This is a genomic window from Pseudomonas sp. 05N432, assembly GCF_056396945.1.
The window spans coordinates 1-57,671 of the sequence record NZ_JBFTMM010000002.1 but is presented as its reverse complement, the minus strand read 5'-3'; the positions used below and the strand labels follow the sequence as shown (position 1 = coordinate 57,671).

The following is a 57,671-nucleotide window of genomic DNA, read 5'->3' as shown; positions in this document are numbered from 1 at the left end:
CAAAATCCCGCTGTATGAGTGCGGCCAGGCCGGTTATGCCAGTAAGCTGCGGCTCGGTTGTAAATTCGAAGGCAATACGCTGTTTTTTCACCACCGCAACGGGTTGCTCAATACAGTATTGAAACTCGTGAAACTGTTTGTCCGACCGGATAAATCCGACCCTGCCATGGCTGCTGCGATAAGCGAAACCTGATGATCAAAGTCCGACGCCGTAAAGCCCTGCCCTTCGCCATCTCCCGCTGGAGCCTGCAACGCAAGCTGGTATTGGCATTCTGGCTGGTCAGCGTGATCCCGACCATGATCGCAGCGGAACTGGCGGCCACCACGCTGTCACAGATCTTCGATAGCAACGTGCGCATCTGGTTGCAGGAGTCGACCAAGATCGTCGAAGACGAGGTCCGGGAAATCCTCCGCGAAAACACGCGGGTCGCCCAGTTGTTACTGCGCCACATCCGCCCGATCAACGACCAGCTCTCGGCCCGGCAGGACCGCCTCAGCGCCGACATTGCCGAAGCCATGGGCATCGACGTCGTGACGCTGGTGCGCACCAGCGATCACAAAGTGCTGTTCAGTACCGTGGCCGACGACATCGTCCAGCAAATCAACACCGCGCCCAAAGCCGTCCTGCAAACCATTCAGGTCACGGGCGCGTCCACCGGCATCCTGGTCTCGACCTTCCAGACAACCCAGGCTGGGGTCGATTATCAGTTGGTCCTCGCCAACTACCTGGACAGCAGCTTTCTCACCAGCGTCGCCGATGTGCATTCCCTTGACCTGCGGTTGTACCTGGCCAAGGCCGATGACTTCTCGGAAATTTTCGCGACCCAGCGCTTCGAAGATCACCCCATGAAGGTGCCCGAAGACATCGAGCAGATCCTGCGCACCACGAAAAATCCGATCGAACAGTTCACCAAAAACTACAGCGGCATCTATCGGCCAATCCTCAATGACAGCGGTGAACTTCAGGGGGTGATCTTCAGTGGCCTGCTGCGCCACAACAGCCTGGTCGGGCTGGTGAACCAGAGCAACCTGTTCATCCTGATTTTCATCCTCAGTTCGGCGCTGTCGCTGGGTGTCGGCTGGCTGGTCTCGCAACGCCTGACCCAGCCCCTGCGCGCGCTCTCCAAAGGCGTTCGGGCGGTGATCGACGGCGATTATCGTCAGCGAGTGCCGGTTTATGGCAGCGACGAACTGGCCGAACTGAGCAGCACCTTCAACCACATGACCGAACGTCTCGGCGAGTTGCAGCACCTGGAGTCGCAACTGCGCCGCCGCGATCGCTTGCACGCCCTGGGTGAAGTGGCCATGGGCCTGGCCCATGAAATCCGCAACCCGCTGGGCATCATCAAGACCGCGACCCAATTGTTGCACCGTCGCGCCGACCTGCCCGAAACCGACAAACGGCATCTTGAATACGTGGTCAGCGAGGTCACCCGAATCAACGACCTGATCACCGACTTCCTCGACTTTGCCAAGCCCAACGCGCCCATGCGCTCCACCCAACCGGTGCGACCGCTGATTGATGAGTTGGTCGGGTTCTGCGCCCCGGAACTGGCGACTCACAACATCGACGCCCGAATCGAAGATACCGCCCCCGGCGCGACCATCTATGCCGACGCACGACAGCTCAAACAGGCTTGCCTGAACCTGGTGATCAATGCCATAGACGCAATGCCTGACGGCGGCCGCCTGACCCTGGGCATAACCACCGATAAGGAATACACCGTCATCAGTGTTTCCGACACCGGCCAGGGCATCGAACCGGACATGCTCGAACGGATTTTTACACCGTTCGTCACCACAAAGGCTTCAGGTACAGGCTTGGGGCTGGCAAAAGTCTTCTCGATCATGGAAAACCATGACGGACGGGTCGAATGCATCAGTGAAAAAGATGCCGGCTCCACATTCAGCCTGTACATTCCGGCCAACGGTGAAGACGACAGCGACGACGAGGACAGTGATGACGCATAACATTCTGGTGGTCGATGATGAGCCCAAGCTTTGCGACTTGTTGGCCTCAGCCCTGAGCCAGAACGACATCCAGGTGTTCACCGCCAGCAATGGCCTGCATGCGCTCAAGGTGCTGGAACAGGAAAACATCGACCTGGTGATCAGCGACTGGCGCATGCCTGGAATGGACGGGCCGCAGTTGCTGGCGGAAATCAAAGTGCGTTATCCGCAACTGCCGGTGATCGTCATGACGGCCTACAGCACGGTGAAAAATGCCGTGCAATCGATGCGCAATGGCGCCTTCGACTACATTGCCAAGCCGTTCGACATCGATGAGCTGGACATCACCGTCAACAAGGCCCTGCAATTTCGCGACATCCTCAAAGACAACCAGCGCATGCGCGCCGAGCTTGAAGAACACCAGCAGATCGACAGCCTGGTGGGCGACAGCCCGACCTTCCGTCGAGTGCTGCAAGCAGTGGATTCGGTACGCGAAAGCAATGCGACCATTCTGCTCACCGGCGAAAGCGGTACTGGCAAGGAAATGGTCGCCCGGGCCATCCACAAACATGGCAACCGCGCTGACAAACCCTTCGTCGCAGTGAACTGTGCAGCGATCCCCGAAGGGTTGCTGGAAAGTGAAATGTTCGGCCATCGCAAAGGCGCCTTCACCGGCGCCGTGACGGACCGGGTCGGGCGCTTCATGCAGGCCGACAAGGGCACGCTGTTTCTCGATGAGGTCGGCGACATGCCGCTGGCCTTGCAGGCAAAAATCCTCCGGGCCTTGCAGGAGCGAGTGATCGAGCCGGTAGGCGACCCGCGCGAGCGCAAAGTCGATGTGCGAGTGATCGCCGCCACCAACAAGAACCTGCTGGAAGCGGTGGCCAACAAAGAGTTTCGCGAAGACCTCTACTATCGCCTCAATGTGTTCCCGATCCCCCTGCCCGCCCTGCGTGAACGGGTCGAAGACATCGCGCCACTGGCCCGACACTTCGCTCATACCCTGGGCGCTACCGCCGGCAAGCGGATCACCGGTTTCAGCCCGGAAGCCTTGCAGGCCATGGCCAATTATTCATGGCCGGGGAATATCCGCGAACTGCAGAACTGCGTTGAACGAGCAACCATCGTGGCCTCGGGTTCAGTCATCGAGGAAGATGATCTGCCGGCGTACCTGTTCGCCTCAAGGCCCACCGTCGACGGCGCCCGCGTGGCCCTCAACGAAGGCACTGGCGTGCCGCCAGACCTTGACGCCGCGCTGATGGAAGTCGAGAAGTCCTACATTCTTGCCGCCCTGCAACAAAGCAATGGCGTACAAGCGGCCGCCGCGCAACTGATCGGTATCTCGGAGCGCAGCTTCTGGTATCGGCTGAAAAAACTCGGGATTCACGTGGACAAAATCGTCCGCTGAAATCGGCCACGTCCCCAACCTTGTGGGAGCGAGCCTGCTCGCGATGGCGATGACACTATTGTCATAKATGTCGGCTGATACTCCGTCATCGCGAGCAGGCTCGCTCCCACAGGGCTCTTGCCCATTACAAACGTTTTACAACAGATTCGGTGCCTGCACCGGATTGATCTGCGCCCAATGCGAGGTGTCCTCACGATGGGTTTTCAGGTACGGCAACACCGCCGCCAGTAATGGCGCCTTGAACGCTTCCTGAAAACGATGAGCCAGCCCCGGAATCAGCTTCAACTGACTGCCCTGGATATGCGCCGCCAAATGAATGCCATGCATCACCGGCAACAGCGGATCAGCGGTGCCATGCACCACCAGCGTCGGCACCCGCAACTGGTTGAGCAGCGCCACCCGGCTCGGCTCGGCGAGGATCGCCATGATCTGGCGTTTCACGCCTTCAGGATTGAACGCCCGGTCGTACGCCACCGCGGCCTGATGCAACAGCGCCTGACGATCATCACTCACCTGCGGACTGCCCAACGCGGCCAGCAGATCGGCCTGTTGCTCCAGTGCAACCTCGCGGTTCGGTGCACTGCGCCGTGAGAGCAATTGCACCAGCGCCGCATTCGGCGCCGGCAGCCCTTCTGCGCCGGAACTGGTCATGATCAGCGTCAGGCTCTCGACCCGCTGCGGTGCCATGGCCGCCATGTGCTGGGCGATCATCCCGCCCATGCTCGCGCCCAGTACATGGAATTGCTCCACGTGCAGCGCATCCATCAGGCCGAGCGCGTCGTCCGCCATGTCGGTCAGGCTATACGGCGCCGCTACGGGTAATCCGAGCTTGTAGCGCAGCACCTCAAAGGTCAGGTTGGCGTTGGCCGGAGCCTGACGCCAGGTCGACAGTCCGACATCGCGATTGTCATAGCGAATCACCCGGAAACCCTGCTCGCACAGCGCCACCACCACCTCGTCCGGCCAGTGAATCAACTGGCCACCCAAGCCCATCACCAGCAGTAACGCAGGATCGGACGCACGACCGATGCTCTGATACGCCAGGCTCACCTGCGCCAGATCGACCCGTTCGGTCGGCACATTGATATCGCAGCGCGATGCCGCCAAGGACGGTAAGCCGAACAGCAGCGCGGCCAGAAAAACCGCAGTTGAAAAAAATCGTACCCGCATGAAGAAACACCGAAACGCAGAACCCCAGTAGAGAGCGAGTCTGATGAACTTTGTTAAAGCGCGCTGCCACAGTTACGTGACAGTTTGATGAAGAGTGCCGAGCGGTCGATTCGTAGACCGCGTTATCGTTCATCGCGAGCAGGCTCGCTCCCACAGGATTTATGTCGGATACAGAGTTTGTGTACGACACCGATCAACTGTGGGAGCGAGCCTGCTCGCGATGGCGTCCTTAAGCCAACTGATTACGCAACTGCCGCGCGGCGGCGACCATATTCACCAACGCCGCCTCAGTCTCCGGCCAGGCGCGGGTTTTCAGGCCGCAGTCCGGGTTGACCCACAGCCGTTCGGCCGGGATCCGCTGCACCGCCTTACTCATCAACTTGACCATCTCGGTGGTGTCCGGCACCCGTGGCGAGTGGATGTCGTAGACGCCCGGACCGATGTCGTTCGGGTAGTCGAAGGCCTTGAAGGCTTCCAGCAATTCCATGTCCGAACGCGAGGTCTCGATGGTGATCACATCCGCGTCCATCGCCGCGATGGATTCGATCACGTCGTTGAATTCGCTGTAGCACATGTGGGTGTGGATCTGGGTTTCATCACGCACGCCGGACGCGCTCAAGCGGAACGCTTGCACCGCCCAGTCGAGGTATTCCGGCCATTGCGCCCGGCGCAGCGGCAAACCTTCGCGGAACGCCGCTTCGTCGATCTGGACGATTTTGATCCCGGCCTGCTCCAGGTCGACCACTTCATCGCGCAGGGCCAGCGCCAATTGTTGCGCCTGGACTTTGCGCGACACGTCTTCACGCGGGAACGACCACATCAGCATCGTCACCGGCCCGGTCAGCATGCCTTTCATGACCTTGTCGGTCAGGCTCTGCGCGTAGCTGATCCAGTCGACAGTCATGGCTTTCGGACGGCTCAGGTCACCGTAGATGATCGCCGGCTTCACACAGCGCGAACCGTAGCTCTGAACCCAGCCGAAACGGGTGAACAGGTAGCCGTCGAGTTGTTCGGCAAAGTACTCGACCATGTCGTTGCGCTCGGCTTCACCGTGCACCAGCACATCGAGACCAAGACGTTCCTGGATTTGCACCGCATGACGGATTTCGCTGTGCATGGCGTCGGTGTAATCGTTGGCCGAGAGCTTGCCCTGTTTGAACGACTGGCGCGCCAGACGGATCGATGCGGTCTGCGGGAACGAGCCGATAGTGGTGGTCGGGAAAGCCGGCAAATTCAGACGTTCGCGTTGCAACTCGATACGCTTGGCAAACACCGAATGACGCTGGCTGTCGGTGTCGCAAATGGCTCTGACGCGGGCCTGCACCTCGGCTTTGTGGATGCGTGGCGACTGCGCACGACTGGCCTGCACGGCACGGTTCTGCGCCAGCGCAGCCTGGACCTTCGGCGCTTGCGGGTCGTTGAGCGCATCCCGCAGCACGGCGATTTCACCGCACTTTTGTACGGCGAACGCCAGCCAGCTCTTCAGCTCGGCGTCGAGTGTGTCTTCACGGTCCAGATCCACCGGGCTGTGCAACAGCGAGCACGAACTGCTGACCCACAGGTTGTCGCCATAACGCTCTTGCGCCGGTTTCAGTTGCGCCAGTGCCTGTTCCAGCTCGCAGCGCCAGACATTACGACCGTTGACCAGGCCCACCGACAGCACTTTGTAAGTCGGCAGGCGATCGAGTACCTGGCCCAGTTGTTCCGGCGCCCGTACCGCGTCGATGTGCAAGCCGTCCACGGGCAGGCTCACGGCCAGCCCGAGGTTGTCTTCCAGGCCACTGAAGTAGGTGGCCACGAGTTTCTTCAGCGGCGAATACTGAAGGATGTGATAGGCGCGTTCGAAAGCGTTTTTCCAGGCTTGAGGCAGGTCGAGGGTCAGGATTGGCTCATCGATCTGCACCCATTCCACACCTTGGGCCTTGAGCCGATTGAGGATTTCGCCGTACAGCGGCAGCAGGCGTTCGAGCAGCTCGAGCTTGTCGAAGTCGTTACCTTTGGTTTTGCCCAGCCACAAATAAGTCAAAGGGCCGATGATCACCGGCTTGACGCTGTGCCCGAGGGCGTGGGCTTCGTCGACTTCGTCGAACAGCTGCTCCCAGCTCAGTTTGAACGGCTGGTCAGCGCTGAATTCCGGGACCAGGTAGTGGTAGTTGGTGTCGAACCACTTGGTCAGTTCCTGCGCATGGTGCGTCTTGGCTGGCTCACCGCCGCAGCACTTTGCACTGGCGCCACGGGCCATCGCGAACAAGGTGTCGAGGGTCGGCAGGCCTTGCGCATCCTTGGTGCTGTCGAAGCGTTCGGGAATCACGCCAAAGGTCAGCGAGTGCGTCAGCACCTGGTCGTACCAGGCGAAGTCGCCCACGGGCAGCAGGTCGATGCCGGCGTCTTTCTGCACTTGCCAGTGTCTGGCCCGCAGTTCACGGCCGACGCTTTGCAACCCGGCCTGATCGAGGTCGCCTTTCCAGTAGGATTCAAGGGCTTTTTTCAGCTCGCGGTCGGCGCCAATGCGTGGAAAACCGAGTGTGTGGGCCAAGGCCATGGTGAGTTTCTCCCTATAAAAGATGGCCCTATTGTCGACAGCCAACCCAACATGAGACAAACTCAACCTTTTCGTGTTGATCACAAAATTTACTCATGGAGCCCCCCGGTGCTCGAAATACGTCACCTGAAAACCCTGCACGCCTTGCGCGAGGCCGACAGCCTGGTCGACGCCGCCGACCGTCTGCACCTGACCCAGTCCGCCCTGTCCCACCAGTTCAAAGAGCTGGAAGAGCGCATGGGCATGCCGCTGTTCGTGCGCAAAACCAAACCGGTGCGGTTCACCAGCGCCGGCCTGCGCCTGCTGCAACTGGCCGACGCGACCCTGCCGCTGCTGCGCGGTGCCGAACGTGACATCGCACGCCTGGCCGGTGGCACCGCCGGACGGCTGCACATGGCGATCGAATGCCACAGCTGCTTTCAGTGGCTGATGCCGACCATCGACCAGTTCCGCGATGCCTGGCCGGAAGTCGAGCTGGACCTGGCGTCGGGCTTTTCCTTCGCTCCGCTGCCGGCCCTGGCCCGTGGCGACCTGGACCTGGTGGTGACGTCCGACCCGTTGGAACTGGCCGGGATTACCTACGTGCCGTTGTTCACTTACGAAGCGATGCTCGCAGTGGCCAACCAGCATCGGTTGGCGAACAAGCCGTACATCGTCCCGGAAGATTTGCTCAGCGAAACCCTGATCACCTACCCGGTGGAACGCGATCGGCTGGACATCTTCACCCGCTTCCTGGAGCCGGCCGACATTGAACCGGCGCAGGTCCGTACTTCGGAACTGACGGTGATGATGATGCAACTGGTGGCCAGCGGCCGTGGCGTCTGCGGCATGCCACATTGGGCGCTGCATGAGTACAGCTCACGAGGTTACGTGAAGGCCAAGCGGCTCGGTGAGAAAGGATTGTTTGCCACGCTGTACGCGGCCATTCGCACCGACATGCTCGACGCACCGTACATGCGCGACTTCCTGCTGACAGCCAAGGACACCTCGTTCTCGACTCTGGATGGGGTCAGCGCGGTGCGCTGACTCACATGGATCGGGCAACACCGATCAAATGAGGGAGCGAGCCTGCTCGCGATTGCGGCGGCACATCCAGCATTGATATGACTGACACACCGCTATCGCGAGCAGGCTCGCTCCCACAGGTAATCGCACTGGTTTCAGATCTCGCGCCACATATGGATCTTGTCGAAGTACTCTTCGCCAACCCGCACTGCCAGCGGTTCGAGCCCGAACTGCACGAAACCGCAACGCTGGTACAACGCCATTGCGGCGTCATTGCCAGCGGTGACGGTCAATTGAATCAGCTTCAAACCCGACCGACGTCGTGCCTCGTCRAAAAGCGCCTGAACCAGCTGATAACCGAGCCCGCGCTGTCTGGCCGTGCCTGACACATACATACCGAACAGCGTTGACTTGTGCCGGGCTTTTTCCCGTGCCTCGAAGGCCAGGCCGACAATGCCCACCAGTTCGTCGCCTTCAAATGCGCCGAACAGCACGTCCAGCGGGCTGGTCAAGCGTGACTCCCACCAGCTCAACGGCATCACCGCGCGCTCGCGGACACTCGACGTGAACGCCTGCGGGTGACGGTCATAGGCCTCAAGCATCAGCGCCCGGTAAGCGAGTGCGTGGCTGGCATCGAGTCGTTGGATTGCCATGTGCTTCAGGACATGCGCTGGTTTGGGGGCAGCACCAGCACCAGCAGCAGCGAGGCCGCCGCAAAAATCAACGGATCGGGGGTTGGAATCATGACGCAGTCCTTGCCATTGAGCGGTCAGGCCGGAGCCGTCAGGGAGGCTCGATAAAACGGCAGGATCTGGTCTCGTGTCAATGGCGCCAGGATGACATCAACGACAGTGTGCGGATCAACCCACAGCACTTCTTCGATCTCTGCTGCCGGGGTGACCTGTTGCTGGATATCCAGCTGAAAAATCTCGGCCTCGACCACAAACCCCGGCTCATTGGCTGCCGGGGCGGAAAACTTGCCCAGATAACTCGCTTGAGTGGTGTCGATGAGCAAACCCAGTTCTTCTTCCAGCTCGCGGGCCAGCGCATCGATCGGTTGCTCACAGGCTTCAATCTTGCCACCCGGTTGCATGAAAGCCTGGGTCCCACGCTTGCGTACCAGCAGGGTTCGACCATCCGGGCCGATCAGCAAGGCAGCGGCAATGCGGATAATGCGCGGTGAAACAGAGGATGAAAGCGTCATGGATCAACGATGGTCCTGGGCAAAAGACGCAAGGATCACATGAGTGCAGGTTCTGCGTCACCTCGAAAAACACCGCCACTCAGGCTCCGCAGGAACATGGCTTGCCTGTGATGACGTCTGTGGAATCGCCATCGCCGGCAAGCCGTGCGCCTAAGGACGCCCGGTGAAGTTCACAACGCTATCTATGCAGAAATCACCGTTTCCAGCTCCTCGGGCACATGGACAAATACACTGTACCTGGCCCCTTCCATGGCTTCGAAGGCGATGAGTTTTTCCACCAGCGGACCATTGAGCACCTTGCCGGCATTGAGCAGCAGCATGCCGTTGTCGGCATTGAGGTTGCGCGCCAGCACCATCCCGGCTGCCAGGTCGCGGGTACTCAGCACCTTGACCGTCGGATCGCCGAGGGTGACATCACGCTGGTAGGTGGCGCAAACCTGAACGAAGTCCTCCACCAGCTCCGGATCGTAGAAACGCCCGCTGTATTTGCGGATGAACAGCAGCGCTTCATCACTGTTCATGTTTCGCTCAAGAATCAGCCCGCACTGCAATTCGATGAAGTCCACGGCCAGCTTCAGCAGGCGCGAACCCAAGGGGATTGCCTCCCCCTTGAGGCGATCGGGAAACCCGCTGCCGTCCCAGCGCTCCTGATGGTGCAGGATCAGGCGTGCGGCATCCTTCATCGGATCAAGGGTCATCAACAGCGATTCGCTCTGTTTCGGATAACCGCGATACAGCTCCCGTTCGGGGTGATGCAGCAGGTCCGAAGGCGTCGTCATCATGCTGTCGGTCCAGCTCAGCTTGCCGATGTTGTAAAGCGCCGCAGCCATGGTCAGGTCTCGGCTGCTGGCCTCATCCAGCCCATGGGTCTGGCAATAGATACGCACCAGATCGATGATTTGCCGGTTGGTTTGCTTGGCCGGTGGCAGACGCAGATTGGCCAGCAGCGAAAACACTTCGGTGCCGGTGACATAGCTGTGCTTGAGTTCTTCATAGGCCAGGTCGAGCATGTCGGCGGTCTGCTGCAGTTCGGCAGTGCGCGCTGCGACACGTTTTTCCAGGGACACGTTGAGCCGCTTCAACTCCTCGTTCTGATCCCACGTCAACTGCACCAGACGCAGCCGCTCGCGCTCCGAGCATTGATACGCCAGCGACTGACGCAACGTCAGCAGCATTTCCTCGTCGTTCCAGGGTTTGCTGATGTAACGGTGAATCTGCCCCTCGTTGATCGCCTTGATGATCATCGACAGGTCGGCATACCCGGTCAGCAGGATGCGTACGGTATCGGGATAGCGCTCGTGGATGTGCGCCAGCAGGGTCGCACCGTCCATGTTGGGCATCCGTGCATCGGTCATCACCAGATCGACCGGTTGCTGCTTCATGATCTCCAACGCCTGGGTGCCGCTGGTGGCCAGCAGCACCTCATAGGGTTGGCCGCGCAACAGCCGACGCAGGCTATTGAGGATCGATTCTTCGTCATCAACCAGTAACACTCGGGGTTTAAGCAGCTCATCCATGGCATTACCTCAGCTGAAACAGACCAGTCGTTTGTGAGCACCCAAGGGAATTCCCCCTCCTCCACGGGCCTGCACTACAGGCTAGACGGTTTTTCAGCACAGTTCGCTATAGATTTGACACACGGCAGGCGGCGAACTTGACAGTCGCAGACTATGCTCAGGGTACCTGGATCCAAGATCTGCCCCCTTAGCACACTGCGATCAGGAAGGGACGCCGTATGAACACAACGCTGCGAGGGCTCATTTGCAACGGTGCTTTGCAATGAAGACACCGTTTGCGCGAAAAAACCGGCGGATCCTGATCGTCGACGACACCGCCTCTATCCATCAGGACTTTGCCAAGATCCTCAGCCCCCACGTGCTCGACGATGATGCGCTGAGCAGCGCTGAAGAAGCCCTGTTCGGCACGCAAGTGGTGGCTTCGGATCTGGGGTTTGTGCTCGACAGCGCCTTTCAGGGCCTGGAAGCCCTGGGCAAGGTCGAAGCCGCCCTGGCCAAGGACCTTCCGTATGCGATGGCCTTTATCGATATGCGTATGCCGCCCGGCTGGGACGGTCTGGAAACCATCGAACGGCTCTGGCAGGTCGATCCAAAACTGCAAGTCGCGCTGTGTACCGCGTATTCCGACTACTCCTGGGACGATATCGCCGAACGACTGGAACTCGGCGATCGCCTGCTGATCCTGAAGAAGCCCTTTGATGCCATCGAAATCCGCCAGATGGCCAGCGCCCTGACCGTCAAATGGCAAATGACCGAAGAAGCCGCATTAAAGATGAACCTGCTGGAGCAGGCGGTCGAAGAGCGCACCCGCGAGCTGTCCGACGCCAATATCATCGTGCAGAACAGCCCGACCATTTTGTACCGGCTGCGCGGCGAACCCTCGTTCCCGTTGATGTACATTTCCCACAACATCACCAAATTCGGTCACGTGGCCGCGCAATTGGTGGCGTCGGCAAACTGGGCTCAGGAGCTGATTCATCCCGAGGACCAAGGCAAAGTCGACAATGCCATGGCACGGATACTCGACCGGGACGCTGTCGGGGCGTCCATCGAGTTTCGTCTGCGCACCGGCACCGGAGACTGGCGCTGGGTCGAAAACCGCTACGTGCCGGTGCGTAACCAGGACGGTCGTTTGCTGGAAGTCGAAGGCATCATCATCGATATCACCGAACGCAAACTGGCCGAAGAGAAGATCGCCCTGCTGGCACGTACCGACGGGCTGACCGGGCTGGCCAATCGGACGACGCTCCTCGAACGTCTGCACCAGGCATTCGCTGCCGCCCGTCGGGGCGGCGCACCCTTCGCCGTGTTCTACCTGGACCTCGATCATTTCAAACGCATCAACGACACCCTGGGGCATCCCATCGGGGATTTGCTGTTGCAGGAAGTCGCCCGACGCATCAAGGCCTGTGTCCGCGAAAACGACCTTGTGGCGCGTCTGGGTGGTGACGAGTTTGCAATCGTGCAACTCGATGCCAACGACCCAACACAGTCGGCGGCCCTGGCAGGCAAGGTCCGCGATGAGCTGGTGCTGCCCTACACACTCGACGGAAACAACGTGCGGGTTTCGGTCAGCATCGGCATCAGTACTTACTCCAGTATCAGCTTGAGTCCCGAGAGCCTGTTGGCTCAGGCCGACATGGCGCTGTATCGCTCCAAGGAAAAAGGCCGCAACCAGTACCATTTCCACTCCGAGGAGATCAATCAGGAAGTACTCGACCGGGTGTCGATTGCCAACGATTTGAAACAGGCCATCGAGCAAAACCAGCTGGAACTGCATTACTTGCCCGAAGTCGACCTGAGCACCGGGAAGATCCTCGGCATGGAAGCCCAGGTCCGCTGGAGTCATCCAGAGCGAGGAATACTGGAACCCGATATGTTTCTTCCCGCGGCGGAAAAAACCGGTGTAATCATCGCGCTCGGGCACTGGTTGCTGAATCGCGCTTGCCAGCAAATGCGTCAGTGGCGCGACGATGGCATGGCGCCCCCGGTGATTGCGATCAAGCTTTCGCTGGCCCAGCTCAAGAGCGGTCCGGACCTGATCTACGACGTGCTGCGCACCACGGCCCTGTGGAACCTCTGCCCCTGGGACCTGCGCTTCGACGTCACCGAAGCGACACTGGCGCAAACCAAATGGACCCACAACGATGTGCTGCCGCGCTTGCGTGAGCTGGGGGTGAAAATAGCCATCGACGACTTCGGCACCGAGTACTCCTCGTTCGACTACCTCAAGACCTATCGGGTCAATCACCTCAAACTCGCCCAGGCCTTCATCGACACCGCGACCCGCGATCCCGCCAGCGCCACGACCTTGCGCGCGATCATCAATTTCGCCCGCGAAGTGGGGATCGGCATCATTGCCGAGGGTGTCGAGACCCAGGAACATCGCAGCTCGCTGATCTCCACCGGCTCGCCAATGAACGCTCAGGGCTATTACTTCAGCAAAGCTGTCAGCGGCCAGCAGGCAGCGGCGTTGCTGATGGCCGGCAGCATCGTGCCTCCGACCTTCCCCGGCGCAACGAACCCGCTGCTCGAAGACTCGTCCTATACACCGGAGGACCGGGGATGAAACCATCGTTCGCCCCCACCAACCGGCGCATCCTGATCATCGATGACATGCCTTCGATCCATCAGGACTTTCGCAAGATCCTCAGCCCCGATGTGCCGGATGAGCCGTCGCTGGCCGGCACCGAAGAGCTGTTATTCGGCACTGAACGACGCGCTCACCCGAAGTTTTTCCTCGATTCCGCCTACCAGGGCAAAGAAGCGCTGGAACTGGTAAAACGTGCCCAGGCCGAGGGCAGGCCTTATGCCCTGGCGTTTACCGACATGCGCATGCCGCCAGGTTGGGACGGCCTGGAAACCATCGAACGACTCTGGGAGGTCGACCCGAACCTGCAAATTGCGTTATGCACCGCCTTCTCTGACTACACCTGGGAAGCGATGGCCGAACGCCTGGCGTTCGGCGACCAGTTGCTGGTGCTGAAAAAGCCTTTCGACAGCCTGGAAATCCGTCAGATGGCCAGTGCCCTGACCTGGAAATGGCAGATGGCGCAGGACGCGGCGATAAAAATGCTCAGCCTGGAGCGAACCATCGAGGACCGCGTTCAGGAGTTGCTCAAAGTCTCCCATCTGTTGCAATACGATGTACTCACCGGTCTGCCCAACAGCACCTTGCTGGGTGATCGACTGACTCAGTCCCTGGCCCTTTCACGGCGGCACGACAAACAACTGGCCGTGATGTTTCTGGGGCTGGACCGCTTCAAGCGTATCAACAACGCACTGGGCCATCCGGTTGGCGACGAAATGCTCAAACGGGTAGGCCAGAGCCTCGTGTCCACGGTGCGTGAATCCGATTCGGTGTTTCGCTACGGTTCCGACGAGTTCGTGGTGATCCTCGCGGACGTCCACCATCCCCAGCAAACCAAAGGCATTGCCGAAAAGCTGCTGAAAGCCGTCAACACCCAGCAGCACATTGCCGGCCATGACCTGAGCGTGACCGCCAGCCTGGGCATCAGCATCTACCCGGACGACGGCTTCGATGCCGTACCGTTGATCAAGAAAGCCGAAACCGCGATGCACAACGTCAAGGAAAGAGGCCTTAACGACTTCAGCTTTTTCATCGACGAGATGAATCAGCGCGCCCGTAAACAGCAAAGCATCGAATCCGGCCTGCGTCTGGCGCTGGAGCGCGACGAGTTCGTCCTGCATTACCAACCCAAACTTGATTTGCGTTCCGGCAAAGTGGTCGGTGCGGAAGCCTTGATTCGCTGGTTAAAACCCGGTCACGGGTGGGTGTACCCAACGGATTTCATCGGAGTGGCCGAGGACAGTGGGTTGATCGTTCCCCTGAGCAAATGGGTATTGACCCAGGCCTGCCAACAGGCCCGAGCCTGGCAACTGGCCGGATTGCCAGCGATCAGTATGTCCGTCAACGTTTCCGCCATCGACTTTCGTCAGAACGACTTTGTCGATGGTATCGTGCAGATCCTCGAACTGACCGGCCTCGACCCGACGCTGCTGGAGCTCGAAATCACCGAAAGCGTGCTGATGCAGAACGTCGAGGCTACCGTGCAGACCCTGCACGCCATCAAGGCGTTGGGCGTGCGCCTGGCAATCGATGACTTCGGCACCGGTTATTCCAGCCTGAGTTATCTGCGACGGTTCCCGGTCGATGTACTGAAAATCGACCAATCATTCATACGCGGGCTGAGTAGCGAAAACAACGACGCGGCGCTGGTCAGCGCCATCATCAGCCTGGGCAAGAGCCTCAACCTCAATATCATCGCCGAAGGCGTGGAAACCCTGGAACAGCTGGACTTTCTCAAGGCCCTCCAGTGTGAGGAAGGGCAGGGTTACTTCTTCAGCAAAGCCGTGCTCCCCCAGGAATTCGTACAGCTGCTCACCGACAGCCAACAGACACAACCGCGCACATAGACCGACGCCCCGACAGGCAGGCACCCGGCAAAGGAATCTCAGATGTCGCCCTATGGATTCACGCTGCTCACCACACTGATGCTCGGACTCGGCCTGACGGCGAGTGCCGAGCCTTTGGACGAACCCCTCAAACCGCTGCCATCGGTACCTGCGCAAGACCCTCAGCGCGTCGAACTGGGTCGTCAGCTGTTCAACGAAACGCGGTTGTCGGTCAACAACAGCCTGTCCTGTGCCAGTTGTCATCACCTGGAAAAGGGCGGTGCCGATAACAAGCAATTTTCCATCGGTTTCGACGGCCAGCCGCTGACCGTCAATACCCCCAGCGTGCTGAATGCCAGCCTGAACTTCAGGCAGTTCTGGAACGGTCGCGTCGCTACCCTGGAAGACCAGGTTCACGCAGTGGTGGAAAGTTCCACTGAAATGGGCAGCAACTGGGAACACGTGGTGCACATGCTGTCCACTGACCCGACCTATCGCTCGGCGTTTGGCAACGCTTACCCCAATGGGGTGACTGCGGCCAATGTGCAAAATGCCCTGGCCACCTACGAACGCACATTACTCAGCCCCAATTCGCGTTTCGACCAGTACCTGAAGGGCAACACCGATATTCTCAGCCTTGACGAAAAATACGGTTACCAACGCTTCAAGGACTACGGCTGCATCGCCTGTCATCAAGGGGTAAACATCGGCGGCAACATGTTCCAGAAGTTCGGGGTGATGGGCGATTACTTCCAGGCGCGGGGCAATCCGACCGAATCGGACCTGGGTCGTTACCTGGAGACCAAGGACGAGGAAGACCGCAACGTGTTCAAGGTCCCCAGCCTGCGCAACGTCGCGGTGACCGCGCCGTACTTCCATGACGGCACGGCGAAAACCCTCGAAGACGCCGTTGATGTGATGTTCAAGTTCCAGTTGGGGCGAGTCCCTTCCGAAGAAGACAAGGCCCTGATCATCAAATTCCTCAAGACCCTGACCGGCGAGTGGGGAGGCAAACCATTATGAAAGTGTCCCGTCGACTCAGTTTGCTGTTGCTCACCGGCATGACCGTCTTGCTGGCCTCGATCCTGCTGTTCCTGTATCTGAAGTCCAGTTCGGATCAAACCTCGACCTATACCGAATCGCGGGATCTGATCCGCCAGATCAAACAACTGGACGCGCAATGGGAAACCGAGATCCTCAAGGCCCGGATCGCCCTAGTCCACAACTACGATCCACTGGTTTCGCCGCTGACCGAAATGAGCCGTCTGTGGGAACGATTCGACTCGATAGAGTCCAGACACGGTCGCAACGACTCGACACAGTGGCAAACCAGCCATGACGCTTACCTGAACGCGATCAAGGAAAAGACCCGGCTGGTCGAACAATTCAAGTCACACAACGCGGTGCTGCGCAATTCACTGGCGTTCCTGCCCACTGCCGAAGACGACATTCAGAACCAGTTCGCACGCCTTGGGGACGAAAACAAACTGCAAATGCAGAACACCGCCACCGATACCTACGACCTGCTACTCAGCGGCCTGGAGTTTTCCCAGGTCACGTCCGACGACAAAGCCGCCGACATCCTGCTCGGCTTGAACAAACTGGCGGTGAACAAAGACCGCCTGCCTGCCGAGTTCCACACACCGGTGGAGCTTCTCAGCAACCACATCGCGCTGATCCTGCGTGAACAACCCCTGGTCAACAACCTGCTGGAACGGATCGAGGCAGTCCCCGTGTCCGAGCGCCTGGACAACATCACCAGCCTGCTGGACAACGATCAACAAAAGGCCGATGCAGTCGATCAACGCTACCACTTCTACATGGCGGTTTTTTCGGCGCTGCTGGTGCTGTTGCTACTGTTTCTGGCCAATGGGTTGCTACGCAGTTTTGCGGAAATCAACCGCGTCAACAAGGACCTGCAAGCGGCCAATGAAAGCCTGGAACATCGGGTTGAGGAGCGCACCCGCGAACTCAAGGACACCCAAAGCGAACTGCTGGATACCGCACGCCAGGCCGGGATGGCCGAGATCGCCACCAACGTGCTGCACAACGTCGGCAATGTGCTCAACAGCGTGAATATCTCCGCCGACCTGGTCACCCGCAAACTGCGCAACAGCAAGGCGCTGGGGCTGGGCAAGGCGATGCAGCTGATCAATGAGCATCAGGGTGATCTCGGCCACTTCATCACCGAAGACGAAAAAGGCAAATTGCTGCCCGGCTACCTGAATCAACTGGTGGACGCCATTGCCCTTGAGCAGCAAGGCATTAGCGACGAACTGGCGCAATTGAGCAAAAGCGTTGACCACATCAAGGACATCGTTGCCACCCAGCAGTCCTACGCCGGGGCCAACAGCCTGATGGAGCCGCTGCAAGTCAGCGAACTGCTTGAGGACGCGCTGCGCATGAATTCGGGCGCCCTGACCCGCCACCACGTCACCGTGGTCAAGGACTACGCCGAAGTGCCCACGGTCATGGGCGATAAACACCGGATGTTGCTGATCCTGATCAACCTGATCAGCAACGCCAAATACGCCATGTCGGACCTTAGCGACCGCCCCCGGGAAATGACCCTGGGGGTCAAGGTCGTCGACGACGCCACGCTGCAGGTCAGCGTCAAGGACGAAGGCGAAGGCATCTCGGCCGAAAACATGACCCGGATCTTTGCCCACGGTTTCACCACGCGCAAGGAAGGTCACGGTTTTGGTCTGCACAGTTGCGCCCTCGCCGCCATCGAGATGAATGGCCACCTGACAGCCCACAGCGACGGTCCGGGAAAAGGTGCACTGTTCACCTTGAAAATCCCCTTGAAAATCGCCGAAGGTGAAACATGAGCGAGTCATCGAATCGACGTATCCTGCTGATCGACGATACACCGTCGATCCATGACGACTTTCGCAAGATCCTGACACCTGAGCTGCCACAACACGGCGAACTGGACGAGATGGAGTCCGCGCTGTTCGGCACGCAAATCAAAGCGACGAGCCAAGGCTTCGAGCTGGATTCAGCCTATGCTGGCCAGGAAGGCTTGGGCAAACTGGTCCAGGCCCAACACGACAATCGCCCCTACGCGTTGGCGTTCGTCGACATGCGCATGCCACAGGGCTGGGACGGCGCCGAAACCATCGAGCATTTATGGCAAGCCGATCCGCGTTTGCAGGTGGTGGTCTGTACGGCGTATTCCGACTACTCCTGGGATGACCTGCTCAATCGCCTGCAGGCCCACGACCGACTGCTGATCCTGAAAAAACCCTTCGACAACATCGAAGTCCAGCAGATGGCCAATACCTTGACCAGCAAATGGGACATGACCGAACGCGCCAGCGTACAACTGGATCAGTTGGGGCACCTGGTAGAACGTCGGACCCGGCAGTTCCAGCAAGCGAGCGTCGAACTGCAACAGGAGATCGACGAGCGCAAGCAGCTCGAAAGCCAGTTGATACAGTCGGAAAAACTCGCGTCCCTGGGGCAACTGGCGGCGGGTGTCGCCCATGAAATCAACAACCCCATCGGCTTTATTTCTTCGAACCTCGGCGCCCTGGACGGTTACTTCAAGCAGTTGCAGAGCATGCTCGACGCCTATCAGGGGGCCGAAGAAGCCATTGGCTCCGTTGAGCTTCTCGAACGGCTCCAAACGTTGCGTAAAGAAGTGGAACTGGACTTCCTGCGTGAAGACATTCCGCTGCTGATCAAGGAGTCCAAGGACGGTATCAACCGGGTCGGGCAAATCGTCAGGGACCTGAAGGACTTCTCACGCGTAGACACCAGCCAGGAGTGGCAATCGGTCAATCTGCAAACGGGTATTGATTCGACGCTGAACATTGTCGCCAACGAACTCAAGTACAAGGCCGACGTGATCAAGCACTACCAGACGCTTCCCGAGATCGAGTGCCTGCCCTCGCAGATCAATCAGGTGATCATGAACCTGATCGTCAACGCCGCCCAGGCCATGGGCCCCGAACGCGGGACCATTACCCTGAGTAACGGGGTTGCCGGGGAAAAAGTCTGGATCGAAGTGGCGGACACCGGCTCAGGCATCGCGCCCGAATGCCTGCAGAAAATCTTTGATCCCTTCTTCACCACCAAACCAGTGGGCCAGGGGACCGGATTAGGCCTGTCATTGTCCTACGGTATTGTGAAAAAGCATCATGGCGACATTACCGTGCGCAGCGAAGTCGGGGTAGGCACCACCTTTCGCATCGAACTGCCGATCCGCCAGTCAAACCTCGTGACCTGAAAGATCGTCCGGCCGCGTTCGGACGATCTTTCGATGATTGCCCGACCAGTCCCTGTGCGCCAGTATGCACGGCAGCAATCGGCCGATAGGGATCGACGAATGAAACTCTCGCTGGAAGACATCGCCTGGCACCGCTCGGTCGGGCAGTTGATTGACGCCTTGGACAAACCCAATTTCTGGACGCAACTGCTGCGCCTGCTGGACCAGTACGTGACCTTCGACAGCTGGGTGGCGCTGCTTTTCAATGACGATCAACTCCCGCAGGTATTCGCCGAAAGCCCGAGCGAGGGCGGCAGCCCGGACCCGCTGTTTCAGGACTACCTCATGGGGTTGTTCCTGCTGGACCCCTTCTACATCGCCTGCCGCGAACAATCGCGCACCGGCCTCTATCGCCTGTCCGAAGTAGCGCCGGAGCATTTCGAACTGACCGAGTATTACCAGCGCTACTTTCGTCTGAATGTGGTGGCCGACGAAATCCAGTTCAATTGCCAACTTGAGGGCGACCGTACGCTGTGCCTTTCGCTGGGTAGCAAACAGCGTTTCAGCAGCGAACAAATAGCCCTGCTGTCACTGATCCAGCCCTGGGTATCGAGCCTGCTGCGTCAGCGCCTGCCGTTTGAGATCAATGAAACACCGACGCCTGCGCAACCGGCCCAACACAGCGACTGGCGTATCCGCCTCGAAGCCTCGGTGAAACAGCTCAAGGGCGCACAACTGACAGCCCGAGAGCTGGATGTCGGTCGCTGGATGCTCAGCGGTTGCTCCAGCAAGGAAATCGCTCGTAAGCTGGAAATCTCTGCCGAAACCGTGAAAGTCCATAAGAAACACATTTACAGCAAGCTGGGGATCAAATCCCAGTCCGAACTGTTCTCTATATTTCTCCAGGCACAAAACACGTAGTCGCTGGCTCGCCTGCGATTGACATAGGTGCCGAGCCACACCCGTAGCAACTGTCGAGCCTGCGAGGCGGCGTCCGGCCGCGCAGCGGTCGTTAAGTCCGGCAACGCGCCCTTTCAGGCAAACCGCGTATGCAGGATTTGCGAGGACTTCGCCCGAACGCGGTCCGCCTCTAACGCAGCCTCGCAGGCTCGGCAGCTGCTACGAAGTAGATCCAATAACTGATTGAGTCCGAACCCAAGGAAACCGTATGAGCCTGTCACTCCTGAGCCGCTACGCCTTCTTTGCCGTCTGTGTGATTTTCACCCTCGCCAGCCTGCCGTTTCTTGAATACGACTGGCTCTGGCCAATCTCCATCGTCACTGGCCTGCTGAGCCTGCTGGGTATTTTCGACCTGCTGCAAAGCCCCCACGCGGTACGCCGCAACTACCCGATCCTGGGCAATATCCGTTATCTGGTCGAAGGCATTCGCCCGGAAATCCGCCAATACCTGCTCGAATCCGACAGCGACGCCCTGCCCTTCTCCCGTGCCCAGCGTTCGTTGGTCTATTCGCGGGCCAAGAACGAAAGCGCCGACAAACCCTTCGGCACGCTGATCGACGTGTACCAGTCGGGTTTCGAGTTCATCGGCCATTCGATGCGCCCGGCGCCCGTGAGTGACCCGAGCAGTTTCCGGGTGGACGTTGGTGGCCCGCAATGTACAAAACCGTACTCGGCCTCAGTCTTCAACATCTCGGCCATGAGCTTCGGCTCGCTGAGCGCCAACGCAATCCGCGCCCTCAACCAGGGCGCCAAACTCGGCAACTTCGCCCATGACACCGGCGAAGGCAGCATCAGCCCCTACCACCGCGAACACGGTGGCGACCTGACCTGGGAACTGGGCAGCGGCTACTTTGGCTGCCGCACCGCCGACGGACGCTTCGACCCGGAACGCTTTGCCGCCCAGGCTCAAGACCCGCAGGTACGGATGATCGAAATCAAAATGAGCCAGGGCGCCAAACCCGGCCACGGCGGCATTCTGCCCAAGCATAAAGTGACCCAGGAAATTGCCGACACGCGTGGCGTTCCGATGGGCCAGGACTGCGTGTCGCCATCGCGCCACAGCGCGTTCTCCACACCGATCGAAATGATGCACTTCATCAAGCAACTGCGTGAGCTGTCGGGCGGCAAACCGGTGGGCTTCAAGTTCTGCCTCGGCCACCCATGGGAGTTCATGGGCATTGCCAAGGCCATGCTGGAAACCGGCATCCTGCCGGACTTCATCGTGGTCGACGGCAAGGAAGGCGGTACTGGCGCTGCGCCGGTGGAGTTCACCGACCACATCGGCGTGCCGATGCGTGAAGGCCTGCTGTTCGTGCACAACACCCTGGTGGGCCTGAACCTGCGGGACAAGATCAAACTCGGCGCCAGCGGCAAAATCGTCAGCGCCTTCGACATCGCCAGCGTATTGGCAATTGGTGCCGACTGGGCCAACTCGGCCCGTGGCTTCATGTTCGCCATCGGCTGCATCCAGTCGCAAAGCTGCCACACCAACAAGTGCCCGACCGGCGTCGCCACTCAAGACACCCTGCGCCAACGCGCATTGGTGGTGCCAGACAAGGCACAGCGCGTGTTCAACTTCCATCGCAGCACCCTCAAGGCCCTGGCCGAGATGCTCGCCGCGGCCGGCCTCGAACACCCGTCGCAGCTGTCGGCCAAACACCTGGTACGGCGCATGTCAGCGACCGAGATCAAACTGTTTTCCCAATTGCACGTGTTCCTCAAACCCGGCGAGTTGCTGACCGGCGAAGTGAACGGCGAGTTCTATTCACGGATGTGGCAGATGGCTCGGGCTGACAGTTTTGAGGCCAATGTCGTGTAAGGCATACTCGCGATTATCTGGTGGCTGGGTAGCACAGCCGCCGCCGGTGGTGGTGGCGGTGGTGATTTGTTCTGCCCAGGCGCGGGTCACATAGAGTCGAAGCTCCATGTCTCCCAAGCCTTGCGCGAACACACACTGCCAATTGCCTGGAAAGTGGTTTTCTTCATCCGCCAGGCGAGTCGATGTCACCCACCACACTCGCTTGATGTCGGGCGATATGCTGACAAGGTTGTCGAGAAAGACCTTATCCCGATCCTGATAAATCAACGTCGACGCGCCATACCCGTTGGGTCGGTGAGCCGTGCTGTTATCCCAGGGCGCCTGATACAGCCTTGGTTGAATGTCGGAGCGATTGTAGTAAGCAACGCTGTAATACCAGTACGCGCCATCCACAATGATGTTATCGCCTGCGATCGCGTTTTCATTGATACGCGACACAATATCGTCAAGCGGATACTGGGACGCGTTGCGTGGATCATCCAGATCATCTTGTTGTTGATAGATTGTATTCAACCCCATGAGTTGAACGCCGACCAACAACAAGGCCGATACCCACGCCAGGGCACGCGTGCGATGTGCTATCCGGCTGATTGCCAACGCCGCTGTCATCGGCAAGCCCAGCGCCGCAAAGGCCATGTACCGTTCAACAAAAATGGGAAAACCGAATGACACCACAAAAACAATCAACACCGGCAACAGCACGTAGATAACCAGCAACAGCTCAAGTTTCAACCGGCTTCTTTCCTTGAACCCGACCCACACCACCGATGCCATTACCAGCGCCGGAAGCAGTACATAAATCGGGCTGGCAAACTCCAGTCCACTCTTCACCGTTAAAAACTTCCAGACCGCTGAAGGCAACGTATAGATCGTCAATTCAGGGATCCAGAAAATATCCCCTCCGGTCTCCAGCTTCTCCGTATTTAAAAACAGCTCATTGCCCAGGCTGATCAACCAGGGAATATAAAGAACAACAATGGCCACATTCGTGCCCCACCACATTGGCCGCGAAAGGTAATGAAGGGTTTTATCTCGCTGAAGACGCAAGACAACGAGGTATAACCAGTGAGACAACAAACATAAAACAGCCAGGTAATGGGTGTATAACGCGGCCGTCATGAGCACGAGATAGCTCATCAGGTATCGGTTGCGAGCGCTTTTAAGCCAATAGACCAAGGCGATGGTTGCGCCCAGCAGCCATACCCCCTCCAGCGTATACATCCGGGCTTCCTGGCTGTAGCGAACGGATATCGGTAACAGGGCCAGGAACAACCCGGCCAACAAGGCCACCCTCGGTGTGCTGATCAATCGCATCAGCCACATGCCCAACGCGACTGTCGCACCCCCCGCCAGCGCACTCAGGGCCCGAATCGCAAACACACCCTCACCAAAAACCGCCATCCAGGCATGCAGCACCAGAAAATACAGCGGCGGATGAACGTCATGCCCCAGGTGAAACCAGATACGCCCCGGCGACTGAACCCCCACCAACGCCGAGAACGCTTCATCGGTCCAGAAATAAGGAAGGCTGATGCAGTAAAACCGAACAATGATCGCGAGCATCATGACCAGCACCCACCCACCGCTTTCTACCGATGAGTGCAGGGATAGAAACCCCGTATCGTCACGACGCTGAAAGTTCATATTTTCTCCCCGACAATGTAAACCTGATAGAAACAGGTGCCTGCCCGCCGACAACTCACCCTCATTGTGAATCCGTATTTACGCTAAACGCTCTCGATAAAACACTCTGCTGTCATTGATAAAGGCTAGCTAACGGGGCTGCTCGGATTGGTTTTTTTTTGTTTTTTCTCGGAATCCCGGGGGCTTACTGAAAATAATCGGACGTCACCATCCCCCTGGGTAAAGGTATCGAGCAGCCGCCAGTTTTCAGGGATAACGACCGGCTGCGCCCCGTCACCACGGCCGTCCAGCACCCACACCCGACCTGAGCCCGGTGTCAGGCGTTCAAGGTTATCGAGATAGACCTTATCTGCGTTTTGTTGAGTCAGTGTCGAGGTTAGATAGCCATCGGGATGTCCGGAAGTACCGTCCTTTTTGGGAGGCGTATAAAGCATCGGTGTCACGCCAGTCTTGTTGTAATACGCAAAGGGATAGTAAAGAAACCTGTTGGCTACCACGATACCGTCATCAGGACGAGCAGAGGCATTGATGTAGTCTGCCAACGCATCGACCTTGTTGACTTCGCCATACACAACATGCCCCCGTTGATGAACGTTATATAACCCGACACTTTCCACCGACACTATCAATAGCAACAGAACAAAAAATAACGCTTTTGCGCGCCCCCACAGTGCATCCAGTGCCATTGCCAGAATCATCGGAAAGCCCAGCGCAGCAAACACAAAATAACGGTAAATAAACAGTGGCCGAACCAGTGAGACCCCTGCAATCAATACCAACGGAAACCAGGTATACATGACGAGCAGCGTGCTGAGTTTTTTCTCACTCGTGTCCCGCATGACAATGACTGCCGACACCAGCAACATCAATAACGGCACACTGTAGAATAGCCAGATTGACTCTTTTGGCCCATCGCTATAACTCACAAACTGCCAGAACGCTGAAACCACCGTAGGAACATCCAGCGGCGCTATCCAGTTAAAGCCGGAAAACCTTAACTGGTTCATCAGGCTCGGCACCCAGGGCATGAACAGTAAAACGACCGTTCCATTGGCCAGCCACCATGCAGGCGCTAACAACTTGCTCTGACACCTCAATACCAAAAGCCAGGCCCAGTGTGATGCCATGCACACAGCGGCAAAATAGTGAGTATAAAGTCCTGCCAGCATCAGCAACGCATAGACGGCAAGCGGCCAATGACTGCCTGTACCTTTTACCCAGTAGACAAAAGCAATTGTTGCGCTAACCATTAACAGCGCAAGCAACGCATACATGCGAACTTCCTGACTGTAGCGTACCGCTATGGGTAGTAACGCCAACATGGTTCCGGCCAGCATCGCCGCCCGTCGCGTACTGACCAGACGAACCAGCCAGATGCCCAGCCCGACGCTTGCGACGTCCGCCAGCGCGCTCAGGCTTCGGGCAGCAAAAACGCCATTTCCGAACACATTCATCCATTCATGCAACACCAGATAATACAGCGGCGGGTGCACATCCCGGGCCGTATGGAACAGGATTTGGGAGGGTGAATATGAACTCAACAGCAAGGTAAAGCCTTCATCGGCCCAGACAGCGGGTTTGCTCAAGGCGTAAAAACGCACCCCTGCCGCCACGAGAATAATCAGCAGTATCCAGCACGTGTTCTGGAGAGTGCGGGTACTCGAATGGTTAACCCGGCTTACCACTTATCCTCTCCAGAAGAGGGCACTTCCTTCATAACGATAAAACCATAATCGCCAATCACGTACATAGAATAAAATTTGCTGTCCACCACGGGCGTGTACCGTTGATACCCTACCAGCGTCGCATTTTTCCGTTCATTTTCGATAACGACATTGGTAATTCCCTCCCTGAGCAGATTTTCAGACAGCATGTAAAAATCAATATTGAGTATGTATTTCAGCACCGGGATGCGCTCAAAACTTCCCTTGGCGCTTAGCAACCAACTGTTTGAATAGCTGATTGACATGTATATCCGCTTCGCTTCGCGCAAGCCTTGATGAGAGGCAATATCATAGGCCATATTGAATTCAGCATTCAGCCCAAACTCCTTCTGCAGATTCAGTACCCGCCCATACGCATACGACATCGAAAGCATACTGAGCAACGGCACAAGCAATACAACACCGAGCCTGGCATCAACCGTTACTATCCACTGATGAGCCAGATAAAACAAAAATACCAGCAATACGCCAAAGCCCATTAGGGTTCTGGCGCCCTCATTGAAAAACCTGAACAACAGGGCCGAACCTGACACCAGAAAAACCAGGAATAAAACCATAAGCACATACAAAAAAAACAGAAGCATCTTATTTAATGACGTCTCTTTCCCCTGGATGATATTTCGCCCAACCAGCCCTCCCCCAACGACCGCACACACCACCACCAGCCACGCCAACCAACGATTCCCTCCCTGAAACAGCAATCCGATTTTCCCAACCAATACGCCTGCATTGTTCAGGATCAGCAACAGCCCGCTCGCATTGAACGGAATCATCTCCAGGCGCTCATGGGTCATGAATGGATAAGCCAGCAAGAAATAAATGATCAAGCCTGCAACCAACTGCAGCGTTTTCACCCCTGCCATTGATAATAAACAGGCAAGGGACTGCTTATTATCAAGCCCCCTCACGAACTCGATGCAGCACAGCCCCAAAAACACATTGATACTCAGTTGATACAAGCTGAGCCCCACCGCAATCAATGCGCCAGGCACCAGTACCTGAACGACGCCAGCTTTATGTTGAAATGCCACCCCATACATCACCGCCACCAGGCTCAACGCCGTGGCTGGCCCGTCATATTGATAAGATAAATTCTGTAGCAAAAACGGGTTGTACCACAGTGGCAGGAGCACCAGACAGCATGAAACAGTCGGTGTTTTGTAGTAATGCATCGTCAGTTTCGTCAAGGCAAATGCCATGGCAAGCGTGGCGATCAGCAAGGGTAAGGGGAACATATCGGGCGCGCCCGAGGTGAAGCTCAAGGTGTTGTAAAACAGTTCGACCAGTAACCGTCCCTGCCCCACCCAGCCAGTACCGGCCGCCAAGGACCGCCAGTTATCATCTATATAGTAATAATCGACCAGTATCAGAGGGAGTACATAAACAAGAGTGGCGAGTAAAAAAAACACGAACACTTCACGACTGGGCAACTCCCTACTCAATACACTTGCCACCTTCATTTCGGCGCTCCTTTGCCGCCTACAATATCTTTCACCACATACCTCGGCCGATGTTTCGACTCAATATAGATTCGCCCCACATACTCACCCAATATGCCAATTCCGATCAGTTGAACACCCCCCAGGAATAAAATCGCGGTCATCAACGAAGGGTATCCCGGAACATTATTGCCGAAGAAAATCTTGTCCAGCACCATGTAAATGGCATAGATAATTGCAAACAGGGAAATCGCGCTACCGACATACGTCCACAACTGCAAGGGCACTGTACTGAAAGACGTAATCCCTTCCAGCGCCAGATTCCAGAGTTTCCAAACATTGAACTTGGTGGTACCCGCCACACGCTCGGCCCGTTCGTATTCGACAACTGCGGTATTGAACCCCGCCCATGAGAGGATGCCCTTCATGAATAACCGATGTTCCGGGAGCGTGCGAATTACATTCACGACCTTGCGGTCCATTAACCGGAAATCACCGACGTTCTCTTCTATCCGGGTATAAGCAATCCGGTTCAACAGGTGATAGAACAGTGCCGCGCTGTGCCGCTTCATATAACTGTCGGCGGTGCGATCGTGGCGCTTGGCAAGTACCACATCAGCCCCGTTCTGCCACTCCCGGATCAACAAGGGGATCACACTGATCGGGTCCTGCAAGTCGACATCCATTGGTATCACCGCATCGCCGGTGGCGTACTCCAACCCGGCAAATAACGCGGGCTCCTTGCCAAAATTGCGCGAAAAATTGATGACCAGCACATGCTCGTCAGCCAACGCGATGGCTTTGGCCTGTGCTGCTGTCTGGTCGGAACTGCCGTCATTGATGAACACAATCTCGACGTCACAATCAGCAATCGACAGTTCCTGACGAACCGCCTGATAAAACAGGTTAATCGCCTGTTCTTCATTGAAGACGGGAACAATCAGCGAGATCTTCACTGCTCACGCCCCCGAAAGATGAAATATTTCGAGTAAAAAAAACCGCAGACCAGGCTGATACTCGAAAAGACCACTAACGTCATCAACCCCGGCAGCCGTAACTGATCCGCCACATACCCCACGCCATAACTCAACACCCCCATGAGCCCGACAAACAACACGTACCGTAGAACACTGGTTCTTTGTTTGAAGGTGTATCGCGCATTGGCATAAAAGGAAAATGAAACGGCCAGACAAAAGCTCACGAAGTTACTGGGTGCCTGACGAAATCCCATGACTGTGTGCAGAACAAAAAACGCCGACCAGTGGATCAACGTATTAAGCAGGCCAACCGACACGAATCTGGGGAAACCGTGAAATGCGGCTCTCATGTCCATTACGTTTGTTTCCAGTCTGAACACCTGCCCAGTTGAAAGCTTGGCACCCTTGGTCCGCTTGTCTATTTTCCAGTCAACAAATAGACCAGTGGCTAAAAATGCTGTTCTAGCGACGCGCTTCAACGTTCAGAGATACGCCCCCAACCCGCTCCGTTCGCCGCTGAGACATCCGGTAATATCCGGCCTTTGCAATTGCCGCCAAATCGCGCCACCCTGCGCGCCGCCGATGTGCGGCGCACAGTCTTTTGCCCCGCGGACCACCCTTTACTCACATCTGTTCAAGAGCCCGTTGTCATGACCCAAGGACGCGACCTTCGTATCGATTTCTTTCGCGGACTGGCACTGATCTTCATTTTCTGGGATCACGTGCCACACAACCCCCTTGCCCATTTCACGGTGCGCAATTTCGGTTTCAGCGATGCGGCGGAAATCTTCGTGTTTCTGGCGGGCTACGCGGCGGTGCTGGCCTACGGCAAGATTGCCCGACGCGATGGTTTGCTGATTGCGACGGTGAAAATCCTGCGCCGCGCCTGGTTGCTGTACGTGGTGCATATCTTTCTGCTGGCAGTGCTGATGGGCATCGTGTTCTTTGCCAACAGCCATGTGGAAACCCGTGACCTGGTGCGGGAAATGGGCCTGCAATACTTCCTCAGCAACCCGCAACAGGCCTTGGTCGATGAGTTGCTGCTGCGCTTCAAACCCAACCTGATGGACCCGTTGCCGTTGTACATTCTGCTGTTGCTCGGGCTGCCGCTGGTGTTGCCGATGTTGCTGCGCAAGGCCGAGTACGTAGTCGGGTTGTCGGTGGTGCTGTACATGCTGGCGCCGTGGTTTCAATGGAACCTGGCGGCCACCGAGGGTGGCGTGTGGTTCTTCAATCCGATGGCCTGGCAGTTGCTGTTTATCCTCGGTGGCGCAGCGGCGATTCACGGTCAACGCCCCGCTTTGCCGGACGCCCGCACCTTGCCACATCAACCACTGTTTGTTGCGGCAGCGACCTATCTGCTGATCACCGGGCTGATCGCAGTGTCGTGGAAATGGCCGACGGTGCATGACGCGCTCATGCCCCGGATGCTGGGCGAATGGCTGTACCCGATCAACAAGACCAACCTGTCACCGGCGCGGCTGCTGCACTTTCTGGCACTGGCTTACGTGATCGCCAAACTCTTGCCCAACAGTGGCTGGACGCAGAACTGGCTGGCGCGGCAAAGCTGCCGCATGGGCCGTTACTCGCTGGAAGTGTTTTGTCTGGGTGTGCTGCTGGCGCCGCTGGCGGACATGCTCAACTCGCTGGCCGGGGATGCGCTGGTCATGCAGGTTTTCAGCGCCCTGCTGGGGGCGGGATTGATGGCCGTACTGGCCGCATGGCTGGATTGGAACAAACGGCTGAACCGACCGGCGCAAGTAGTAGCCGCCTGAAACCAAAAAGCCACGGTCACTCGACCGGGGCTTTCGCTTTTACAGCATCAGACGATTACGAAGCCGTGCGCACCGCACCTTGCGGGGCACCGGTCGGTTGCAACTTGAACACATAAAACAGCACCGTCAGCAGCACCAGGAACGCAGGCCCCACGTACAGTGCGACGCGGGTGTCCGGGAAGTAGGCCATCAGGCCAACCACCAACACCAGGAACGCCAGCGCCAGGTAGGAGCTCACCGGGTACAGCCACATGCGGTACTTGAGACCGGCACGTTCAGCCGGGCTCAGGCCTTTGCGGAATTTGAGCTGCGCCAGCAGGATCATCACCCACGTCCAGATCGCACCGAAAGTCGCGATGGCGGTGACCCAGACAAAGACTTTTTCCGGCACCAGGTAGTTGAGCAACACGCCCAGCAGCAGCGCGCCGATCGACAGCAACAAGGCGCGACGCGGCACGCCGTTCGAGGTCTTGGCGAAAGCGGCCGGGGCCTGGCCGTTCTGCGCCAGGCTATAAAGCATGCGCCCGGTGCTGAAGATACCGCCGTTGCAGGACGACAGCGCGGCAGTAATCACCACGAAATTGATGATGCCGGCAGCGGTCTTGATGCCCAGACGCTCGAAGGTCATCACAAACGGACTGCCCTGAGTGCCGATTTCGTTCCAGGGGTAGATCGACAGAATCACGAACAGCGCGCCGACGTAGAACAGCAGGATGCGCCAGAACACCGAGCCGATGGCATTCGGAATAGTCTTCTGCGGGTTCTTCGCTTCACCGGCCGTCAAGCCGATCATCTCGACCCCCAGGTAGGCGAACATCACCATTTGCAGGGACATCAATACGCCCTGCACGCCATTGGGCATGAAACCGCCATGGCTCCACAGGTTGGAAATCCCCAGCGCAACGCCGTCGTTGCCAAAACCGAAGGCGATCACACCGACACCGCCGACCACCATCGCAATGATGGTGACGATCTTGATCAGGGCGAACCAGAACTCGAACTCACCGAAGGCCTTGACCGCGATCAGGTTGATCGAGCCCATGCTCACCAGTGCCGCCAGTGCCCAGATCCAGCGCGGCACATCGGGGAACCAGATGCCCATGTACACCGCCACCGCGGTAATTTCCGCGACGCAGGTCACCAGCCACAGGAACCAGTAGTTCCAGCCCGTGAGGAAACCCGCCAACGGGCCGAGATAATCTTGTGCGTAACGACTGAACGAGCCCGCGACCGGGTTGTGCACCGCCATTTCGCCAAGGGCGCGCATGATCACCAGGATCGCCAGACCACCGATGATGTAAGACAGCATGATTGCCGGGCCGGCCATTTCGATGGCCTTGGCTGAACCGAGGAACAGACCGACACCGATACAGGCGCCGAGCGCCATCAAGCGAATATGCCGTTCGCCGAGTTCGCGTTTGAGCGGGCCGCCCTGAGCGGTCTCGCCGTGGGGCTGGTGATTGCCAACGGGCATAGGGGTAAACCTCGTCTTGTTATTGGATATAGCCACCGAGTGTCGAAGTACAGACCGATAAGCCTGGACTTCCTGAAACCGGATCCACCTCATGGGTAGATCCGTCTTGTAGGACAAAACCTGCAAGATCAGCGGGGCGTGCAGTATAAAAAGCTCAACGTAGGGCTTTTCACTATATAAACGACAAGATTCAGCGGGAATTCTCGGCAAAATCCGCATTTGCGGAGGGGCATTACCTGGGATTCTTCCGTGAACTCGCCAGCAAAACGGCACCGAGTATTGCACAGCAATGGTGCAGCGTCATGCCCCTACCTAGGCCGTATTTACCCGCTTGATGGCTCTAGCCCAATACTCTCGGACAACCACCAGCCTCCGTGGCGAAGGAGCTTGCTCGTTCGTTGCGCATCACAATGTTGAAATACGGATGAAGGTTATTCCCGTAGCAGCTGCCGAGCCTGCGAGGCTGCGTTAGAGGCGGGCCGCGTTCGGACGAAGTCCTCGCAAATCCTGGGAACACGGTTTTCCCGAAAGAACGCAGTGCCTGATTTACGACCGCTGCGCGGCCGAACGCAGCCTCGCAGGCTCGGCAGCTGCTACAGGAGCCGTCCTGCATTGCATTTCAACGTTGTGATGCCCAACGAATGAGCAAGCTTCCTTCCCCACAGGATCACGATCAGACGATCGTCGGAAATTCTGCATTCACAAAATTTTCACCGGTTCCAACCAGCGACTAAGCTTCAGACAAGTCCGATCAATCTACGTAAATGGATCAATCGACTATGGGCGCTTTGTGGCAATCCGATTCGAGTGAAACTGTTGTGCCAACTGATAGCGTGGAAGAAGCGCCTTCACCAAAAAAACCTCGCCGTCGTCGTTATGGCTGGCGACTGTTCTGGTTGTTGTTATTGATTATTCTGGTTGCGCTCGGCTGGGCAGCCTCCAAGGAAATGCGCACCTCGAAACTGCAAGCGCGCGAATTCAGCCAGTTTGCTGCATCGCTGAGTTACTCGATGCAACCGGGGCCCAGCGATTCGATTTTCTATCCGGGTGCCGGGCCTTTCGACAAGCGCCTGGGCTACAGTTCTCTGGGTGAGTTTTTGCCACGCTTGCTCAAGCGTGGCTACATGATCTCCGCGCAAACCCGTTTCTCACCGAAGCTGTTCAACTACAGCGAAAAGGGCTTCTTCGTGCCCTACGCGGAGAAAATCCAGGCCGGCCTGTCCATTACCGACTGCCGCGCCTTGCCCTTGTATCAGTACAACTATCCGCAGCAACTGTATTCGAGCTTTGCCGCGATCCCGCCGCTGGTGGTGCACAGCCTGCTGTTCATCGAGAACCGCGACCTGCTCGACCCCAAACAACCCCTGGCCAACCCCGCTGTGGACTGGCCGCGTTTTGGCAAGGCAGCCTGGTCGCAAATCGCCAAACTGTTGCACCTGCCCGGTCAGACTGCCGGTGGCAGCACCCTGGCCACTCAACTGGAAAAATACCGCCACTCGCCCGATGGCCTCACGGTGTCGGGCGGCGAGAAAATCCGCCAGATGATTTCCGCCAGCGTGCGCGCTTATCAAGATGGCCCGCAAACCCTCACGACTCGTCAAAACATCGTGCGCGATTACCTCAACAGCGTGCCGCTGTCGGCGGTGCCCGGCCACGGTGAAGTGCATGGCATGGCCGAAGGGTTGCGCGTGTGGTACGGCGCCGACTTCAATCAGGTCAATAGAGCCCTGACAAGTGTTGCCAGTGACCCGTTGAGTCTGTCTCAACGCGGTCTGGCCCTGCGTCAGGTACTGTCGCTGATGATCGCCCAGCGTCGGCCTTCACACTACCTGGCCAATGGCCGTGACGAACTGGTAGAACTCACCGACAGCCACATCCGCCTGCTCGCACAAAACGGCGTGATCGACGACCCGCTGGCCGCTGCCGCACTGGCGAGCAAGGTGACCTACCGCGACTGGCAACAACAACCGACCATTCAACCGATCGAATCCAACAAAGGCATCAGTGTGGCGCGCAGTCGACTGGCCGCCCTGCTCAATCGCCCTTTGTATGACCTCGACCGCCTTGACCTGTCGGCCACCAGCACCTTGCAGTACGACCTGCAAACCAAGGCCACCGAGTACCTCAAGCATCTGGCCGACCCGACTTACGCGGCGCAACTGGGCCTGCTCGGCGAACACTTGCTGACCCCCACCAGCACGACCCAGGTGCGTTACAGCTTCACCCTGTTCGAGCGGACCCCCGATGGCTCGCGCGTGCGCGTGCAGACCGACAGCACCGATCAACCTTTCGACATCAACGAAGGCAGCAAACTGGAACTGGGCTCCACCGCCAAACTGCGGGTGTTGWCCTCCTACCTGCAAATCATCTCCGAACTGCACGACCGTTATGGCGACCAGCCACCGGCCGTGCTGAAAAAAACCGCGGTCCCCGAGCAGGACGTGATTTCTCGCTGGGCCGTCGATTACCTGATCCAGAACACGGACCGCAGCCTGCCGAAAATGCTCGATGCGGCGCTCAACCGTACGTACTCGGCCAACCCCGGCGAATCGTTTTTCACGGGCGGCGGCCTGCACACCTTTCACAACTTCCGCAAGGAAGACAACGGCCGTAGCCCGACCCTGCGCGATGCCCTGCGCGAATCGATCAACCTGCCGTTCATTCGCCTGATGCGCGACCTGGTGCGCTACAGCACTTACTCGGGGCCCAACAGCAGCGGCCAGTTGCTCAGTGACGATGACAACCCACGGCGCCAGGAATATCTGGCGCAATTCGCCGACCATGAAGGCACCGCGTTTTTACTGCGCTTCTGGAAGAAGTACCAGAAGAAGGACACCCAGGCTCGCCTCGAGACCTTCCTCGACAGCATGCACCCGACGGCTATTCGTCTGGCCGCGGTGCACCGTTACCTGCTGCCCGAGGCCAGTCAGGAAAGCTTTAACAGCTTTGTGCGTGCACACCTGAAAACGGCCAAAAATACCGATAAAAATATCGACAGAACCGCCGGCAAGCTCAACGAAAAACTCACTGACGAGCGCCTGGAAAAACTCTATAAAACCTACGGGCCGGGCGCCTTTGACCTGCCCGACCAGGGCTTTATCGCCAAGGTCCACCCACTGGACCTGTGGCTGATGGGCTACTTGCTGAACCATCCCGACGCCAAGTTCAGCCAGATCGTCAAAGCCAGTGAATACGAACGCCAGGAAGTCTACAGCTGGCTGTTCAAGAGCCGGCACAAGAGCGCCCGCGACAGCCGCATCCGCACCATGTTGGAGATCGAAGCCTTCCTCGACATTCACCAGCGTTGGCAGAAAGTCGGCTACCCGTTCGACCACCTGGTGCCGTCACTGGCCACGGCCATCGGCAGCTCCGGCGATCGGCCAGCGGCTCTGGCAGAGCTGATCGGGACGATCCTCAACGATGGTGTGCGGATGCCGACCCTGCGCATCGACAGCCTGCATTTCGCCGCCGGCACGCCGTATGAAACAACAGTGATCAATGACCCGGAAAAAGGCAAACGAGTGATGCCGTCCGAAGTGGCGACGGCAATGCGCGAAGCGTTGTCGCAAGTGGTAGACGCCGGTACCGCCAAACGGGTCGCCGGTACATTCAAACTGCCAAATGGCACCCCGCTGGCCATGGGCGGCAAGACCGGCACCGGTGACAACCGCATTGAAGCCTTCGGCTCCGGTGGACGGGTGCTGAGTTCGAAATCGATCAACCGTACCGCCACGTTCGTGTTCTACATTGGCGAGAATCACTTCGGCACCCTGACCGCCTTCGTGCCTGGCGCCTCGGCCGAATCCTTTAAATTCACCTCGGCGTTGCCGGTACAGGTACTCAAAGGCATGGCACCGATTCTCACGCCGTATCTGCAACCGGGGAGCCACACACTGTGTCTGCCTGCCAACGTAGCGCAGCGCTAATAAAAGGGAACACTAAAAGAAGGTAGTAATTAGTTATTTTCGGCATTGCAAATTTCAATGTTTCATCAGCGTGGACAGCTGTTTAACAGTGAAAATCCAGACTGTTACTTTGAGCCCCGGGAGTTAGGCTGGTAACTCCGATTAAGGCTCAAGGTTTATTAAAAGCATGTCTGACTTACAAGGAAGTATCTCTGCTCCCCAGGCACCGCCAGCAGGCGATAATAAAGGCCGCCATTACGATTTCATCAAGCGTCGGATCCACCCCACCTTCAAAAAGGCTTCATTGCAAAGGGTTCGGGAGCTGAGCCTCACCAGAACCGGGGCTGCGCAATGGATAACCACAGCCACAGACTTCGATCACAGGCAGTTACAAAAGGCCAACCTTAAACTCTGGTCTGCTCAGAACACGGTGGACCGGTTTATTGAAGAGTTACAAAACATCTATGAGTTCGCGGAACCTTTACTCACCCAGGCGCTGATGGAACAGTTCGGCGTCGATGCCGATGTCAGAACAACTTACTTGCATCTCTATTTACCCAAGGAGCGCCCTTGGTATGTCATCAACACGTCCGCAGGTGTTGTCACCCGAACCGTCTCGCTGCTGGACGCCGCTTTACACAACTTCGCGCGCACCGAAACCTGCGAGCCCGATTCAGACTTCATCAGCCAGCCCGATGAGCGCGGGCACTTCGACACTCTGCCGATCAGACGCAAAATGTCCATCGCCCAGTTCCAGACCCTGTGCCGCGAACTGGACATCGGTGCCCGCTATACCCAATACCTTGAAGAGCGGTTGCTGCCCAGCGATGGGCTTGCGCAGAGTTTTTTGAAACTCAAAGTCGTCGAGAGCGAGAAAGCCTCATTCAAAGCCGCCGCTCAACAAGCGGTGATGACCGGCGACATCGACTCCGATGCCCGCGACCTGATCCTGAAGATGCTCGATGGCCAGCGCAACCTCACCCGTCATGGCCGGGTGATGCGGTTCGCTGAACTGTCCATTCTAAATAGCCGCCTGACCGGGATCGTGTTGATTACGCCGAACCTGGACCGCGCCCGCGAGGTTGTACCGATATTCGCCTACGTCCCACAGGACCCTGAGCATCCACTGAAAGAGTACCCCTCAACCGTCCACTTCATGAATGAACTGACTCGCCAACTGCGCGACAACGACGCCATATCGTCCAGCGCAATGACGTACCGGCAGTACTTCAGCCGCTTCGTCGATCAGCACCAGCGCGGGCATTTTTTCGGCGGGCTGCAACAACGTCTGTTCGAGGTGAAATGGCATCAGAAAGAACCGCTGGACCAAGGGCCTAGCTGGCGAGAAGTCCCGGTCACACCCCCCAATCTGCATTTCAGCGCCGCACCGATCACCGGCGAATTATGGGAGCACCTTTACCAGCAAAAACTGAACAAGATCCTCAATGACGCCCGACACATTGCCGTGTCCACCGCCGACACCGATCGCAACGCCCGCTGGGCCTGGTGGGAGAACTTCAAAAAAATAGTCTCGGACCTGTTCAACGTCGCGCTGTTGATCGCCACACCCTTCGTCCCGGGCCTGGGCGAATTGATGATGGTCTACTCGGCCTACCAGATTGCCAGCGACGTCATCGAAGGCATCGTCGACATGACGTTGGGCCAGTGGACCGAAGCCGCCGAGCATATCGTCGGCGTGGTGACCGACGTCGTTCAGCTGGCGGCCTTTGCGGTGGGCGCGCAGATTGGCCAGTTCGCTCTCTTGAAGCTCTCGCCGCTGATCGAGGGCATGAAACCGGTGGAACTGCCTAACGGCCAGCCCCGCCTGTGGCATCCCGATCTCAGACCTTACGAACTGCCGGATTACACCTTACCGGCCAACTCCAGACCTGACGAATCGGGCCTTCATTCCCACGACGGCCAGGACATTCTGCCGCTGGATGAAAAACATTACGCGGTGCAACAAGACCCGAAGACCGGCAACTATCGGGTCAAGCACCCACACCGCCCCAACGCCTATTTGCCCGAGTTGAAACACAACGGTCTCGGCGCCTGGACCCATGAAGCCGAGAACCCGCGCGCGTGGGAGAACCCGACACTGATGCGTCGTCTCGGCCACTCCGTGGACGGTTTCAGCGATGCAGAACTCGAACACGTTCGCCTCGCCAGCGGCACCGAAGACGGTGCGTTGCGCCGGATGTACGTCGACAACACGGCCCCGCCACCGTTACTGGACGACAGCCTCAAACGCTTGAACATCCAGCGCCAGACCCGGCAAGCCATTGAACGAATTCGAACAGGCCTGTCTCTGGACTCATCGTCTTACTGGTTTGAACCGCTGGCGACTTACCTGGACGGCTGGCCTTCGGATAAAGCCCTGAAGGTCTATGAAAACGCCGACATGAGCGGCCGGTTCCGCCAGTACGGCAATGCCGACGCGAGCGACGAGCAAACACTTTCCACCAGTCTGGCCAGCATCATGAGCGACCGGTTTGCGCCAAGCCTGGTCGAGTTCCTCAGCGAAGAAGAACTGCAAGCGGTGCTCGGTGGGCCAATCGCCAAAAACCATCGGGTGCAAGCGCTGCGTAATCGTCTGGCGGACGAAGCCAATCGCCTGAACGCCGATATCGTCAATCAGCTGTATCAGGGGGCACAAGCGTCCAGTGATCCGCAGGTTCGGCTGATTCGCCAGGCATTTCCGGAGCTGCCCTCCCGAGCGGCACAGACGTTGTTGAACAGTAGCGAGGGTGCAGACCTCATGCGCATGACACAGGAGCAACGCCTACCGCTGAGCCTCAAAAGCCGCGCCCGTGAAGCCGCCTTCGAAGCCCGGACCAACCATGCGTATGAGGGCTTTCACGACGGCGCGCAGTGGGTGCCGGAAACCGAAAGCCTGGTGCTGAACGCGCTCAGGATTCATACCGACACGTTCGCGCAATTGCGCATCGAGGTTCGCGAAGGCAGCGATGCCGGGCCACTGCGCGGCAGTGTGGGTGCGCAGGACGCGCCGACAGTCCGGGTGCTGGTCAGGGATGACGTGAACCAATTCGAAGTCTGGGACGCCGAAAACCACAAGTTGCATGAAGCCGCTGATTTTTTCGAAGCCGTGCTCAAGGCCTTGCCGAAAAACCAACAAACGCAATTGGGTTATCGACCCGGCCAGGGAGCCTTTTTCAAACAATGGGTGATGGTCAAGACCGAGACGCCTGCCGAACGCCGCACAGCGCTCGCCGCACCGCCTATCCGGCCGTTGGCTGACCATGAAGACATGATGCTGTTGCGCGGCCCCGGCCTTTCCATCACAGCTGCCACGCTCACTGAACGGGTGCAGGACCTGTACCCCCACTTCAACGACAGGGAGGTCAATACCTTTGTTCGGTCCCTGGGCTCGCAAGAGCAAGGGCAGCGGACACTGACACGACTGGACCGCGAGCTGGATGATCTTCGCGTGCTGCTCAATCGCTGGCGATACCAGCAACCTGATACGTGGGGGCCGGATCGACAAGGGTTCGTGCGAGGCGGCGGTCTGCACATTAGCGAACGGCTCGTCGATTGTTTTAAAAGAAAACCCACGGTCTTCGGCGAACGCAGTACCACCGTCGACGGCGGTTATGCGCTGGATCTGTCAACCGAGTTCGATGTTCTTGATCTCGAACGCTGGTGGAAAAAACTGCCGGATATCAAGCACTACCTCGATCAGGTCAGCACCTTGAACCTGGACCGCACGAACTTTTCCGCAACCTCCACCGGGCTGTTGAAGGACTTCCCCCATCTTCGGCAACTGAGTGCCAGGAGTTGCGGGCTGACGCAGCTGCCTGAGGATATTGGCAAGATGCACTACCTTCGAACGCTGCGTCTGATGAACAACGACATCACGTTGACACCCCAGGCTGTCGAACAACTGCGAAACCTGACCCACATGGAAACGCTCAGGCTCGATGACAACCCGAAACTGGCGAGGCTGCCGAACGTTGAACGCATGCCCAAGCTGAGAATCCTGAGTTTGAGCAACACCGGGGCAACCACGTGGCCCGACGGCCTCTTCGCGCCCATCGGCAAGCCTCGACCGCGCGGTTTTTTCCTGGATCTGCAGGAGAACCCGATCAGTAAAATCCCGACCGTCGTGCCCGGCTCGGAGGATGCATTCATCGTGGCGCGAACCCGTTTGTACGAAAGGAGTCTTTCAGAGGTAAATCTGGTCATTTTCAAAGAGTATCGGCGCTCGGTCGGCATTTCTCCCGAACAGCTCTATACCGACGCCGCTACCAATGCGATGGCCCAATGGCCGATGAACGACGACTCTCAATGGTGGAGCTCCGAGGTCTCCGGGCTGGGCACCTTCCGGCAAGAAGCCTGGCACGACTTGATGACCGAACCGGGTTCTGAAGGTTTTTTCTCGCTGATCCAGAAGCAGACCCGCTCGGCCGATTACCAGGCCGGCGGTGAATTGCGCAGACAGCTCAGCAGCCGGGTATGGCGAATGATCGAGGCCATCGACCTGGACAGCACGTTGCGCAAGGAACTGTTCGAGATGGCGACAGCGCCTACCACCTGCGCTGATGCGGGGGCCCAGGTATTCAACCATATGGGCATCAAGGTGCTCGCATCCGAAGCCTATGCCTTGTCGACGTCGGGCGCGAGCCTTGAAAGCCGCCTGGTCAACCTGGCCAAAGGTGCCGCTCGCCTGGAGCGGGTAGATGATATCGCGCGCGAAGAGTTTCGCCGTCGCAACGAACACCCGGAGAGTGTGGAGGAGGCGAACCCGGATGAAGTCGAGGTGTTTCTGGCGTTTGAAACCGGGCTGGCCGAACGCCTGGAGTTGCCTTGGCAATCGATAACCATGCGCTACCACGAACGGGCAGCAGTCAAACAAGCCAAGCTCGACACCGCCTTTGACACCGTGACGTCGATGGAGAGTGGCGATGGACTGATCAATGCAATGATCGAGCAACCCTTCTGGGAGAAATACCTGCGTGACACCTACCCGATCGAGTTCAGGCGCAATGCCCGACTGTACGAAAACAAGACCGACCTGCTGGATGAGTTGCGCGAAGCTCAACACGCCTGGGTCCGTTCCAAAGGCATGCAGATTGCTCAACGACAGGCACTCAAACAGCGCGTCGAGGACCTCGCCCGGCAATTCAACGTCGACGACAGCGTTGTACTCACCGATGAGGACATGAGCGATGAAGTCTATGGAGGATTGCTCAACGACATTGGCTACGAGGAGAAGCAGCTGAGCAGGCGGTTGACGCGCGAGGCGTTGCACAAGGCCGCGTAGAGGTAACCCGCCCTGAAGGCTCCCGGCCCCGCCTTCAGGGCTTTACCGGAAAACCGGTTCGCGCCTCACGGTTATCCCACTTCGGAGTCCCAGATCACCGTGATAGTCCCGGAATAGTTGGCTGCTACACCGGGTCTCAACATGAAGTCCACGTAATAGCTTGCAATCTCGAAGTGCAACACACCTGGAGCCCGATCCACATAAAACCCGGGTTTGAATTCTTGCGCATTCGCCTGGCCCACACGCAACGGATGACGATTGACCGGTTGCCCACTGAGGTTCGTCAAGCCGTTGGGCAGGCTGACACTGAGCTGCACCACGGCTGCGCGTTGTGAAACCGGGTCACGGATCATGCAATCGAACAGCCCTGTAATCTGGCACTCCACGAGCATCTTGAAGCGACTCGACGACGAAATATTGAATGTTTGATCACGAAACAGCCGTGTCGGTCTGCGCCCCTGCGTCAGCCAGGCCTGCCATCCCCCCTGCGGGACCAGTTCAACGCGATTGCCACCGGGAGGTATGTCGACTTTCAGGGTATGTTCGACCGTCAGGGTGAAATTAAGGGTAATCACATCATCATTGGGCAACAGGATATCGCCCATGTCGAAGTCTTTATAAGGCCCCGCGGTATAGTTCAATACACCCCGGTAAGTGCCGGTCGACATCTTTAGCGGATCGGGTGTCACCAGCTCATAGGAGAAACTTACATCCTGATAGGCAAACTGGAGTGACTCGGGAATCAGCTTCTGTGCCTGTTTCGAGCAAACGCCTGCATTAGCCGGCACTCTCCAGAAAAAAGCAAAAAAATGGGCAGACCCATAACCCACTCCACCATAGCCACAGGGTGGCGGAGCATATACCCAACCACTCTGCCAGACACCAGCCGGCAGAGGATCCTTGATCGTATAGGCCGCACCTATACCGTTGATGCGCATTTTAACCGTCTCGGGTTGACCGGTTCCGTCATGGATGACAGTGACTTCTTTCCAGTACGACGGCACCTTGAACATCGGGCCCTGACGTTCGTCATGCAGTGGAAGGATGGGGGCGATCGACTTGAAACGAATCGGCAGGGCGATGCTGAAGACCCCGTTTTCGCAATAGGCCGGATGATCGCCACAATAACCGCCTTGTGGTGTTGTGTTTACAAAAGCATTTTGCATCGGCTTTGCCGGATCAGGCCGGAACACGGCGGTCATCTCTACGGTGGCCGCACCGACTGACGATGCGAGAACTGACGAAAACACTCCCGCCAATACCGATGCTCTGTTGGTTCTCAATACCTTTAATGCTTGCATGACTCGCACTCTCCACTCCATGGTTCCAACGACTACAACCTCTAAACTTCCGAATCCCAGATGACCGTCGCATTGCCCGAATACTGCCGTTGCGATCCGGGGTGGATCATCTCGGCCACTTCATCCGCAGGGATTTCGAAGTGCAGCGTTCCGGGCTTTCGGTCCACATAAAAACCCGGCTGGAACAGTTCGGTGCCACTGCCGTCACGCAATAACCGTCGACGATTGACGGCTTGCCCGCCACTGTCGGCCAGGCCATGGGGAAGACTTACGGCAACGTGCAGCGGTACGAAATGGCCGGAAACGGGCTCTCTGACAGCGCAGTTTTTACCGTCCTGGGAGTACTGACACTCAAGGCTCATTTTGAAACGCGAGCTCGCGGAAATAGTGAACGTTTGATCTCTGAACAAGCGTGTCGGCTTACGGCCTTGTTGTAACCAGGATTGCCATCCCCCCTGCGGGACCAGTTCAACGCGATTGCCACCCGGCGGAACATCAACCTTGAGTGTGTGTTGCACATCCAGGGTGAAACTCAGGGTAAGGGTCGATGTATCGGGCAACATCACATCGCCCATATCGAAGTCCCCATAAGGGCCGACGATGTACGTCAGGCTCCCCTGGTACTTCCCCGAGGACATGCCCAGCGGGTTGGGTGTCACCAGTTCATAAGCAAAATCGAGATATTCGTAGCGCATCCACGGCACATTGAATTTCGCCTGCTTCAGGCATGCACCGTCCGTTGGCGTTTTCCAGAAAAAGGTATACCGCTGAGGCGTATATCCACCCACACCACTGTATAAGCAAGGGGATGGAGCATTTACCCAACTGAGACCCCACAATTGATTGTGGGCTACCCGATAGTCGTTCCCCCCACCCACCAGGCTGATCACATCATCGGTGACGTACTGAGAGCCCACACCCGTGATTCGAACTTTTACCGGCTCTGGTTCACCGGTCGCTTCATGATAGACGGTCAACTCCCGCCACTGTGCCGGGACTCTGATCATCGCTCCATGCCGGGCATCCACATGATTGGCAAGGATTGGCACACTGGAGTTGAACTGAATCGGTACCCGCAGACTGAACATTCCGTTGTCCCTGCACTCACTGGGATAGCTGGCGCAGTAACCACTGGAAGGCGTGTCATTCTTGAATTGATTGTGTTGCGGGTTGCCAGAGTCGGGTCTGAACGAGGCTTGAATCGACACCTCCTCAGCCCAGGCCGATGACAACCACACCGAGAAGAAAAGACCCGCCCCCGCACAGCGGCCTGCACATCGTTGGAACGCCTGAAAACGGCTCATCCTTTCAGCCTCGTAGAATCAGTGAAATCGGTATCAAGCACCCGGCAACACCGCATTGAAAATCATATTGACGCTGCCAAAGTAATTCCCGGGCTTGTAAACCCCGTCGGCAGGCGGCACGGGCACGACTTCCAGCAAAACCCGTTTACCCAGGGCCGCATCGCTCAGGGAAACCACTTCAGTGCTTTCCAGCTCGTTCAATAACCTGCCGTTGAACAGCACACGCAAGCCAATGTCATGGGCATCGGTACCGTTGGACAGATACGGCCTGCCTTCAAGCCGGGCCTTGATCGAACCGGCTTCATTCTTGACATCGAAATACTTGCGCAAGCCGCCCAAGGTCGAGGTCACCAGATTCCAGGGCAACTGCTGCTCCTGATGTATCCAGCCGGGGTCTGCGGGAATGACGTAGAACGCATGGCTCGGGATCGTCACCAACACCTCGAAATGATGCACTTCGCGGGCTGCAAACGCCGCAGTACATGCCCACAGGGCAACAGCCGACAAAGGCACGACAGTCAGTTTTTTGAGCATGGTCATCACCCGGAGTTATCCCTTCACGTCGAGGTTTTTGCTTTTCTCGCCTTCGACCAGGGTGAAGCGGTATTCACGACCGGCCTGTTTCTCGAACTGAAAGGTCCGGCCCGCGAGGATGTGATGCTTGGTCGTTGGCTGGCAGTCCTGTTCGTTTTTCACCGAGCAGTCCTTGAACTCATCGATCACCACCACGCTGTTGCCGTTGTTGCGAATCCGGTAGTTGCTCGCATCGTTCTCGATCGCGCTGTCGAAGCGCGTCTCCTTGGGTCGTACGAAAAATACCGTGCCGTACCCGGCCAGCACATTGACCCCGGCAGACAAACCTTTCTTGTAATCCTCACGGTCCTGGCTGGAGACGGCGAATTCGTCTTCCTTCTCCGGCACCACCGGCACGAAACGCACCCGGAAATACCGCTCTTTTTCACGCTCGCCCATATACAACAGGCGCGTGCCCTGCATGCCACTGGCCGGCACGATCAGTCGGGCCGGGCTGGCCATCAAACCATCACGGGCGGTGGCGTCGGCCTGGGTCTTGAGCGGCTCTTCCCGTGCGGTGCCATCGGCGTCATAAATGATTTCAAGAATGTTGACCTTGACGAATGCGGTGCTGTCGCCCCCATTGAACACGCGTTTCAAGTAGGTACTTTTGTCCCCGTCCAGATAGTCATACACCGTCCCGACATTGATGCTCGGTCCGGCATGGGCCGTCTGGGTGAATAAGCAAAAACCAAATAATGCCGCCAGGCGTTTCATAGTCCTGTCCCTCGTTGAATGAATGCCGCAATACCGCGACGAACTAAACGTCTGAATCCCAGATAACCGTCACGCTTCCCGAGTACTGCCGTTGTGAGCCGGGACGAATCATCTCTGCCACGTCGCTTGAAGGAATTTCGAAATGCAGGGTTCCCGGTTTGCGGTCGACATAAAAACCCGGCTGGAACAGTTCAGTTCCGCTGCCATCGCGCAGCAATTGCCGATGATTGACCGGTAGCCCGCCGACGTCGGACAGGCCGTGGGGAAGACTGACGCTGACGTTCAGCGGTACTGCGTGCCCGGAATCGGCATCACGCACACCGCAGGTTTTGCCATCGGGGCTGTATTGGCACTCCAGCTGCATTTTGAAACGCGAACTGGCGGAGATAGTGAACGTTTGATCCCGGAACAACCGCGTGGGTTTGCGGCCTTGCTGCAGCCAGGCATTCCAGCCGCCTTGCGGTACCAGCTCCACACGATTGCCGCCCGGAGGAACATCCACTTTGAGCGTGTGCGTTACGGTCAAGGTGAACCTGAGATTGATGACACTGTCACCGCTCACGGGGTACATGTTGTCCCCCAGATCAATACCGTCCGGCCCGATAGGGAACTGGATCGAACCCACATAGACCCCGGACGCCATTTCCAGCGGCCTGGGTGCAATCAGCTGGTAACCGATATCGAAATCCCTGTATCGCAACTCAGGAATAAGAAACTTCGCTTGCTTCGCACAAACGCCCGCATTCAACGGCACCTGCCAGAAAGAGCCAAATATAGTGACACCGCCTCCAGAAAAGCTCAGCGCACGACAAGGCGCAGCGCCATTGCTCCACCGTCCGCCAACCCATAGCAGCTCATGAGCCGCGAGAACGTTACTCTCTGGATCCACGCCCACCAGCTTGCGCACATCCTCGCTCAGAACGTAAGTAGTCCCGATTCCGGAAACCCTCACCTGAACCTCCTGCGTCTGACCACTTTGTGGGTCCGTGACGGTCAAGGTTTGCCAATGGGAAGGCAGGTTGAACATGGCACCCTGACGCTGCGCATGATCGGCCTCGACGGGCACCCTTGACCTGAACTGAATAGGCAGCCTGAAACTCACCATCGGTGGCGAAACGCAGTGCTGTGGATACACAAGGCAATAACCACTTTGCTCCGTCGTATTGGTGAACTCGTTCTTCATGGGTTTTGCAGGGTCGGGGCTGAACTCGGCCTTGATGTCCAGATCAATCCCGTGAGCCGGTGAAAGTGTCAGTGAAAGTCCGATCAGCAACATCAGCAGGAACGGGGTTTTAGTGAGAGAGGTCATGTCGTACACACTCTTTGGCAATGGCGTTCATCGGTGTGCATCAACCTGCCGACCGTGCGATAAAAGATGCATCGGCCAACGTCTCCGGCGTGCAGCGCAGATCACCGATCATCAACACATTGTTTTCAGTGCGCCCAACGCTTGGGTCCAGGCGGAACTGGCACAGCAACTGGCTGCCGTGGCGTACTTCCAGGGTTGGCGAGCCGGCGTTCATTTCCATCGAGAAGAAGCCGTCCACTTCACTGACGCCCCGGCTGGCGTGGTTGATGATGTGATGGCCCTTGAGCGGCTTGCCCGTGGGGTCAACCAGACGCCCAAGCACGGTGAGGGTTTTCATCACGCGGATCTTGCGGTAGTCCACACCACCCTTGTTCAGGTGATAGCTGGTGCGCACCGGTTGAATGGTCGCCGCCGGTACATCGGTGCCTTCGAAGTCGAAGCTCACCGAGCTGCTCTTGTACGCGGTGATCGGAATGAAATTGCGACCCGGACGCAGACGGGCGCTGCCACCGCTGAGGTCATCGGCGCGCAGGGCGATTTGATCGAGATCGGACTCCACATCGACAATCATCCCGGCCCCGCTGCCCTGATGCTGGTTGGTCATGACCATGTGCTTGCCGCTGACGGCAATCGTGCTGTCCAGGTTCAAGCCACCGGTCAGGTTGCTGTTGAACGAAGAGCGCTGGAAGAAAGCATCGCCATTGGCTGAATCGTTACTGAAACTGGTGGTACCGGACAGGCCGAGACCGTAAGTGTCGGTAATGGCCGTGGCCGAGACACTTTGCAGCACATGGTCTTTCAGGTCTTTGCGGTAGGTCAGCGAGGCATTGTTGTCGCGACCGCCCTCACGCGAGGTCCGTGAACCGATGCTGCCGGACAACTGCTCACCGGGACTGCCGAGTGCCAGGCTGAGCGTCAGGTCGACCCCGCGATTGCGCGAGTCGCCACTGCTGATGCTGCCGGGTCGGTCGAACATCGAAAAACGCCAGTGGGCATCGTTGCCGAACAGCGTGCTGCGTTGGGTCCAGCCCAGGTCCAGCCCCATCCCTTCAACGTTGCCCTCGCTATGCGAGACCCGCGCATTGAACGAGCTTTTGCTGGTAACGCGGTGGTTGAGCGACAACGACGAATTGCTGGTCTGGCCGACGAACACATTGCGTTGGCGCACCCGCGTACCGTCGGGCAGGGTTTCAAAGATATCGGTGGTGTCGAGCCAACTGCGGTTATGACTCAGGAACAGACTGCCGGCGCCATAGTTGTACATCGTCTGCACATCAAGACCGGTGCCGTGGTCCTTGGTCTGATAGACATTGGAGAACAGGCTGACGTTGTTGGCCACCGTCCAGTCAATCGACGAACCGTATTGCATCGTCTCTCGAACCTGACGCCCGAAAACCCCGAGAATCACTCGCGGGTGCAGCAAATAGTTGAACGCGGCACCCGCGGTCATTTTTCCGGAAGCCTGATCCTGCCAGTTACTCCACAGTTTGCTTTCCTCGCCGGCAAACAGGTTGTAGCGCCAGCGTTCATCGTAATGACGCCAGTTGCCGGGCTTGTACACCAACTCCTGGGTCGTCGAGGTGATTTGACCGTCTTCGATCAAGCGCACCTCCACCTCGTAAATACCACCGGGCAGCGGTCGGGTATCCAGCGTCTGCAAACCGGCATCCACCGGCTGGGTGTTGATCATCAGCCCATTACGATAGATCTCCACCGAGGCCTGCCGGTTGGCGGTGACATAAATCGGGTACACCGCAGGTTTCGGGTTATTGATTGCCAGACTGTCAGAGCTGCCATACATCACCCCCACCACCGTGTCGGGGCTGGCACCGAACGAACGCGGTTGACGGCTCAGGCCTTCGGAATTGGGCGTGAAATAGCCCAGGCGCAGGAAGCTGCCATCAAGCTCGCGCTGACTGTAGAGTTCGTGTATCGCGCGGTACATCTGATCATCCGCCCCCCCCAAACGGGCCAATTGCAGATTGAACCTCTGGCTCCAGTTACCCAGGCTGCTGCTGGTTTCCAGGCCATAACGGCCACCGAGGTCCTGGTCCTGCCCCCCATTGAGGTTCAGTTGATTACGCAGGATCAACCCGGTGCTGCCGCCTTCCGGCTGGTCGTAATAACGCTTGGCTTGCGTGTCACGCTCGGCGTTTTCGGTGGCTATCGAAACCAGGGAGTTTTCCAGGTTGTAATGGATGGCCAGCATCTGCTCCGGGCAAGTGCTTTCGCAGGCGCCAAGGGGCACGCCTTTTTGTAAGTAAGCAGCCCAGATTCCACGCTCACTGGCGGGAATGTGGCTGTCGCCCACATCGGAAAAATCAAGCAGGGTGATGCGATCATCACGGGACAACACGATCATCGCCTCACCGAGAAACTGTTGATCAAGTTCCACTCGAACCGCCAACGGTACATCAAAGAAGTGTTCTTCAAACTCCGCGGGCAAACCTTTGGCTTGGGCGAGCAAACTTCGCGGCGTTGTAGCGACAGTCGGCGCGGCGAGTGCGCCCGCACATAAAAAAAATGCAAGCGCAGCCGCGATGGGAGTCATCGGGAACATGAACGGAATACTCTGATTACATGAATAAGTTAAAGCCCGATCGACCGTCAGGAATAGCCGGTCGATCGGTTTTGTTATTGAACAAAGCAGACCTTATTCAACACAGATAGATCAAGGCGTTATGACAGGTTCGAAAACAACCGCAAAGGTACCGTTATAATTACCGGCAGGGTGCCCGCCAGCAGGTTTTGCAGCAGAAACGATCATGTCAGCCATCGTGCCCGGAGTGGAATCTACGGCATTAACAACTTCTTTGGCCACCTCGCTCAGTTCAACGCCATTGAAGGTCACGGTCAGCGGAATGGCATTGCTGCCACTGTACAGGGAGGCCGCACTTTGACCGCCCTCGACGAACGCATGGATCGAACCGTTGGGATCGCTATGCTTGACGTCGTAAACGGCGCGCAGAGCACCCAGTTCGCCACTGACAAGGTTGTAGCCCATCGTTTCGTCTTTACCAAAGTCCGGATTACTGTTGCTCGGTTGAGCGTGGAAGATGGTCGTTGGGACAGTGGCCTTGATGTTAATAGTGCTGCGCATTTCGTCAGCAGCAAAAGCCATCGAAGAGTTCAATGCCAGGATGGCCAATGGAGTAGCGATTGCGATTTTCTTGAACATCGTTAAATACCTGTTATTTCAAATGGGCTGGACAATTGAAAGTTCGAACAAACGGAGGTATTCAGGTGCTGAAAGTGCACGACGCCCTGTCACTACCGAAACGACTATTTGTTTGAACTTTCAACGCCGAGACATGATCGATCAATCGCCTAGGAAAGTAAGCAGGCAACGTCCGATGAACAGGTAGTCAATACGACCCGGAGCGATAATGAAAAAACCCGAAAAAAACCAAAAAGACATTAGTAACTGTAAGAGGTGGACTACCTACAGATTTTACTAAAAATACAATACAGCAGTACCCGTCGTTGATTTTCCGCAGAACAACGACCGTGCTCTTCGCCCTTTAAGGCCGGCAAAACAATTATTAGAGAGTTAACACTAATTTCTGTCAGCCCACCTGAATAAAACAATGCAATTTATCGATACCGACGGCATGAAACTCCGGTCCGTGCGGGATCAAGCCAGCCGTCTCCCCCTAGGCGATGGCCTCGAACCGTTCGTCTTGGGCCCTTGATTTCTGGATAAGATATATCTTAAGTTGTATCTAAATACGACGAGAGAGCCCAAGAAATGAGAGACCATCATTCCCACCGCGAGCACGCTGACGGCCGCGACGGTTTCGAAAAACGCCCTGGCCCCGGCCGCGAACGCGGTGGACGCGGCCCCCGGGTATTCGCCCCCGGCGATCTGAAACTGCTGTTGCTGGCGCTGATCGCCGAGCAGCCGTGCCACGGCTACGACCTGATCCGCCAGATCGAAAGCATGTTCGACGGCGCCTACTGCCCGAGCCCCGGCGTGATCTACCCGACCCTGACCTTCCTTGAAGAAAGCGAAATGATCCAGGGCGATGCCGAAGGTGGAAAAAAACGCTACAGCGTTACCGACGCCGGACGTCTGTCATTAAGCGAGCAGGCGATTGCCCTGGACGGCGTGCGCATGCGCATCGAAGTCAGCAAGCGCTCGTTGCGCGGGCAAGACCGCCCGGCCGAGATCCACGAAGCGGTGCACAACCTGCGGCATGCCTTGCAAATGCATCACGGCCGCTGGAGCCCGGAAGAAATCCTGCGGGTGCGTGACCTGCTCAACAACACCGCCAAAGCCATCGTCGATGGTCCTGTCGTTCAATCTGTTCAGGAGAAGGCCGAATGACTGAAGTCATCGTGCAAACCATTCACCGTGTCAGCCACGAACTCAAACGCCGTCGCCTGGAAGTACTGAGGGTGGTCGACCTGACCCCGCGCATGCGCCGGATCACTCTCGGCGGAGCGGAACTGGCCGGCTTCGTCAGCCTCGGAACCGACGACCACGTAAAGCTGTTTTTCCCGCAAACCGCAGCAGAACTCGCCACACTGGAAACCCTGGTGCTCGGTGCTGGCAAAGACAACGGGCCAATGCCGGCGATGCGCGACTACACGCCCCGCCGTTACGATCTGGACACGCTGGAGCTGGACATCGACTTCGTATTGCACGGCGATGGCCCTGCCGCGACCTGGGCAGCGCAGGCCACGCCCGGCCAGTTCCTGCACATCGGCGGGCCGCGGGGCTCGATGGTCGTGCCGGACGTGTTCGACAGTTATCTGTTGATCGGCGACGAAACTGCCCTGCCCGCCATCGCCCGCCGCCTCGAGGGCCTGGCGGCCAACCGTCGCGCTCTGGTGGTGGTGGAAATCGAGAACGGCGCCGAACAGCAAATCCTCGAAAGCCAGGCAGAGGTCAAGGTGATCTGGGTCTTGCGCGAAGCCGGTAAAAACCACCTGCTGACCACCGTGCAACAACTGCCAATGCCGGGCGGCGAGTTGTATGCGTGGATCGCCACAGAATCCAGAGCCTCACGACAGATCCGCCGCGTGCTGCTGGACGAGAAGGGTTTGAGTCAGGACCAGGTGAAAGCCGTAGGCTACTGGAAGCTGGACGACAGCGACGAAGAGTGATCATCTGACGGTATTCGACATCCTGTAGCAACTGCCGAGCCTGCGAGGCTGCGTTCGAGGCCGAAGGCCTCGCAAATCCTGCAGACGCGGTTTGCCTGGAAGAACGTGCCGCCTGATTTCACGACCGCTCCGCGGCCGAACGCAGCCTCGCGGGCTCGGCAGCTGCTACGGGGGGCAGAACGCAAAGAGGTGTCGTTACTTATGTCCGCGCCAGCGATCCAGCCCGATCACCACCAGCGCAATCAGCACAAACCCCAGCAATATCCCGCTGGCATTGATGAACACCTGGGGATAACCGAGCTTTTCAACATCGATGAAAGGATACGGGTAGAGCCCCAGCGAGTGCCCGCGCAGCAAGGCATAAGCGAAGTACAGCACCGGGTAAATTGCCCACCAACCGATATGGCCAAGGCGCAAGGTGCCCTTGGGCACACACCGCCACCAATAGAACAGAAACAGCAGCGGCATGACGTCATGCAGCAGTTCGTCGGCGATGAACTGCCAGCCCTGCGGATGCCATAAATGCCGCAACAACAGGTTGTACGCCAGGCCGACCAGGGTAATGCTCACGGCAATCCCGCTGCTGACCCACGGCTGCAAAAACAACGCACGGCCCTTCGACTCGCGTGAAGTCACGGCGCAGGTCAGCACCGTCGCCACCAGCGTATTGGTCAGGACCGTAAAGTAACTGAAGTAACTCACCAGCCCACCCAGCTGGCTGGCGCTGACACTCCAGCGACCGTAAAACACCAGGTACAGCTGAATGCTCAATCCCAGCCAGCCAAGCACGGCGGCCGAGTGGGTAAAACGTCTCATGACGGGCGACAGTCGAGTCGGCTCGGCGGGCATCTATATTCCTTAGAGCGGACGTTTGGTGCGCATCAACTTCACGTAGAGCTTTTCGACTTTCTCCCGGGCCCACGGGGTTTTGCGCAGGAAGGTCAGGCTCGACTTGATACTCGGATCGCTCTTGAAGCAGCGAATGTCGATGCGCTCGGCCAGCCCCGACCATTCGTAGTGTTGAACCAGCGTGTTAAGGATCTGTTCCAGGGTCACGCCGTGCAGCGGGTTGGTGTTCTGTTCGGTCATGCCGGGCCTTTGAACGAAGAAAGTAGAGGAAGTCGCGCACCTTAGCCGAGGGTGTCCTGCGGTGGAAGGACTCTGTGCGCTATCCGTTAAATGTAGGTGAACTCTGAAAGATCGCAGCCTGCGGGTGTACACCGCCCTATGTGGAGCTGCGATCTTTTCAAGGGTGACCGCACACTGTTACCAAATCCGAAATGATTCATGTCAAGAAAAGCCCTTTCTCTCTTTGTTACAGATCATTATCCTTGCAAGCCTAAAAGCTGAATCGCTTCACCTGCCCGTTGTCCCCTCGCAGCGTTCAGCTCTCTTCCCCTAAAAGACCAAGAATTCCTTCTCTATGCCTGACATTCAGACTTTGCGAGACAGCGCTGTCTTCCCAACTGTTGCTACCCGAAAAGCCATAACTCTGCTCGGTGGGCTCAGCGCCCTGAGTCTTGCCGCCTACGCTCAGGCTGCCCCTGCATTCGATAGCGACTCACCTTGGATGCTCGGCGACTGGAATGGCACACGCACCGAACTCGCGGAAAAAGGCTACGACTTCAAGCTCGACTACACCGGCGAGATGGGCAGCAACCTGCACGGCGGCTACGACCACGACCGCACCGCGCGCTACAGCGACCAGTTCGGCCTCGGCACGCACCTGGACCTGCAAAAAATCCTCGGCTGGCACGACGCTGAATTTCAGCTGACCATCACCGAACGCAGCGGCAACAACATCAGCAACGACCGGGTCAACGATCCGCGTGTCGGCGGTTTCACCTCGGCCCAGGAAGTCTGGGGCCGTGGCCAGACCACCCGGCTGACGCAGATGTGGTATCAGCAGAAATTCTTCGATCAGAAGCTCGACATCAAAGCCGGCCGTTTTGGCGAAGGCGAAGACTTCAACAGCTTCCCCTGCGACTTCCAGAACCTGGCGTTCTGCGGCTCCCAGGTCGGCAACTGGGCCGGTGGCATCTGGTACAACTGGCCAGTCAGCCAATGGGCGCTGCGGGTCAAATATCACCTGACGCCCGAGCTCTACGCCCAAATCGGCGCGTACGAGCAGAACCCGTCGAACCTGGATCGCGACAACGGCTTCAAGCTCAGCGGCAGCGGCACCCAAGGCACGGTGCTGCCGGTGGAGCTGGTGTGGACACCGAAGCTCAATGGCCTGCCGGGCGAATACCGCGCCGGTTACTACTACAGCAGCGCCAAGGCCACCGACGTCTACAAGGACAGCAACGGTCAGCCCGCCGCCCTGAGTGGTCAGGCCTACCGCAGCGCATCGAGCAAGCACGGCGTCTGGCTGGGCGTGCAGCAACAGCTGACCAGCCGCGCCAGTGATAACTCGCGGGGCTTGAGTGTGTTTGCCAACGGCACGATGCACGACAAGAAGACCAACGCCATCGACAACTATGTCCAGGCCGGCGTCGTCTACAAAGGCCTGTTCGATGCCCGCAGCAAAGACGACATCGGCTTCGCCATGGCCCGGGTTCACGTCAACCCGGCCTTCCGCAAAAACGCCGAGGCGATCAATCAGGCGCACGCGGTCTTCGACTACAACGACCCGTCCTACCTGCCGCCGCAAGACACCGAATACAGCGCCGAACTCTATTACGGCGTGCATGTGACCAACTGGCTGACCGTGCGCCCGAACCTGCAATACATCCGCCATCCGGGTGGTGTGAATGAGGTCGATGACGCGCTGATCGGCGGGATCAAAATCCAGTCCTCGTTCTAACAAACGCTACAAAACCCTGTGGGAGCGAGCCTGCTCGCGATAGCGGTGGGTCAGTCAACGTTGATGTAGAAGCTGACGGCCCCTTCGCGAGCAGGCTCGCTCCCACAAGGAATGCATCACTGAGCTTTTTGTACTGAAACCTGCTTGCGCCTGATCGTCATCTACAGTGAACAGGCGCGGGACTACTTAAACGTCACGGAGAACCACACTATGAGCACTGATGGTGCTTTGAGTCGAAGCCGCCTGCTGCCGAGCCTGCTCGGTATCGTGCTTCTGCTAATGGGCCTGGCCTTGCTGGCCGGGGGGATCAAGCTGAGCATGCTCGGCGGCTCGTTGTATTACCTGCTGGCCGGGATCGGCCTGGTGCTGACCGGTATTTTGCTGCTGGCTGCCCGCCGTGCGGCGCTGGGCCTGTACGCCGTGGTGCTGTTCGCCAGTACGGTGTGGGCGCTGTGGGAAATCGGTCTCGACTGGTGGCAACTGGTGCCACGTCTGTCGCTGTGGTTCGCCCTTGGCGTAGTCCTGCTGTTGCCGTGGTTCCGCCGTCCGCTGCTGCGTGACGGCGCCGCTCCGCTGGGCACTGCCGCGCTGAGCGTGGCCGTGGTTTTGGCCGGCGCCACCGCGGTTGCCAGCCAGTTCACCCACCCGGGTGAGATCATGGGCGAGCTGGGCCGCGACACTGCCGACATGACCAGCACCGCGCCAGCAATGCCCGAAGGCGAGTGGCAGGCCTATGGCCGCACCGAATTCGGCGACCGCTACTCGCCGCTGAAGCAGATCACCCCGGCCAACGTCGGCAAGCTGCAGGAAGCCTGGCGCATCCGCACCGGCGACCTGCCGACCGCCGATGACCCGGTGGAACTGACCAACGAGAACACCCCGCTGAAGGTCAACGGCATGCTCTATGCCTGCACCGCCCATAGCAAGGTGCTGGCGCTGGACCCGGACACCGGCAAGGAAATCTGGCGCTTCGACCCGCAGATCAAGAGCCCCGTAGGCTTCAAGGGCTTCGCCCACATGACCTGCCGTGGCGTTTCCTACTACGACGAGAACGCCTACGCCAAGGCTGACAACGCTTCGGCCGCCGTCATCTCCGAAGCTGGCAAGGCGGTTGCGCAAGCCTGCCCGCGTCGTCTCTACCTGCCCACCGCCGATGCTCGCCTGATCGCCCTGAACGCCGACACCGGTAAAGTCTGCGAAGGCTTCGGCGATCACGGCGTGGTTGACCTGACCCAAGGTATCGGCCCGTTCACCCCCGGTGGCTACTACGCGACCTCGCCGGCAGCGATCACCCGTGATCTGGTGATCATGGGCGGCCACGTCACCGACAACGAGTCGACCAACGAGCCGTCCGGCGTGATCCGCGCCTTCGACATCCGCGACGGTCACCTGGTCTGGAACTGGGACAGCGGCAACCCTGAAGCGACCGAGCCTTTGGCTCCGGGCAAGACCTACACCCGCAACTCGCCGAACATGTGGTCGCTGGCCAGCGTCGACGAGAAACTGGGCATGGTTTACCTGCCGCTGGGCAACCAGATGCCTGACCAGTGGGGTGCCGACCGCACGCCGGGCGCAGAAAAATTCAGCGCCGGCATCGTTGCCCTGGATCTTGCGACCGGCAAGGTACGCTGGAACTTCCAGTTCACTCACCACGACCTGTGGGACATGGACGTCGGCAGCCAGCCAACCCTGCTCGACATGAAGACCGCCGACGGCATCAAGCCGGCGCTGATCGCACCGACCAAACAGGGCAGCCTGTATGTGCTCGACCGTCGCAACGGCACACCGATCGTGCCGATTCGCGAAGTGCCGGCGCCGCAAGGCGCAGTCACCGGCGACCATACCGCGCCGACCCAGGCTCGCTCGGACCTCAACCTGCTCGCTCCGGACCTGACCGAGAAGGCCATGTGGGGCGCCAGCCCGTTCGACCAGATGCTCTGCCGCATCCAGTTCAAGCAACTGCGCTACGAAGGCCAGTACACCCCGCCGTCGTTGCAGGGCAGCTTGATCTATCCGGGTAACGTTGGTGTGTTCAACTGGGGCAGCGTGTCGCTCGACCCGGTTCGCCAGATGCTGTTCACCAGCCCGAACTACATGGCATTCGTCTCCAAACTGATCCCGCAGGCTGAAGTGGCTGCCGGGAGCAAGCGCGAGAGCGAGACCTCGGGCGTCCAACCCAACACCGGCGCGCCATACGCGGTGACCATGCACCCGTTCATGTCGCCATTCGGCGTACCGTGCCAGGCTCCGGCCTGGGGCTACGTCGCCGGTATCGACCTGACCACCAGCAAAGTGGTGTGGAAGCGCAAAAACGGCACCAGCCGCGACAGCTCGCCACTGCCTATCGGCCTGCCGATCGGCGTGCCAAGCATGGGCGGCTCGATCGTTACTGCAGGCGGCGTCGGCTTCCTCAGCGGCACCCTGGACCAGTACCTGCGCGCCTATGACGTCAACAACGGCAAGGAACTGTGGAAGTCGCGCCTGCCGGCCGGCGGCCAGGCCACGCCGATGACCTACACCGGCAAGGACGGCAAACAGTACGTGCTGCTGGTCGTTGGCGGCCATGGTTCGCTCGGCACCAAAATGGGCGACTATGTGATCGCTTACAAACTGTCGGAATAAGCGTTAACCGCAGTTAAAACGAAGGCGACTACCGCGAGGTAGTCGCCTTTTTTTGTGCGCTCACAACCTGCCGAACAAGTTGCCAACAAACTCGACGAACGGCGCTGCTTTCAGGTTGGAACTGTTATTTGTGACAGTAGCCAACCCGATCACTTCAAGTGCTCAATGACACATATACCGGTTACCGATATACCTCGAAAAGTACGCATTGCCGAACAAGCGGTTAACCGAACAACCTTGTGATCCTAGAGAGGCGCGTCATGAAACTAATCAACACGTTAGCCGTCGTTTGTACACTCCTGGCTGTGTCCACTCACTCTTTTGCCGCATCAAGCACTTTTTACATCGTGGCGCATCAGGATGACTGGCAATTGTTTATGGGCGCTCATGCTCACGCTGACGTAAACAAACCCGGTAATAACACGGTTTTCATTTACACCACGGCGGGGGATGAAGGATTTGGTACAGGGGTTGGTCATGGAGCGCAAGACCATCCTTATTACCTCGCCCGAGAAGAAGGTGCGAATCGGGCAGTACGTTTTATGGCGAATGATGACAAACCCAGGGGGGAAGGAAAAGGGGATACCATCACGATCAATGGTAAATCTCTTTATAAATATAGCTACGAAAATACTACTTCTTATTTCTTGCGACTGCCGGATGGAAAACTTAGACCCTTCCATCTAGGTGATATCAAAACCCTCACAGCAATAAATGACAGTGCCGCGTACTCTGACTGGAGTGACCTGGTAAAAACCATTGAATCCATCATTACAACCGAAGGAAGAGGCTCCGCCAAGGTAGTTGCAAATTACCCAAATAAAGATGAACAGGAAAACCCGGAAAACCATTCCGACCATATAACTACTGCACTGGCAGTCGATGCGGCGCTTGCAGGCTTATCGTGTATTGATCGACGGATATACATTGAATATTCAACGCGTTACAAGCCAACCAACTTGTCACCTACAGATAAAATAACAGAGGCAGCCATTTGGGCTACAACGGCATCAGGACTCAGCGACATGGGATACCGCAGTACGTATAACTCATTCCACAATGATTTTATTGGGAAAATTTACTATAGCGCCATCGATGGAACAGGTGATTGTGCGTTCTGATGAGTCAGCAGATGGTCTCGTTGGGGGAACTGCTGGTGAATCGGGCGCTGGATAATTACGATCAGCCAGAGGCGCCGTAACAGCGCCCGCTCCCACAATTTTGATCGATGTACATCAGCCTCTAAAGCCGTACACGCCCCAACCACTCAGGCCGGCCGGTAGGCCGCCGTGCTGTTGCTGTTGATCTTGATCCACCCGCCCCTTCGGAAGGCCGAGCGCAGGTGTTCATCAGGGGGTGGGCGCGCAGCGCCGTACGGCGCAGCCGGACACATCGAGAGGAGGTCGTCGCGAAGCAGACCGTAGGCGATGCCCCCTGATGGACACCGGAGTGAGGGAACGCCGAGCCTAGGCGAGGTGCCGTACGCTTGGGGCGAGCGTTTTTTTGC

The 57,671-nt window shown here is 57.9% G+C and carries 39 protein-coding genes (1 of these 39 running past the window's edge); 19 read left to right on the top strand and 20 right to left on the bottom strand.

Annotated elements, in window-relative coordinates:
* The 3 genes in view from AC1DHT_RS02550 to AC1DHT_RS02540 are tightly spaced (each overlapping or abutting the next) and all read left to right on the top strand, a layout consistent with a single transcriptional unit that may run on beyond the window.
* Positions 1 to 193: the 3' end of a GNAT family N-acetyltransferase gene (locus tag AC1DHT_RS02550; protein WP_427541105.1), read on the top strand. 932 nt of this gene lie to the left of the window's left edge; only the last 193 of its 1,125 coding nucleotides appear in the window; the start codon falls outside the window, past its left edge; its stop codon occupies positions 191 to 193.
* Complete coding sequence (locus tag AC1DHT_RS02545) at positions 193 to 1,971, top strand: sensor histidine kinase (protein ID WP_442114451.1); 1,779 nt, start codon at positions 193 to 195, stop codon at positions 1,969 to 1,971. Before AC1DHT_RS02550 ends, AC1DHT_RS02545 begins: the two co-directional genes overlap by 1 nt.
* Positions 1,961 to 3,358, top strand: coding sequence for a sigma-54-dependent transcriptional regulator (locus AC1DHT_RS02540; RefSeq protein ID WP_427541111.1), 1,398 nt, complete (start codon positions 1,961 to 1,963; stop codon positions 3,356 to 3,358). The genes AC1DHT_RS02545 and AC1DHT_RS02540 overlap by 11 nt, the downstream gene beginning before the upstream one ends.
* Before the next feature lie 135 nt (positions 3,359 to 3,493).
* Here AC1DHT_RS02540 and AC1DHT_RS02535 read toward each other — a convergent pair whose 3' ends face one another.
* Both AC1DHT_RS02535 and metE read right to left on the bottom strand, forming a co-directional pair.
* Positions 3,494 to 4,528, bottom strand: a complete 1,035-nt coding sequence (locus AC1DHT_RS02535; RefSeq protein ID WP_427541114.1) for an alpha/beta fold hydrolase — start codon at positions 4,526 to 4,528, stop codon at positions 3,494 to 3,496.
* Positions 4,529 to 4,757: 229 nt separating this feature from the next.
* Positions 4,758 to 7,070: a 5-methyltetrahydropteroyltriglutamate--homocysteine S-methyltransferase gene (gene metE, locus AC1DHT_RS02530; protein WP_427541117.1), complete on the bottom strand. Its 2,313-nt coding sequence runs from the start codon at positions 7,068 to 7,070 to the stop codon at positions 4,758 to 4,760.
* A gap of 108 nt (positions 7,071 to 7,178) precedes the next feature.
* Between metE and metR the strand changes: the two genes are divergently transcribed.
* Positions 7,179 to 8,096: a transcriptional regulator MetR gene (gene metR / locus AC1DHT_RS02525; protein WP_427533420.1), complete on the top strand. Its 918-nt coding sequence runs from the start codon at positions 7,179 to 7,181 to the stop codon at positions 8,094 to 8,096.
* A 134-nt stretch (positions 8,097 to 8,230) separates the two neighbouring features.
* Here the strand turns inward: metR and AC1DHT_RS02520 are convergent, their stop codons facing one another.
* From AC1DHT_RS02520 to nosR, 3 genes are all read right to left on the bottom strand, one after another.
* Entirely contained in the window at positions 8,231 to 8,728 is a 498-nt protein-coding gene (locus tag AC1DHT_RS02520) for a GNAT family N-acetyltransferase (protein WP_427541120.1), read from the bottom strand.
* A 116-nt stretch (positions 8,729 to 8,844) separates the two neighbouring features.
* Entirely contained in the window at positions 8,845 to 9,279 is a 435-nt protein-coding gene (locus tag AC1DHT_RS02515; RefSeq protein ID WP_427541123.1) for an NUDIX hydrolase, read from the bottom strand.
* Between the two features lie 182 nt (positions 9,280 to 9,461).
* Positions 9,462 to 10,796: a response regulator c-di-GMP phosphodiesterase, NosR family gene (gene nosR / locus AC1DHT_RS02510; protein WP_427541126.1), complete on the bottom strand. Its 1,335-nt coding sequence runs from the start codon at positions 10,794 to 10,796 to the stop codon at positions 9,462 to 9,464.
* Positions 10,797 to 11,058: 262 nt separating this feature from the next.
* Between nosR and AC1DHT_RS02505 the strand changes: the two genes are divergently transcribed.
* The 7 genes from AC1DHT_RS02505 to AC1DHT_RS02475 all read left to right on the top strand — a co-directional run bounded on the left by AC1DHT_RS02505 (position 11,059) and on the right by AC1DHT_RS02475 (position 22,204).
* The gene (locus tag AC1DHT_RS02505; RefSeq protein WP_427541129.1) at positions 11,059 to 13,365 is read left to right on the top strand and encodes a GGDEF/EAL domain-containing response regulator; all 2,307 of its coding nucleotides are present in this window, start codon (positions 11,059 to 11,061) and stop codon (positions 13,363 to 13,365) included.
* Positions 13,362 to 15,233: a GGDEF/EAL domain-containing response regulator gene (locus AC1DHT_RS02500; RefSeq protein ID WP_427541133.1), complete on the top strand. Its 1,872-nt coding sequence runs from the start codon at positions 13,362 to 13,364 to the stop codon at positions 15,231 to 15,233. The genes AC1DHT_RS02505 and AC1DHT_RS02500 overlap by 4 nt, the downstream gene beginning before the upstream one ends.
* Before the next feature lie 42 nt (positions 15,234 to 15,275).
* Positions 15,276 to 16,235, top strand: a complete 960-nt coding sequence (locus AC1DHT_RS02495; protein WP_427541136.1) for a cytochrome-c peroxidase — start codon at positions 15,276 to 15,278, stop codon at positions 16,233 to 16,235.
* Complete coding sequence (locus AC1DHT_RS02490) at positions 16,232 to 18,043, top strand: DAHL domain-containing protein (protein ID WP_427541139.1); 1,812 nt, start codon at positions 16,232 to 16,234, stop codon at positions 18,041 to 18,043. The genes AC1DHT_RS02495 and AC1DHT_RS02490 overlap by 4 nt, the downstream gene beginning before the upstream one ends.
* A complete protein-coding gene (locus AC1DHT_RS02485) occupies positions 18,040 to 19,446 on the top strand; it encodes an ATP-binding protein (protein ID WP_427541142.1) in 1,407 nt (468 codons plus the stop codon). Before AC1DHT_RS02490 ends, AC1DHT_RS02485 begins: the two co-directional genes overlap by 4 nt.
* 99 nt (positions 19,447 to 19,545) lie before the next feature.
* The gene (locus tag AC1DHT_RS02480) at positions 19,546 to 20,346 is read left to right on the top strand and encodes a helix-turn-helix transcriptional regulator (protein ID WP_427541145.1); all 801 of its coding nucleotides are present in this window, start codon (positions 19,546 to 19,548) and stop codon (positions 20,344 to 20,346) included.
* Between the two features lie 247 nt (positions 20,347 to 20,593).
* Positions 20,594 to 22,204 (top strand): FMN-binding glutamate synthase family protein, encoded by a 1,611-nt coding sequence (locus AC1DHT_RS02475; protein WP_427532959.1) that lies wholly within the window; start codon positions 20,594 to 20,596, stop codon positions 22,202 to 22,204.
* Here the strand turns inward: AC1DHT_RS02475 and AC1DHT_RS02470 are convergent.
* The 5 genes from AC1DHT_RS02470 to AC1DHT_RS02450 form a co-directional block, all read right to left on the bottom strand.
* A complete protein-coding gene (locus AC1DHT_RS02470) occupies positions 22,151 to 23,848 on the bottom strand; it encodes a glycosyltransferase family 39 protein (protein WP_427541148.1) in 1,698 nt (565 codons plus the stop codon). The genes AC1DHT_RS02475 and AC1DHT_RS02470 overlap by 54 nt on opposite strands.
* A gap of 125 nt (positions 23,849 to 23,973) precedes the next feature.
* Positions 23,974 to 25,449, bottom strand: coding sequence for a glycosyltransferase family 39 protein (locus AC1DHT_RS02465; protein WP_427541151.1), 1,476 nt, complete (start codon positions 25,447 to 25,449; stop codon positions 23,974 to 23,976).
* Positions 25,450 to 25,526: 77 nt separating this feature from the next.
* Positions 25,527 to 27,032, bottom strand: a complete 1,506-nt coding sequence (locus AC1DHT_RS02460) for a glucosyltransferase domain-containing protein (RefSeq protein ID WP_427541154.1) — start codon at positions 27,030 to 27,032, stop codon at positions 25,527 to 25,529.
* Entirely contained in the window at positions 27,029 to 27,967 is a 939-nt protein-coding gene (locus tag AC1DHT_RS02455) for a glycosyltransferase family 2 protein (RefSeq protein ID WP_427541157.1), read from the bottom strand. Before AC1DHT_RS02455 ends, AC1DHT_RS02460 begins: the two co-directional genes overlap by 4 nt.
* The gene (locus tag AC1DHT_RS02450; protein ID WP_427541160.1) at positions 27,964 to 28,344 is read right to left on the bottom strand and encodes a GtrA family protein; all 381 of its coding nucleotides are present in this window, start codon (positions 28,342 to 28,344) and stop codon (positions 27,964 to 27,966) included. Before AC1DHT_RS02450 ends, AC1DHT_RS02455 begins: the two co-directional genes overlap by 4 nt.
* A 294-nt stretch (positions 28,345 to 28,638) precedes the next feature.
* Here AC1DHT_RS02450 and AC1DHT_RS02445 point away from each other — a divergent pair, with 294 nt between their 5' ends.
* On the top strand, positions 28,639 to 29,763 hold the full coding sequence (locus AC1DHT_RS02445) for an OpgC family protein (protein ID WP_427541163.1): 1,125 nt from the start codon (positions 28,639 to 28,641) through the stop codon (positions 29,761 to 29,763).
* Positions 29,764 to 29,818: 55 nt separating this feature from the next.
* On the opposite strand, the gene AC1DHT_RS02440 is transcribed toward AC1DHT_RS02445, so the two are convergent.
* Entirely contained in the window at positions 29,819 to 31,237 is a 1,419-nt protein-coding gene (locus AC1DHT_RS02440; protein WP_427541166.1) for an amino acid permease, read from the bottom strand.
* Between the two features lie 779 nt (positions 31,238 to 32,016).
* Between AC1DHT_RS02440 and AC1DHT_RS02435 the strand changes: the two genes are divergently transcribed.
* Both AC1DHT_RS02435 and AC1DHT_RS02430 read left to right on the top strand, forming a co-directional pair.
* Positions 32,017 to 35,163: a transglycosylase domain-containing protein gene (locus AC1DHT_RS02435; RefSeq protein WP_477761223.1), complete on the top strand. Its 3,147-nt coding sequence runs from the start codon at positions 32,017 to 32,019 to the stop codon at positions 35,161 to 35,163.
* A gap of 409 nt (positions 35,164 to 35,572) precedes the next feature.
* Positions 35,573 to 40,423 carry an NEL-type E3 ubiquitin ligase domain-containing protein gene (locus tag AC1DHT_RS02430; protein ID WP_427541172.1) on the top strand — a complete coding sequence of 1,617 codons (4,851 nt, stop codon included), beginning with the start codon at positions 35,573 to 35,575 and terminating at the stop codon, positions 40,421 to 40,423.
* A 71-nt stretch (positions 40,424 to 40,494) separates the two neighbouring features.
* Here AC1DHT_RS02430 and AC1DHT_RS02425 read toward each other — a convergent pair whose 3' ends face one another.
* The 7 genes from AC1DHT_RS02425 to AC1DHT_RS02395 form a co-directional block, all read right to left on the bottom strand.
* On the bottom strand, positions 40,495 to 41,724 hold the full coding sequence (locus tag AC1DHT_RS02425; RefSeq protein ID WP_427541175.1) for a hypothetical protein: 1,230 nt from the start codon (positions 41,722 to 41,724) through the stop codon (positions 40,495 to 40,497).
* Between the two features lie 41 nt (positions 41,725 to 41,765).
* Positions 41,766 to 43,028, bottom strand: a complete 1,263-nt coding sequence (locus AC1DHT_RS02420) for a hypothetical protein (protein ID WP_427541178.1) — start codon at positions 43,026 to 43,028, stop codon at positions 41,766 to 41,768.
* A 33-nt stretch (positions 43,029 to 43,061) separates the two neighbouring features.
* Positions 43,062 to 43,562 carry a CS1 type fimbrial major subunit gene (locus tag AC1DHT_RS02415; RefSeq protein ID WP_427532946.1) on the bottom strand — a complete coding sequence of 167 codons (501 nt, stop codon included), beginning with the start codon at positions 43,560 to 43,562 and terminating at the stop codon, positions 43,062 to 43,064.
* Between the two features lie 15 nt (positions 43,563 to 43,577).
* A complete protein-coding gene (locus tag AC1DHT_RS02410; RefSeq protein ID WP_427541181.1) occupies positions 43,578 to 44,318 on the bottom strand; it encodes a molecular chaperone in 741 nt (246 codons plus the stop codon).
* Between the two features lie 43 nt (positions 44,319 to 44,361).
* The gene (locus tag AC1DHT_RS02405) at positions 44,362 to 45,627 is read right to left on the bottom strand and encodes a hypothetical protein (RefSeq protein ID WP_427541214.1); all 1,266 of its coding nucleotides are present in this window, start codon (positions 45,625 to 45,627) and stop codon (positions 44,362 to 44,364) included.
* A 40-nt stretch (positions 45,628 to 45,667) separates the two neighbouring features.
* Positions 45,668 to 48,187 (bottom strand): TcfC E-set like domain-containing protein, encoded by a 2,520-nt coding sequence (locus AC1DHT_RS02400; protein WP_427541184.1) that lies wholly within the window; start codon positions 48,185 to 48,187, stop codon positions 45,668 to 45,670.
* A 111-nt stretch (positions 48,188 to 48,298) separates the two neighbouring features.
* Positions 48,299 to 48,805 carry a CS1 type fimbrial major subunit gene (locus AC1DHT_RS02395; RefSeq protein ID WP_427541187.1) on the bottom strand — a complete coding sequence of 169 codons (507 nt, stop codon included), beginning with the start codon at positions 48,803 to 48,805 and terminating at the stop codon, positions 48,299 to 48,301.
* Positions 48,806 to 49,375: 570 nt separating this feature from the next.
* Here AC1DHT_RS02395 and AC1DHT_RS02390 point away from each other — a divergent pair.
* Positions 49,376 to 49,954, top strand: coding sequence for a PadR family transcriptional regulator (locus tag AC1DHT_RS02390; RefSeq protein WP_427541190.1), 579 nt, complete (start codon positions 49,376 to 49,378; stop codon positions 49,952 to 49,954).
* Entirely contained in the window at positions 49,951 to 50,736 is a 786-nt protein-coding gene (locus AC1DHT_RS02385; protein WP_427541193.1) for a siderophore-interacting protein, read from the top strand. The genes AC1DHT_RS02390 and AC1DHT_RS02385 overlap by 4 nt, the downstream gene beginning before the upstream one ends.
* A gap of 195 nt (positions 50,737 to 50,931) precedes the next feature.
* Here the strand turns inward: AC1DHT_RS02385 and AC1DHT_RS02380 are convergent, their stop codons facing one another.
* Entirely contained in the window at positions 50,932 to 51,585 is a 654-nt protein-coding gene (locus AC1DHT_RS02380; RefSeq protein ID WP_427541196.1) for a Pr6Pr family membrane protein, read from the bottom strand.
* Positions 51,586 to 51,594: 9 nt separating this feature from the next.
* Complete coding sequence (locus tag AC1DHT_RS02375) at positions 51,595 to 51,825, bottom strand: VF530 family protein (RefSeq protein WP_019693422.1); 231 nt, start codon at positions 51,823 to 51,825, stop codon at positions 51,595 to 51,597.
* A gap of 334 nt (positions 51,826 to 52,159) precedes the next feature.
* On the opposite strand from AC1DHT_RS02375, the gene AC1DHT_RS02370 reads away from it, so the two are divergent.
* The 3 genes from AC1DHT_RS02370 to AC1DHT_RS02360 all read left to right on the top strand — a co-directional run bounded on the left by AC1DHT_RS02370 (position 52,160) and on the right by AC1DHT_RS02360 (position 57,285).
* Complete coding sequence (locus tag AC1DHT_RS02370) at positions 52,160 to 53,542, top strand: carbohydrate porin (protein WP_427541199.1); 1,383 nt, start codon at positions 52,160 to 52,162, stop codon at positions 53,540 to 53,542.
* Positions 53,543 to 53,752: 210 nt separating this feature from the next.
* A complete protein-coding gene (locus AC1DHT_RS02365; RefSeq protein ID WP_427541202.1) occupies positions 53,753 to 56,164 on the top strand; it encodes a glucose/quinate/shikimate family membrane-bound PQQ-dependent dehydrogenase in 2,412 nt (803 codons plus the stop codon).
* A 260-nt stretch (positions 56,165 to 56,424) separates the two neighbouring features.
* Entirely contained in the window at positions 56,425 to 57,285 is an 861-nt protein-coding gene (locus AC1DHT_RS02360) for a PIG-L family deacetylase (protein ID WP_427541205.1), read from the top strand.
* Positions 57,286 to 57,671 lie beyond the last annotated feature (386 nt).

Bases quoted from the DNA above. Each gene is read 5' to 3' on its own strand.
- AC1DHT_RS02545 (WP_442114451.1), top strand. From the start codon at position 193: ATGATCAAAGTCCGACGCCGTAAAGCCCTGCCCTTCGCCATCTCCCGC.
- AC1DHT_RS02540 (WP_427541111.1), top strand. From the start codon at position 1,961: ATGACGCATAACATTCTGGTGGTCGATGATGAGCCCAAGCTTTGCGAC.
- AC1DHT_RS02535 (WP_427541114.1), bottom strand. From the start codon at position 4,528: ATGCGGGTACGATTTTTTTCAACTGCGGTTTTTCTGGCCGCGCTGCTG.
- metE (WP_427541117.1), bottom strand. From the start codon at position 7,070: ATGGCCTTGGCCCACACACTCGGTTTTCCACGCATTGGCGCCGACCGC.
- AC1DHT_RS02515 (WP_427541123.1), bottom strand. From the start codon at position 9,279: ATGACGCTTTCATCCTCTGTTTCACCGCGCATTATCCGCATTGCCGCT.
- nosR (WP_427541126.1), bottom strand. From the start codon at position 10,796: ATGGATGAGCTGCTTAAACCCCGAGTGTTACTGGTTGATGACGAAGAA.
- AC1DHT_RS02505 (WP_427541129.1), top strand. From the start codon at position 11,059: ATGAAGACACCGTTTGCGCGAAAAAACCGGCGGATCCTGATCGTCGAC.
- AC1DHT_RS02500 (WP_427541133.1), top strand. From the start codon at position 13,362: ATGAAACCATCGTTCGCCCCCACCAACCGGCGCATCCTGATCATCGAT.
- AC1DHT_RS02495 (WP_427541136.1), top strand. From the start codon at position 15,276: ATGTCGCCCTATGGATTCACGCTGCTCACCACACTGATGCTCGGACTC.
- AC1DHT_RS02490 (WP_427541139.1), top strand. From the start codon at position 16,232: ATGAAAGTGTCCCGTCGACTCAGTTTGCTGTTGCTCACCGGCATGACC.
- AC1DHT_RS02485 (WP_427541142.1), top strand. From the start codon at position 18,040: ATGAGCGAGTCATCGAATCGACGTATCCTGCTGATCGACGATACACCG.
- AC1DHT_RS02480 (WP_427541145.1), top strand. From the start codon at position 19,546: ATGAAACTCTCGCTGGAAGACATCGCCTGGCACCGCTCGGTCGGGCAG.
- AC1DHT_RS02475 (WP_427532959.1), top strand. From the start codon at position 20,594: ATGAGCCTGTCACTCCTGAGCCGCTACGCCTTCTTTGCCGTCTGTGTG.
- AC1DHT_RS02470 (WP_427541148.1), bottom strand. From the start codon at position 23,848: ATGAACTTTCAGCGTCGTGACGATACGGGGTTTCTATCCCTGCACTCA.
- AC1DHT_RS02460 (WP_427541154.1), bottom strand. From the start codon at position 27,032: ATGAAGGTGGCAAGTGTATTGAGTAGGGAGTTGCCCAGTCGTGAAGTG.
- AC1DHT_RS02450 (WP_427541160.1), bottom strand. From the start codon at position 28,344: ATGGACATGAGAGCCGCATTTCACGGTTTCCCCAGATTCGTGTCGGTT.
- AC1DHT_RS02445 (WP_427541163.1), top strand. From the start codon at position 28,639: ATGACCCAAGGACGCGACCTTCGTATCGATTTCTTTCGCGGACTGGCA.
- AC1DHT_RS02440 (WP_427541166.1), bottom strand. From the start codon at position 31,237: ATGCCCGTTGGCAATCACCAGCCCCACGGCGAGACCGCTCAGGGCGGC.
- AC1DHT_RS02425 (WP_427541175.1), bottom strand. From the start codon at position 41,724: ATGCAAGCATTAAAGGTATTGAGAACCAACAGAGCATCGGTATTGGCG.
- AC1DHT_RS02420 (WP_427541178.1), bottom strand. From the start codon at position 43,028: ATGAGCCGTTTTCAGGCGTTCCAACGATGTGCAGGCCGCTGTGCGGGG.
- AC1DHT_RS02415 (WP_427532946.1), bottom strand. From the start codon at position 43,562: ATGCTCAAAAAACTGACTGTCGTGCCTTTGTCGGCTGTTGCCCTGTGG.
- AC1DHT_RS02410 (WP_427541181.1), bottom strand. From the start codon at position 44,318: ATGAAACGCCTGGCGGCATTATTTGGTTTTTGCTTATTCACCCAGACG.
- AC1DHT_RS02405 (WP_427541214.1), bottom strand. From the start codon at position 45,627: ATGACCTCTCTCACTAAAACCCCGTTCCTGCTGATGTTGCTGATCGGA.
- AC1DHT_RS02400 (WP_427541184.1), bottom strand. From the start codon at position 48,187: ATGTTCCCGATGACTCCCATCGCGGCTGCGCTTGCATTTTTTTTATGT.
- AC1DHT_RS02395 (WP_427541187.1), bottom strand. From the start codon at position 48,805: ATGTTCAAGAAAATCGCAATCGCTACTCCATTGGCCATCCTGGCATTG.
- AC1DHT_RS02390 (WP_427541190.1), top strand. From the start codon at position 49,376: ATGAGAGACCATCATTCCCACCGCGAGCACGCTGACGGCCGCGACGGT.
- AC1DHT_RS02385 (WP_427541193.1), top strand. From the start codon at position 49,951: ATGACTGAAGTCATCGTGCAAACCATTCACCGTGTCAGCCACGAACTC.
- AC1DHT_RS02380 (WP_427541196.1), bottom strand. From the start codon at position 51,585: ATGCCCGCCGAGCCGACTCGACTGTCGCCCGTCATGAGACGTTTTACC.
- AC1DHT_RS02375 (WP_019693422.1), bottom strand. From the start codon at position 51,825: ATGACCGAACAGAACACCAACCCGCTGCACGGCGTGACCCTGGAACAG.
- AC1DHT_RS02370 (WP_427541199.1), top strand. From the start codon at position 52,160: ATGCCTGACATTCAGACTTTGCGAGACAGCGCTGTCTTCCCAACTGTT.
- AC1DHT_RS02365 (WP_427541202.1), top strand. From the start codon at position 53,753: ATGAGCACTGATGGTGCTTTGAGTCGAAGCCGCCTGCTGCCGAGCCTG.
- AC1DHT_RS02360 (WP_427541205.1), top strand. From the start codon at position 56,425: ATGAAACTAATCAACACGTTAGCCGTCGTTTGTACACTCCTGGCTGTG.